The organism is Burkholderia mycopellens, from assembly GCF_964265025.1.
In the GTDB taxonomy this organism is placed as follows: domain Bacteria; phylum Pseudomonadota; class Gammaproteobacteria; order Burkholderiales; family Burkholderiaceae; genus Burkholderia.
Genome location: NZ_OZ183802.1, coordinates 2394600 through 2449426 on the forward strand (window position 1 = coordinate 2394600; position 54827 = coordinate 2449426).

General features: G+C 65.8%; 59 protein-coding genes and 1 pseudogene (2 of these 60 cut by a window edge). 26 read left to right on the forward strand and 34 right to left on the reverse strand.

The genetic code is table 11. The features are described 5' to 3' along the window. The 9 genes from ACPTTC_RS11005 to ACPTTC_RS11045 form a co-directional block, all read right to left on the reverse strand. Window positions 1-777, reverse strand: partial view of a tyrosine-type recombinase/integrase gene (locus ACPTTC_RS11005; protein WP_423392505.1) — the 5' portion only. It extends 366 nt beyond the left edge of the window; 777 of the gene's 1143 nt are visible here — the first part of the coding sequence; the start codon lies at window positions 775-777; its stop codon lies beyond the left edge, outside the window. A 315-nt stretch (window positions 778-1092) separates the two neighbouring features. Then, window positions 1093-2475: a replicative DNA helicase gene (locus ACPTTC_RS11010; RefSeq protein ID WP_006486249.1), complete on the reverse strand. Its 1383-nt coding sequence runs from the start codon at window positions 2473-2475 to the stop codon at window positions 1093-1095. A 140-nt stretch (window positions 2476-2615) separates the two neighbouring features. Then, window positions 2616-3068 (reverse strand): 50S ribosomal protein L9, encoded by a 453-nt coding sequence (gene rplI / locus ACPTTC_RS11015; RefSeq protein ID WP_175955935.1) that lies wholly within the window; start codon window positions 3066-3068, stop codon window positions 2616-2618. Window positions 3069-3095: 27 nt separating this feature from the next. Next, window positions 3096-3371 (reverse strand): 30S ribosomal protein S18, encoded by a 276-nt coding sequence (gene rpsR, locus ACPTTC_RS11020; RefSeq protein ID WP_006486248.1) that lies wholly within the window; start codon window positions 3369-3371, stop codon window positions 3096-3098. Between the two features lie 4 nt (window positions 3372-3375). Continuing rightward, window positions 3376-3675, reverse strand: coding sequence for a primosomal replication protein N (gene priB / locus ACPTTC_RS11025; RefSeq protein ID WP_011657069.1), 300 nt, complete (start codon window positions 3673-3675; stop codon window positions 3376-3378). Window positions 3676-3715: 40 nt separating this feature from the next. Then, complete coding sequence (rpsF, locus tag ACPTTC_RS11030; RefSeq protein WP_006402295.1) at window positions 3716-4090, reverse strand: 30S ribosomal protein S6; 375 nt, start codon at window positions 4088-4090, stop codon at window positions 3716-3718. Window positions 4091-4332: 242 nt separating this feature from the next. Beyond that, window positions 4333-5229 carry an anti-sigma factor family protein gene (locus ACPTTC_RS11035; protein ID WP_423392506.1) on the reverse strand — a complete coding sequence of 299 codons (897 nt, stop codon included), beginning with the start codon at window positions 5227-5229 and terminating at the stop codon, window positions 4333-4335. Next, window positions 5219-5860 carry an RNA polymerase sigma factor gene (locus ACPTTC_RS11040; RefSeq protein ID WP_423392507.1) on the reverse strand — a complete coding sequence of 214 codons (642 nt, stop codon included), beginning with the start codon at window positions 5858-5860 and terminating at the stop codon, window positions 5219-5221. Before ACPTTC_RS11040 ends, ACPTTC_RS11035 begins: the two co-directional genes overlap by 11 nt. Window positions 5861-6038: 178 nt before the next feature. After that, entirely contained in the window at window positions 6039-6950 is a 912-nt protein-coding gene (locus tag ACPTTC_RS11045; RefSeq protein WP_226196958.1) for a LysR family transcriptional regulator, read from the reverse strand. 172 nt (window positions 6951-7122) lie between these two features. Between ACPTTC_RS11045 and gcl the strand changes: the two genes are divergently transcribed. From gcl to lysM, 5 genes are all read left to right on the forward strand, one after another. Then, window positions 7123-8898: a glyoxylate carboligase gene (gene gcl / locus ACPTTC_RS11050; RefSeq protein ID WP_175955927.1), complete on the forward strand. Its 1776-nt coding sequence runs from the start codon at window positions 7123-7125 to the stop codon at window positions 8896-8898. Between the two features lie 43 nt (window positions 8899-8941). Further along, window positions 8942-9751 carry a hydroxypyruvate isomerase gene (hyi, locus tag ACPTTC_RS11055; RefSeq protein WP_423392508.1) on the forward strand — a complete coding sequence of 270 codons (810 nt, stop codon included), beginning with the start codon at window positions 8942-8944 and terminating at the stop codon, window positions 9749-9751. A 26-nt stretch (window positions 9752-9777) separates the two neighbouring features. Continuing rightward, window positions 9778-10686: a 2-hydroxy-3-oxopropionate reductase gene (locus ACPTTC_RS11060; RefSeq protein ID WP_423393350.1), complete on the forward strand. Its 909-nt coding sequence runs from the start codon at window positions 9778-9780 to the stop codon at window positions 10684-10686. Window positions 10687-11007: 321 nt separating this feature from the next. Continuing rightward, window positions 11008-11178, forward strand: coding sequence for a hypothetical protein (locus ACPTTC_RS11065; protein WP_226196949.1), 171 nt, complete (start codon window positions 11008-11010; stop codon window positions 11176-11178). Next, entirely contained in the window at window positions 11144-11614 is a 471-nt protein-coding gene (lysM, locus tag ACPTTC_RS11070; protein ID WP_021162125.1) for a peptidoglycan-binding protein LysM, read from the forward strand. The genes ACPTTC_RS11065 and lysM overlap by 35 nt, the downstream gene beginning before the upstream one ends. A 98-nt stretch (window positions 11615-11712) precedes the next feature. Here the strand turns inward: lysM and ACPTTC_RS11075 are convergent, their stop codons facing one another. Next, entirely contained in the window at window positions 11713-12735 is a 1023-nt protein-coding gene (locus ACPTTC_RS11075) for an asparaginase (protein WP_423392509.1), read from the reverse strand. A gap of 274 nt (window positions 12736-13009) precedes the next feature. Between ACPTTC_RS11075 and ACPTTC_RS11080 the strand changes: the two genes are divergently transcribed. The 3 genes from ACPTTC_RS11080 (at window position 13010) to ACPTTC_RS11090 (ending at window position 14838) form a co-directional block, all read left to right on the forward strand. Further along, a complete protein-coding gene (locus ACPTTC_RS11080) occupies window positions 13010-13300 on the forward strand; it encodes a PsiF family protein (RefSeq protein ID WP_226196945.1) in 291 nt (96 codons plus the stop codon). A 270-nt stretch (window positions 13301-13570) separates the two neighbouring features. Further along, on the forward strand, window positions 13571-14020 hold the full coding sequence (locus tag ACPTTC_RS11085; RefSeq protein ID WP_423392510.1) for a hypothetical protein: 450 nt from the start codon (window positions 13571-13573) through the stop codon (window positions 14018-14020). A 230-nt stretch (window positions 14021-14250) separates the two neighbouring features. Next, a complete protein-coding gene (locus ACPTTC_RS11090; protein ID WP_039367021.1) occupies window positions 14251-14838 on the forward strand; it encodes a BPSL1445 family SYLF domain-containing lipoprotein in 588 nt (195 codons plus the stop codon). Window positions 14839-14943: 105 nt separating this feature from the next. Here ACPTTC_RS11090 and ACPTTC_RS11095 read toward each other — a convergent pair whose 3' ends face one another. From ACPTTC_RS11095 to mltG, 9 genes are all read right to left on the reverse strand, one after another. Further along, window positions 14944-16008, reverse strand: coding sequence for a glycosyltransferase family 4 protein (locus ACPTTC_RS11095; RefSeq protein ID WP_423392511.1), 1065 nt, complete (start codon window positions 16006-16008; stop codon window positions 14944-14946). 254 nt (window positions 16009-16262) lie between these two features. After that, a complete protein-coding gene (locus tag ACPTTC_RS11100) occupies window positions 16263-17438 on the reverse strand; it encodes an AAA family ATPase (protein ID WP_423392512.1) in 1176 nt (391 codons plus the stop codon). Window positions 17439-17468: 30 nt separating this feature from the next. After that, window positions 17469-18641, reverse strand: coding sequence for a mechanosensitive ion channel family protein (locus ACPTTC_RS11105; protein ID WP_423392513.1), 1173 nt, complete (start codon window positions 18639-18641; stop codon window positions 17469-17471). 89 nt (window positions 18642-18730) lie between these two features. Beyond that, window positions 18731-19087: a Rap1a/Tai family immunity protein gene (locus ACPTTC_RS11110; RefSeq protein WP_059506076.1), complete on the reverse strand. Its 357-nt coding sequence runs from the start codon at window positions 19085-19087 to the stop codon at window positions 18731-18733. A gap of 119 nt (window positions 19088-19206) precedes the next feature. Continuing rightward, the gene (locus ACPTTC_RS11115) at window positions 19207-19917 is read right to left on the reverse strand and encodes an ankyrin repeat domain-containing protein (protein WP_423392514.1); all 711 of its coding nucleotides are present in this window, start codon (window positions 19915-19917) and stop codon (window positions 19207-19209) included. A 43-nt stretch (window positions 19918-19960) separates the two neighbouring features. Beyond that, a complete protein-coding gene (locus ACPTTC_RS11120; RefSeq protein WP_175955909.1) occupies window positions 19961-20740 on the reverse strand; it encodes a TatD family hydrolase in 780 nt (259 codons plus the stop codon). A 141-nt stretch (window positions 20741-20881) separates the two neighbouring features. Next, window positions 20882-21910: a DNA polymerase III subunit delta' gene (locus ACPTTC_RS11125; RefSeq protein ID WP_423392515.1), complete on the reverse strand. Its 1029-nt coding sequence runs from the start codon at window positions 21908-21910 to the stop codon at window positions 20882-20884. A 19-nt stretch (window positions 21911-21929) separates the two neighbouring features. Next, entirely contained in the window at window positions 21930-22550 is a 621-nt protein-coding gene (gene tmk, locus ACPTTC_RS11130; protein WP_226196938.1) for a dTMP kinase, read from the reverse strand. Further along, entirely contained in the window at window positions 22550-23569 is a 1020-nt protein-coding gene (gene mltG, locus ACPTTC_RS11135; protein WP_175955903.1) for an endolytic transglycosylase MltG, read from the reverse strand. The genes tmk and mltG overlap by 1 nt, the downstream gene beginning before the upstream one ends. Window positions 23570-23646: 77 nt before the next feature. Here mltG and ACPTTC_RS11140 point away from each other — a divergent pair, with 77 nt between their 5' ends. Together ACPTTC_RS11140 and ACPTTC_RS11145 are read left to right on the forward strand one after the other, a co-directional pair. Continuing rightward, window positions 23647-24681, forward strand: coding sequence for a YgfZ/GcvT domain-containing protein (locus tag ACPTTC_RS11140; protein ID WP_423392516.1), 1035 nt, complete (start codon window positions 23647-23649; stop codon window positions 24679-24681). Between the two features lie 76 nt (window positions 24682-24757). Further along, window positions 24758-25603 carry an NRDE family protein gene (locus tag ACPTTC_RS11145; protein WP_226196929.1) on the forward strand — a complete coding sequence of 282 codons (846 nt, stop codon included), beginning with the start codon at window positions 24758-24760 and terminating at the stop codon, window positions 25601-25603. 20 nt (window positions 25604-25623) lie between these two features. Here the strand turns inward: ACPTTC_RS11145 and ACPTTC_RS11150 are convergent, their stop codons facing one another. The 5 genes and pseudogenes from ACPTTC_RS11150 to ACPTTC_RS11170 all read right to left on the reverse strand — a co-directional run. After that, window positions 25624-26064: a GNAT family N-acetyltransferase gene (locus ACPTTC_RS11150; protein WP_423392517.1), complete on the reverse strand. Its 441-nt coding sequence runs from the start codon at window positions 26062-26064 to the stop codon at window positions 25624-25626. A 41-nt stretch (window positions 26065-26105) separates the two neighbouring features. Then, entirely contained in the window at window positions 26106-27065 is a 960-nt protein-coding gene (locus tag ACPTTC_RS11155; RefSeq protein WP_423392518.1) for an alpha/beta hydrolase, read from the reverse strand. A gap of 168 nt (window positions 27066-27233) precedes the next feature. Further along, window positions 27234-27713 (reverse strand): PaaI family thioesterase, encoded by a 480-nt coding sequence (locus tag ACPTTC_RS11160; RefSeq protein WP_175955894.1) that lies wholly within the window; start codon window positions 27711-27713, stop codon window positions 27234-27236. After that, complete coding sequence (locus tag ACPTTC_RS11165; protein ID WP_423393351.1) at window positions 27710-28024, reverse strand: Dabb family protein; 315 nt, start codon at window positions 28022-28024, stop codon at window positions 27710-27712. Before ACPTTC_RS11165 ends, ACPTTC_RS11160 begins: the two co-directional genes overlap by 4 nt. A gap of 222 nt (window positions 28025-28246) precedes the next feature. Next, window positions 28247-28393: pseudogene (locus ACPTTC_RS11170) on the reverse strand (IS256 family transposase); the annotation flags it as partial. Between the two features lie 664 nt (window positions 28394-29057). Here ACPTTC_RS11170 and ACPTTC_RS11175 point away from each other — a divergent pair. The 9 genes from ACPTTC_RS11175 to ACPTTC_RS11215 all read left to right on the forward strand — a co-directional run bounded on the left by ACPTTC_RS11175 (window position 29058) and on the right by ACPTTC_RS11215 (window position 33328). Continuing rightward, window positions 29058-29375 (forward strand): hypothetical protein, encoded by a 318-nt coding sequence (locus tag ACPTTC_RS11175; RefSeq protein ID WP_423392519.1) that lies wholly within the window; start codon window positions 29058-29060, stop codon window positions 29373-29375. Between the two features lie 538 nt (window positions 29376-29913). Next, window positions 29914-30117, forward strand: a complete 204-nt coding sequence (locus tag ACPTTC_RS11180; RefSeq protein ID WP_175005330.1) for a cold-shock protein — start codon at window positions 29914-29916, stop codon at window positions 30115-30117. A gap of 443 nt (window positions 30118-30560) precedes the next feature. After that, entirely contained in the window at window positions 30561-30860 is a 300-nt protein-coding gene (infA, locus tag ACPTTC_RS11185) for a translation initiation factor IF-1 (RefSeq protein WP_423392520.1), read from the forward strand. Between the two features lie 332 nt (window positions 30861-31192). Beyond that, on the forward strand, window positions 31193-31477 hold the full coding sequence (locus ACPTTC_RS11190) for a hypothetical protein (RefSeq protein WP_226196922.1): 285 nt from the start codon (window positions 31193-31195) through the stop codon (window positions 31475-31477). 47 nt (window positions 31478-31524) lie between these two features. Further along, on the forward strand, window positions 31525-31734 hold the full coding sequence (locus ACPTTC_RS11195; protein ID WP_423392521.1) for a hypothetical protein: 210 nt from the start codon (window positions 31525-31527) through the stop codon (window positions 31732-31734). A gap of 33 nt (window positions 31735-31767) precedes the next feature. Next, window positions 31768-31980 carry a 30S ribosomal protein S21 gene (gene rpsU / locus ACPTTC_RS11200; RefSeq protein ID WP_175969598.1) on the forward strand — a complete coding sequence of 71 codons (213 nt, stop codon included), beginning with the start codon at window positions 31768-31770 and terminating at the stop codon, window positions 31978-31980. Window positions 31981-31998: 18 nt separating this feature from the next. Then, window positions 31999-32190, forward strand: coding sequence for a hypothetical protein (locus tag ACPTTC_RS11205; protein ID WP_264165923.1), 192 nt, complete (start codon window positions 31999-32001; stop codon window positions 32188-32190). Window positions 32191-32692: 502 nt separating this feature from the next. Continuing rightward, the gene (locus ACPTTC_RS11210) at window positions 32693-32908 is read left to right on the forward strand and encodes a hypothetical protein (protein ID WP_226196918.1); all 216 of its coding nucleotides are present in this window, start codon (window positions 32693-32695) and stop codon (window positions 32906-32908) included. A gap of 135 nt (window positions 32909-33043) precedes the next feature. Beyond that, window positions 33044-33328, forward strand: a complete 285-nt coding sequence (locus ACPTTC_RS11215; RefSeq protein ID WP_423393352.1) for a hypothetical protein — start codon at window positions 33044-33046, stop codon at window positions 33326-33328. On the opposite strand, the gene ACPTTC_RS11220 is transcribed toward ACPTTC_RS11215, so the two are convergent. The 3 genes from ACPTTC_RS11220 to ACPTTC_RS11230 form a co-directional block, all read right to left on the reverse strand. Next, window positions 33268-33462: an IS1096 element passenger TnpR family protein gene (locus tag ACPTTC_RS11220; RefSeq protein ID WP_423392522.1), complete on the reverse strand. Its 195-nt coding sequence runs from the start codon at window positions 33460-33462 to the stop codon at window positions 33268-33270. The genes ACPTTC_RS11215 and ACPTTC_RS11220 overlap by 61 nt on opposite strands. Window positions 33463-33748: 286 nt before the next feature. After that, the gene (locus tag ACPTTC_RS11225; protein ID WP_423392523.1) at window positions 33749-34279 is read right to left on the reverse strand and encodes an isochorismatase family protein; all 531 of its coding nucleotides are present in this window, start codon (window positions 34277-34279) and stop codon (window positions 33749-33751) included. A 242-nt stretch (window positions 34280-34521) separates the two neighbouring features. Then, window positions 34522-34686: a hypothetical protein gene (locus ACPTTC_RS11230; protein ID WP_423392524.1), complete on the reverse strand. Its 165-nt coding sequence runs from the start codon at window positions 34684-34686 to the stop codon at window positions 34522-34524. A 415-nt stretch (window positions 34687-35101) separates the two neighbouring features. On the opposite strand from ACPTTC_RS11230, the gene ACPTTC_RS11235 reads away from it, so the two are divergent. Continuing rightward, a complete protein-coding gene (locus ACPTTC_RS11235; RefSeq protein WP_423392525.1) occupies window positions 35102-37246 on the forward strand; it encodes a hypothetical protein in 2145 nt (714 codons plus the stop codon). A 163-nt stretch (window positions 37247-37409) separates the two neighbouring features. On the opposite strand, the gene ACPTTC_RS11240 is transcribed toward ACPTTC_RS11235, so the two are convergent. The 5 genes from ACPTTC_RS11240 to ACPTTC_RS11260 all read right to left on the reverse strand — a co-directional run bounded on the left by ACPTTC_RS11240 (window position 37410) and on the right by ACPTTC_RS11260 (window position 44891). After that, window positions 37410-38810: a sensor domain-containing diguanylate cyclase gene (locus ACPTTC_RS11240; protein ID WP_423392526.1), complete on the reverse strand. Its 1401-nt coding sequence runs from the start codon at window positions 38808-38810 to the stop codon at window positions 37410-37412. A 261-nt stretch (window positions 38811-39071) separates the two neighbouring features. Next, the gene (locus ACPTTC_RS11245) at window positions 39072-40250 is read right to left on the reverse strand and encodes an acetyl-CoA C-acyltransferase (RefSeq protein ID WP_175955878.1); all 1179 of its coding nucleotides are present in this window, start codon (window positions 40248-40250) and stop codon (window positions 39072-39074) included. 51 nt (window positions 40251-40301) lie between these two features. After that, window positions 40302-40934 carry a bifunctional nicotinamidase/pyrazinamidase gene (gene pncA, locus ACPTTC_RS11250; RefSeq protein WP_175955875.1) on the reverse strand — a complete coding sequence of 211 codons (633 nt, stop codon included), beginning with the start codon at window positions 40932-40934 and terminating at the stop codon, window positions 40302-40304. Window positions 40935-40974: 40 nt separating this feature from the next. After that, on the reverse strand, window positions 40975-43059 hold the full coding sequence (locus ACPTTC_RS11255) for a 3-hydroxyacyl-CoA dehydrogenase NAD-binding domain-containing protein (RefSeq protein WP_423392527.1): 2085 nt from the start codon (window positions 43057-43059) through the stop codon (window positions 40975-40977). 188 nt (window positions 43060-43247) lie between these two features. Beyond that, window positions 43248-44891, reverse strand: a complete 1644-nt coding sequence (locus ACPTTC_RS11260; RefSeq protein ID WP_423392528.1) for a 3-(methylthio)propionyl-CoA ligase — start codon at window positions 44889-44891, stop codon at window positions 43248-43250. A 146-nt stretch (window positions 44892-45037) separates the two neighbouring features. Here ACPTTC_RS11260 and ACPTTC_RS11265 point away from each other — a divergent pair, with 146 nt between their 5' ends. The 5 genes from ACPTTC_RS11265 (at window position 45038) to ACPTTC_RS11285 (ending at window position 48869) form a co-directional block, all read left to right on the forward strand. Further along, window positions 45038-46606 (forward strand): protein adenylyltransferase SelO, encoded by a 1569-nt coding sequence (locus tag ACPTTC_RS11265; RefSeq protein WP_175955869.1) that lies wholly within the window; start codon window positions 45038-45040, stop codon window positions 46604-46606. Between the two features lie 44 nt (window positions 46607-46650). Further along, complete coding sequence (msrB, locus tag ACPTTC_RS11270; RefSeq protein ID WP_046545914.1) at window positions 46651-47082, forward strand: peptide-methionine (R)-S-oxide reductase MsrB; 432 nt, start codon at window positions 46651-46653, stop codon at window positions 47080-47082. Between the two features lie 145 nt (window positions 47083-47227). After that, on the forward strand, window positions 47228-47758 hold the full coding sequence (locus ACPTTC_RS11275; protein ID WP_175955865.1) for a septation protein A: 531 nt from the start codon (window positions 47228-47230) through the stop codon (window positions 47756-47758). 1 nt (window position 47759) lies between these two features. Next, window positions 47760-48068 carry a BolA family protein gene (locus ACPTTC_RS11280; RefSeq protein WP_027787167.1) on the forward strand — a complete coding sequence of 103 codons (309 nt, stop codon included), beginning with the start codon at window positions 47760-47762 and terminating at the stop codon, window positions 48066-48068. An 18-nt stretch (window positions 48069-48086) separates the two neighbouring features. Continuing rightward, the gene (locus tag ACPTTC_RS11285; RefSeq protein WP_423392529.1) at window positions 48087-48869 is read left to right on the forward strand and encodes a peptidylprolyl isomerase; all 783 of its coding nucleotides are present in this window, start codon (window positions 48087-48089) and stop codon (window positions 48867-48869) included. A gap of 172 nt (window positions 48870-49041) precedes the next feature. On the opposite strand, the gene ACPTTC_RS11290 is transcribed toward ACPTTC_RS11285, so the two are convergent. Together ACPTTC_RS11290 and purL are read right to left on the reverse strand one after the other, a co-directional pair. Then, complete coding sequence (locus ACPTTC_RS11290) at window positions 49042-49587, reverse strand: GNAT family N-acetyltransferase (RefSeq protein WP_423392530.1); 546 nt, start codon at window positions 49585-49587, stop codon at window positions 49042-49044. A gap of 5 nt (window positions 49588-49592) precedes the next feature. Beyond that, window positions 49593-53657 carry a phosphoribosylformylglycinamidine synthase gene (purL, locus tag ACPTTC_RS11295; RefSeq protein WP_423392531.1) on the reverse strand — a complete coding sequence of 1355 codons (4065 nt, stop codon included), beginning with the start codon at window positions 53655-53657 and terminating at the stop codon, window positions 49593-49595. A 318-nt stretch (window positions 53658-53975) separates the two neighbouring features. Between purL and ACPTTC_RS11300 the strand changes: the two genes are divergently transcribed. Then, window positions 53976-54827: the 5' portion of an FAD-dependent oxidoreductase gene (locus ACPTTC_RS11300; RefSeq protein WP_423392532.1), read on the forward strand. The gene runs 450 nt beyond the window's last position; only the first 852 of its 1302 coding nucleotides appear in the window; the start codon lies at window positions 53976-53978; its stop codon lies off the right edge, out of view.

A 54827-nucleotide genomic window follows, 5' to 3' on the forward strand; every position in this document is an offset into this window, starting at 1 on the left:
GCCTGCTTCCCGGTTAAAATCCGCGACATTTGCGCTGGCGATTTCGCCCGGACGAGCACCAATTAATAGTAGCGCTGTCGCAAGCGTACGTAAATCACCCGGCATCGTGTCGAGCAAGCGATTGCGCTGTTCAGCTGTCAACCACCCCTTCCGGCGTGAGGCAACGTCAGGAAACTGATTAATCTCCTTCCAGCCCGCATCACTTAGAACAAGTTTGAGTCGATCCTTTCCATAATTGAAAGCGGCTTTTAATGATTTAAGGTTTCTATTTACGGAATCCTTAGCCCGATTGTACGTTTCTTCGTCCTCGGGGTCATCATCATCCAACTGACCATTGCGCCATTTTTCAACATCGATGGGGCGCAGTTTCGAAAATAAAATCGCACCAATTGGTTTTCCATAAACCAAGCGCTCAAATCTCTTTTGCGCGTCGTAGGCAGTTTTCTCCCCCTTCTCGACGCGACGGTTCTCTACATACAAACGGCACACGTCTGCAACGGTCGAAATGCGTTTGTCGTGCTGCACGCCCGACGCCAGTTCATCTGCCCATTTTTCGGCCAACTTCCGTGCGGTGTCATATTCGAGAACATCATCTCCAAATGACTTGAACTGATATTTCCGATTGTCGTCCTTGCGTCGGCCGATCCATGTGCCGCCCCCGGTTTCGGATTTTCGATACCCGACACCCACGCCTTTGCTGATTCGATCCCAATACGGTTCGCGACGCGGCGCGAGCTTCGCACGTGCCGCCTTCGACCGGATACTTTCCTTCGTCACCGCGCCCCCTCGCATGAAGTCCGTACGGATTTTATACGAATTCTCACCACCGGACGACCCCGGACGGGAACGGAAAATAATTCCAAACAATCAATGGTTTACCGATATTCCCCGGACTTCATCAAACACTGCTGGACGTTATTTTTTGCCCTCGGTGGGCATGAATCGACCGAACATGGGATTCCTGAGAGATTGTCAAACTACTGTCACGAAAACGGGCGACATTGTACCGTTTTCGGTCGCGCCGCGACGCGCGCACATGCGCGCGCCGGGATTGGATACAACGTTTGGCGATTTAGGGCTTTACAACCGGCGTTACTCGCCGTAGAACGTCTGCGCCCCTGCAAAGTTATCGAACTTCGTGTATTGCCCCAGGAACGTGAGCCGAACAGGGCCGATCGGACCGTTACGCTGCTTGCCGATGATGATTTCGGCCGTGCCCTTGTCGGGGCTGTCCGGGTTGTAAACTTCGTCACGGTAAATGAACAGGATCACGTCCGCGTCCTGTTCGATTGCGCCCGATTCGCGCAAATCCGACATCACCGGACGCTTGTTCGGACGCTGTTCGAGGCCACGGTTAAGCTGCGACAGCGCGATCACCGGCACGTCGAGCTCCTTCGCCAGGCTCTTCAGCGATCGCGAGATTTCCGAGATTTCGGTCGCGCGATTCTCGCCCTGCGACGAACCCGACATCAGCTGCAGGTAGTCGACGATGATCAGGCCGAGCTTGCCGCACTGCCGTGCAAGACGCCGCGCGCGCGAGCGCAATTCCATCGGATTCAGGCCACCCGTTTCGTCGATGAAGAGCTGCGCCTCGCTCATCTTCTGCACGGCGTGCGTCAGTTTCGGCCAATCTTCGTCCGTCAGGCGGCCCGTCCGCATCCGGTGCTGGTCGAGCCGGCCGATCGAGCCGAGCATACGCATCACGAGCTGGGTGCCCGGCATTTCCATCGAGAACACCGCGACCGGCAGCCCGTACTCGACCGCCACGTATTCGCCGATGTTCATCGAGAACGCCGTCTTACCCATCGACGGACGCCCTGCGACGATGATCAGTTCGCCGCCATGCATGCCGGACGTCATCCGGTCGAGGTCGACGAAGCCCGTCGGCGTGCCCGTGACGTCGCTCGGGTTCGCCGTGTGGTACAGCGTATCGATGCGCTCGACGACCTGCGTGAGCAGCGGGCCGATCTCGAGGAAGCCCTGGTTGCCGCGCGCGCCCTCTTCGGCGATCGAGAACACCTTCGACTCCGCCTCGTCGAGCAGCTGGCGGACTTCCTTGCCCTGCGGGTTGAACGCATCGGCCGAGATTTCGTCGGCAACCGACACGAGCCGGCGCAGCACCGCGCGGTCGCGCACGATTTCCGCATAGCGGCGGATGTTCGCCGCGCTCGGCGTGTTCTGTGCGAGGGCGTTCAGGTACGCAAGCCCTCCGACGTCGTCGGCCTTGCCGGACGTGGTCAGCGCTTCGTACACGGTCACGACGTCGGCCGGGCGCGTCGACGCGATCAGGCGACCGATGTGCTCGTAGATGATCCGGTGGTCGTAGCGGTAGAAATCACCCTGCGACAGGAAGTCGGCAATCCGGTCCCAGGCCGCGTTGTCGAGCAACAGGCCGCCGAGCACCGATTGTTCGGCTTCGACCGAGTGCGGCGGGACTTTCAGCGATTCGATTTGAGGATCTTGCGGCGCGTTCATGGGTTGGGATTATCGCGAATAACCTACGACGACGCCAGAGACAGTCGCCGGCGAGCGGGCAATAAAAAAGGCAGGCCCCGGTTGCCCGGACGCCTGCCCTTGTCCGGACGACGGAAGCCGCCCGGAAAGCTTGCGTACGCTTACGCGTGGTCGCCGATCACGTTGATCGTGACGTCGACGATGACGTCCGTATGCAGCGCGACCTGAACGTTGTGCTCGCCGATCATCTTCAGCGGGCCTTCCGGCATGCGAACTTGCAGCTTCTCGACTTCGAAACCTGCCTTCTTCAGCAGTTCCGCGACGTCGCCGTTCGTGACCGAGCCGAACAGACGGCCATCAACGCCCGACTTCTGCGTGATTTCGAACGACTGGCCGTTCAGCTTCTCGCCGACTGCCTGCGATGCCGCCAGCTTTTCAGCGGCGATCTTTTCGAGTTCAGCGCGGCGAACTTCGAATTCGGCGATCGCTTCCTTCGTTGCACGGCGAGCCTTGCGGTTCGGGATCAGGAAGTTGCGAGCGTAACCGTCCTTGACCTTGACGATGTCGCCGAGGTTACCCAGATTGGCGACTTTTTCCAACAGAATGATTTGCATTCGAATTCTCCTTATTGCGTCGCCTGATTACGCCTTGTGCTGATCGGTGTACGGCAGCAGCGCGAGGAAACGCGCACGCTTGATGGCCGTATCCAGCTGACGCTGATAGTGCGCCTTCGTACCCGTCAGACGAGCCGGCGTGATCTTGCCGTTTTCGCCGATGAAGTCCTTCAGCGTTTCCGTGTCCTTGTAGTCGATCTGCTCGACGCCTGCAGCCGTGAAACGGCAGAACTTCTTGCGCTTGAAGAGCGGGTTTTGTTGCTGACGACGCTTGTCGAATTTCTTACCAGTCGGGCGGGGCATGATTTCAGTCCTTTCCAATGTCCTGCAATGCTGTGATGTGAAACACCAAGGTTCTCGCGTTGCGGCTCTTCTTTGCCAGGAAGCCCGTGAACAGCGTTTCGACGCCCATTTCACGACTTTCCAGCCTGCCGCTCGCCTCACCGGCCGCCACCGCCTCGATCGTCATTTCGACCTGACGGGGAATGCCTGCTTCGACGACTTCCGTGCGGTGATGCAATGTGGCGCTTGCGATCGGAACACCAGCCGGCGTATATCGCACCGGCGCGCGTTCGACGACGCTTGCCGTCAATTGCAACCTGTTCACGTGAGTGACGCGCTCCTTGATGGCTTAATGAATGACGAACTTAAGCCTGCGCTTCGGTCGGCTGAGCTGCAGCCGCCTTCTTGGCTTCTTCGCGCTGAACTTCCTTCATCATCGGCGACGGGCCGGTTTCGGCCTTCTTCATCTTGACGATGAGGTGACGCAGCACGGCGTCGTTGAACTTGAACGCGTGTTCGAGTTCGTCGAGCGTCGTCTGGTCGCACTCGATGTTCATGCAGACGTAGTGAGCCTTCGCGAGTTTCTCGATCATGTAGGCCAGTTGGCGACGGCCCCAGTCTTCGACACGGTGGATCTGACCGCCGTGCGACGTGATCGTGGTCTTGTAACGCTCGATCATCGCGGGCACTTGCTCGCTTTGATCGGGGTGCACGATGAATACGATTTCGTAATGACGCATTACACACTCCTTGTGGATTGAAGCCACCCGGGCGTCTGAACCGGTGTGGCAAGTGAGAAGCCGAAGATTCTAACCCGGATACGGGGCGCATGCAAGGCCAATCGACGATTCGCGCGCGGATTCGGCCATGTTTTCAAAGACTTGAAGAGGCGAACCCGCGCGGGCGGGCCGCGCTTCGGCTCTTTTCCTGGTCAGGGTCGAAACAGAAGCGCGCGGCGGGCCCTCCTCCCGCCGCCGCGCGCTCATTCGGTGCGCGTACCGGCGAGCCGCGCATCGAGCGCGGTCCTGAACGCCGCGAGCGCCGGCGGCTCGGCGTCGGTCACGGCCCACCACGTCATCCCGGCCGCGTCCCAACGGTCGAGCGCATAGCCCTGCGACACCGTCGCGTACGGCGTGCCCGGCCCTTCGCCGGCCGGCCGCACGTAGACGTCGATCACGTGCTGCCGGTAACGGTAGACGAGCACCGCGACGCGGCGCCGCCCGACGTAGTCGAGCCGGCCGCCGACCAGCGCGAAGCCGTCCGCCGCGAGATCCTCGACCGGCGGCGCATAGTCGAGCCGGCCGTTGAACCACGGCTTGACCGTGTGCCGGTCGGTCGAGATCACGTCGATGTCGCGCGCCGACAAGTCGGCCCGCACGTGGCTCGACACGAGTTCGTCGACCGTGCGGTCGGTGTCGGCGTGACGCGCCGACAATGCCATCCCGCCCGCCGCCGCGAGCGCCACCAGCAGCGCGACACCCCAGCCGAGGCCGGGCAGCGCGGCGACCCGCGGCCCCGCACCGGCAGGCGCCGGGCGTGCCGCTGCGCCTTGATCCGTCAGCCACGCGAACCAGCGGCGGCTACGCGGACGCGGCTGCGGCCGTGACCGCGGTTCGGGCTGCGGCTCCATCCGCGCCTGCTCGCGTGCAGGCGCATCGGCCGCTGCCGGCAGGCTCGCGAGGATGCTCGCCCGCAGCGCATCCGGCGCACGGTGATAGTCGGCCTGACGCACGGCCTGAACCAGCGTGACGATCCGCGCGCGTTCACGGCGGCACGCTTCGCACCCTTCGACATGCTGCTGGACCCGCAACGCGTCGGGCGCCGACAGCTCGCGGTCGACGTCCGCGTCCAGCAACGCTCGCGCTTCGTTACAGTCCATCGATAGCCTCCGATGCGGTTCCGCCCGCCGGCGTACGGCCCGGCCTGCCTTCGGCCGCCGGTGCCGGCGCGCCGCCCAGCAGCGCGGCGAGCTTGCGCCGGCCACGTGCGAGCCGCGACATCACCGTGCCGACCGGCACATCTGCGATCGCCGCGATCTCGCGATAGCTCAGGTCTTCCATCTCGCGCAGCACGAGCACCTCGCGGTATTCGGGCGGCAGCTTCGCGAGCGCTTCATTCACGAGCCGCACATTCTCGCCGCGCAGCAGGTGCGCGAGCGGATCCTCGGTCGCCGGTTGCCAGTCGTCGGGCACGTCGGTGTCGTCGAGCGTGTCGGGCAGCGCGACCTCGTGTGCATGCGTGCGGCGCCGCCATTCCGTGTACCAGGTGTGGCGCACGATCGTCAGCAGCCACGGCCGTGCGTTGTCGCCGCGACACGAATCGACGAAGCGCAGCGCGCGCATGCACGCGTCCTGGACGACGTCGTCCGCATCGCTGGCGCTGCCGCTCAGCCAGCGCGCGAGGTTGTACGCGGCGTCGAGATGCGGCAGCACGAGCGCGCGAAACCGCTCGCCGCGCGCCACCGCGTCGTCCGCCGACCGCTCATCGACCGCCTGTCCGGCTTGCCCCACATGGCCTCCCTGGTCCCGGCGGCCGAAGCCGCGCCCGTTGCGCGCACGGTACCCGGACAGACCGGCAACGCGCGCGCTCGATGACATTACCGTCGTTGCGTCGAGTTTATTCCCGCGCCGCGCGCCCGAAGCGTAAAAAAACGCCGGGCGGCCCGGTGGCCGGGGCCGATCGCGCCGGTTACGGCGTGGTGTTCCAGTAGCCGGGGCTCGCGTAAGCGGCGCGCAGGTAGTCGATGAAGTAGCGCACGCGTGCCGGAACGTAGCGCTGCTGCGGGTAGACCGCGAGGATGTCGTAGTCGGGCAACGCATACTCGTCGAGCACGGTCTCGAGCTCGCCCGTCTCGAGCTGCGCGGCGATTTCCCACGTCGAGCGCCAGCCGAGCCCGAGGCCCTCGGCCACCCAGCGGTGCAGCAGTTCGCCGTCGTTGCAGTCGAGATTGCCGGCCACGCGCATCGTCGCGATCTTGCCGTGGCGCTGGAAATACCAGCCGCGGTTCTGCCCGCCCTGCAGGTTGAACGCGAGGCAGTTGTGCTTGAGCAGGTCGTCGAGCGACTTCGGCCGGCCGTGCCGGCGGAAATACTCGGGCGTTCCGCACACGACGCGCCGGTTCGATGCGAGCTTCACCGCGACGAAGTTCGGATCGACTGCGCCGCCGATCCGGATCGACAGGTCGTAGCCTTCGCGTACGAGATCGACGACGCGGTCGGTCAGGTTGAACGACAGCTGCATCTCGGGCTTGTCGGCCAGAAAGCCGGGGGCGTGCGGCGCGACGTGCTTGCGCCCGAACGCGGCCGGCGCGGACACGATCAGGTGCCCGCTGACCGCACGGCGCCCGGCGGCCAGCTCGTTCTCCGCCTGGTCCCATTCGGACAGGAGACCGCGGCAACGCTCGAGGAACGCGGCGCCCTCCTCGCTGACCACCAGGCGCCGCGTCGAGCGGTACATCAGCTTCACGCCGAGACGCTTTTCGAGCGCGTCGATGCGCCGCCCGAGCACCACCGGCGACACGCCCTCCTCGAGCGCTGCCGCCGCAAGGCTGCCGGCATCGGCCACCCGCACGAACGTCTCGATCTGCTTGAAGCGATCCATCTCCCGTCTCCGTCTCTGTTCCGGCACCGGCGAACAGCCTCGCCCAGCCGTCATTCCATACTTTTAGTTTCGAAAAAAGCGACTTCGGCGGATCTTATCAAACCTTTCCTGCATCCCTAAAGTGTCCCCAACAGACCCATTTGCAAGATCCACCCCATTCAAGGAGACATTCATGGCCAAGATGAGAGCCGTCGACGCCGCTGTGCTCGTGCTCGAGAAAGAAGGCATCCAGACCGCGTTCGGCGTGCCGGGTGCGGCGATCAACCCGTTCTACTCCGCGATGCGCAAGTCGGGCGGCATCAGCCACGTGCTGGCACGCCACGTCGAAGGCGCGTCGCACATGGCCGAAGGCTTCACGCGTGCGGCCCCGGGCAACATCGGCGTGTGCATCGGCACGTCGGGCCCTGCCGGCACCGACATGATCACGGGCCTGTATTCCGCATCGGCCGACTCGATTCCGATCCTCGCGATCACCGGCCAGGCACCGCGTGCCCGCCTGTACAAGGAAGACTTCCAGGCCGTCGACATCGAATCCATCGCCAAGCCCGTCACGAAGTGGGCCGTCACCGTGCGCGAGCCGGCGCTCGTGCCGCGCGTGTTCCAGCAGGCATTCCACCTGATGCGCTCGGGCCGTCCGGGCCCGGTGCTGGTCGACCTGCCGATCGACGTGCAACTCGCCGAAATCGAATTCGACATCGACACGTATGAACCGCTGCCGGTCTACAAGCCCGCGGCCACCCGCGCGCAGATCGAGAAGGCGCTCGCGATGCTCAACGACGCGGACAAGCCGCTGATCGTGTCGGGCGGCGGCGTGCTCAACGCGGCGGCCGAAGACCTGCTCGTCCAGTTCGCCGAAACGATCGGCGTGCCGGTGATCCCGACGCTGATGTCGTGGGGCGCGATTCCGGACGACCATCCGCTGATGGCCGGCATGGTCGGCCTGCAGACGTCGCACCGCTACGGCAACGCGACGATGCTCGCGTCCGACTTCGTGCTCGGCATCGGCAACCGCTGGGCGAACCGCCACACGGGCAGCGTCGAGGTCTACACGAAGGGCCGCAAGTTCGTGCACGTCGACATCGAGCCGACGCAGATCGGCCGCGTGTTCGGCCCGGATCTCGGCATCGTGTCGGACGCGAAGGCCGCGCTGGAACTGTTCGTCGCCGTCGCCCAGGAATGGAAGGCCGCCGGCAAGCTGAAGGACCGCAGCGCATGGGTCTCGGAATGCCAGGAACGCAAGCGTACGCTGCAGCGCAAGACGCACTTCGACAACGTGCCGGTCAAGCCGCAGCGCGTGTACGAAGAGATGAACAAGGTGTTCGGCCGCGATACGTGCTACGTCAGCACGATCGGCCTGTCGCAGATCGCCGCCGCGCAGTTCCTGCACGTGTTCAAGGCGCGCAACTGGATCAACTGCGGCCAGGCCGGCCCGCTCGGCTGGACGATTCCCGCCGCGCTCGGCGTGCGTGCGGCCGACCCGAGCCGCCCGATCGTCGCGCTGTCAGGCGACTACGACTTCCAGTTCATGATCGAGGAACTGGCCGCCGGCGCGCAATTCAAGCTGCCGTACGTGCACGTCGTCGTGAACAACTCGTACCTCGGGCTGATCCGCCAGGCGCAACGTGCGTTCGACATGGACTACTGCGTGCAGCTCGCGTTCGACAACGTGAACGCGCCGGAACTGAACGGTTATGGCGTCGACCACGTGGCCGTCGCGGAAGGCCTCGGCTGCAAGGCGCTGCGCGTGTTCAAGCCGGAAGAGATCGAGCCGGCACTGCGTCAGGCGCAAACGCTCGCGGAGGAGTTCAGCGTGCCGGTGGTCGTCGAGGTGATCCTCGAGCGCGTGACGAACATCTCGATGGGCGCCGAAATCGACGCGATCAACGAATTCGAGGATCTCGCCGAGAAGGCCGAGCACGCGCCGACCGCGATCTCGATGCTCGACTGAACCGCACGACATTTTTGACTGACCGACCGAAGAGGCTTAGCTCATGCCGAAGTTTGCTGCAAACCTGACCATGCTGTTCAACGAAGTGCCGTTCCTCGACCGCTTCAAGGCGGCCGCCGACGCGGGCTTCGACGCCGTCGAGTTCCTGTTCCCGTATCCATACGCGAAAGAGGAACTCGCGGAGCGGCTCGAGACGCATCGCCTGCGCCTCGTGCTGCACAACCTGCCCGCGGGCAACTGGGACCAGGGCGAGCGCGGCATCGCGTGCCTGCCCGACCGCGTCGGCGAATTCCAGGAAGGGGTCGGCCGGGCGATCGAGTACGCGAAGGCGCTGAAGGTGCCGCAGCTGAACTGCCTCGTCGGCATCCCGTCGGCCAGCACGGCGCGCGACAAGACGTTCGTCACGATCGTCGACAACCTGCGCTTCGCCGCCGACGCGCTCAAGCGCGAAGGCATTCGCCTGCTCGTCGAGCCGTGCAACAGCTTCGACATCCCGGGCTTCGCGCTGAACCGCTCGTCGGAAGGGCTCGACGTGATCCGCGCGGTCGGCTCGGACAACCTGTTCCTGCAGTACGACATCTATCACATGCAGCGCATGGAAGGCGAACTGGCCGCGACGATCGAACGCAACCTCGCATCGATCGGCCACGTCCAGCTCGCGGACAACCCGGGCCGTAACGAGCCGGGCACGGGCGAGATCAACTACACGTTCCTGTTCGCACTGCTCGACCGGCTCGGCTACAACGGCTACGTCGGCTGCGAATACAAGCCCCGCACCACCACGACGGAAGGCCTCGGCTGGCTGCAAGGCGTCGCCGGCTGCGCACCGGGCTCCGCGCGTCGCGCGGCCTGAGTAGCGCCCTTCCCGTTTTCAGCCCCATAGGAGACTTTCACATGGCAACCATCGGTTTCATCGGCCTCGGCATCATGGGCGCGCACATGGCGCGCAACCTGCTCAAGGGCGACCACCAGCTCGTCGTGAACGGCGCGTTCCCGATCCCGGACGACCTGCGCACGAGCGCGAAGGTCGTCGCGAACTCGACCGAAGTCGCACGGAACGCGGACATCATCATCTCGATGGTGCCGGATACGCCGGACGTGCGTAACGTGCTGTTCGCCGACGACGGCGTCGCGAAGGGCCTGACGGCCGGCAAGCTCGTGATCGACATGAGCTCGATCTCGCCGCTCGACACGCAGGAATTCGCGAAGCAGATCAACGCACTCGGCTGCGACTACCTCGACGCGCCGGTGTCCGGCGGCGAAGTCGGTGCGCGCGAAGCGACGCTGACGATCATGGTCGGCGGCCCGGAAGCGGCCTTCGAGCGCGCGAAGCCGCTGTTCGAGAAGATGGGCAAGAACATCACGCTCGTCGGCGACAACGGCGCGGGCCAGACCTGCAAGGTCGCGAACCAGATCATCGTCGCGCTGAACATCGAGGCGGTCGGCGAAGCGCTGCTGTTCGCCGCGCGTTCGGGCGCCGATCCGGAGCGCGTGCGCCAGGCGCTGATGGGCGGCTTCGCCGCATCGCGCATCCTCGAAGTGCACGGCGCGCGGATGACGAAGCGCACGTTCGATCCGGGCTTCCGCATCGAACTGCACCAGAAGGACCTGAACCTCGCGCTCGACGGCGCACGCAAGCTCGGCCTCGCATTGCCGCACACGGCGAGCGCGCAGCAGCTGTTCAGCGTGTGTGCATCGCACGGCGGCAAGGCATGGGATCACTCGGCACTCGTGCGTGCGCTCGAGATCATGTCGAACTTCGAGATCGGCCAGACGCCGGACGCTTGACGCGGCTGCGGCGATGCGCGTTTCCGCTGCGATGGCGGAGGCGCGCGACAGACATACGTGACCGGCCCGGCCGGTCGCATCGATGCGCGGCACATTCGCGCATCACGGTGGGGCGCCCCGCCCTGCACTGCCAACGGCATGCGGAACGGGGCGAAAAACGCCGCTCTGGGCTGAGAGCGGCGCGGTGGGGTCCGCAGCGGCACCCGGCGACGCCGGGGAAGCCTTGGTCGGTCAGACGTCGTCGTCGGGTGTCCGCCTGTCGGATTTCGCGTATTACATTTCTTTACGTTCAAGCGTGCGATTTTTCATGCAATCGTCGTCATGAACGCCTACACTTTCGCCACGCCTTTCGAGAAAACCGCCGCGCTTGCGGTCACTTCGGTGACCGCGCCCAGCGCGGTGTTTTTTTCGCCACTTCATGGCGCGTTTTCTTTTCAACCACCAAAGGAGTGCAACGATGGGTCTTCTTTCGTTTATCAAAGAGGCGGGTGAAAAACTGCTGGGTCATGCCGATGCGCAAGCAGCGGAAGATCCGAATGCCGCAAACCAGACCGCGGCCGATGCCATCAAGAACTACATCAACACGCAGGGTCTCGATACGTCGAACCTGACCGTCGCGTTCGACGGCGCATCGCGCACCGTGACGCTGTCGGGCAGCGTCGCCGACCTCGACACGAAGGCCAAGGTCAAGGTCGCGGCCGGCAACGTGCAGGGTGTCGCGGGCGTCAACGACGACGATCTGCAACCGGACGATCCGGAAGTGCAGTACCACGACGTGAAGCCGGGCGACACGCTGTCGGCGATCGCCAAGGAAGTCTATGGCGACGCGAACAAGTACCCGGCGATCTTCGAGGCGAACAAGCCGATGCTGTCGAGCCCGGACCGGATCTACCCGGGCCAGAAGCTCGTGATTCCGCCGCAGTCCTGAGCATTGCCGCCGGACTGATACGACAAAAGCAGGCCATCGGCCTGCTTTTTTCATGGTGACGCGCGGCGGCGGCCCGGGCTGCGCGATCAATCCGCCGGTTACAACGTATCGAACATGCGTTGCAGTTCGTCGCGGCCATGAATGCCGTTCGCGAGCGCGAGCATCAGCAGCACGCGTGCCTTGAACGGGTTCAGCGACCCTGCGCTCACGAAGCCGAGCGCATCGTCGTTCGCGGCGCCGTTGCGCATCACGTGCCCCGACCCGACGCGCGACGCGCGAACCACTGCAACACCTGCGTTCACCGCATCGGCCAGCGCCGCCTGCAGCGTCGCATGGATCGAGCCGTTGCCCGTGCCCGCGACGACGAGTCCGCGCACGCCGGCCGCGACGAGCGCGTCGACAGCCGTCCGCGTCACGCCCGCGTAGCTCGCGACAACTTCGACGGGCGGCCACGCGGCGGCGATCGCCAGTTGCGTGTCGCGCGAACGCGTGACGCGGCGCGCGAATTCGACCCGGCCATCCTGCACCCAGCCGAGTGCGCCGAGTTCCGGCGACTGGAACGCGTCGACCGCATAGGTGCTCGTCTTCACGACGTCGCGCGCGCCGTGGATCCGGTTGTTGAACGCGACCAGCACGCCCTGCCCGCGCGCGGACGGATGCGCGGCCACCGTCACGGCGTTCAGCAGGTTCAGCGGGCCGTCGGACGACAGCGCGGTCGCCGGGCGCATCGCGGCCGTCAACACGACCGGCTTGTCGCCGTTGACGACCAGGTGCAGCGCATAGGCGGTTTCCTCGAGCGTGTCGGTGCCATGGGTGATCACGATGCCGTCGACCGCCGGATCGGCCATCAGCGCGTCGATCCGCGCGGCGAGCGTATTCCACAGCGGCGGCGCGAGATCCTTGCTGTCGATGCTGGCGATCTGCTCGGCGTCGATGCGCGCGATGGACGCGAGCGCCGGCACCGCGTCGACCAGCAAATTGACGCCGAGCGCGCCGGCCTGGTAGCCGGCCGTGCTGGCCGCGTCGGGCGCGGCGCCGGCGATCGTGCCGCCGGTGGCGAGCACGGCGATGCGCGGCAGGGCCGCCGCGGACGAACGGAATGCGAAATTCGGAGTATTCATGGCCGCGATTGTAAAGGCTTGCGGCCGGGATCCGGCAGGTTCCGGTACGGTGACCGAGGCTGGCCGCCGCACATCATCATGGTTTATCCCGATCGTCCGGCACCACGTGCCGTCAACGGCCGTGGTGTCCGCAACGTTATAGAAAGTGCCGTTTTGGTGTTTTCACATTGATTTGCCATAATCGGAGCGCGCTGTGCGATGCGGCCCCAACTTCATTGCGCGGTGCTTCGTGACGGCGTCGATAACACGCAATTCACCCCATGGGAGTGTCGAAATGAAAATCCAATCGCTCGTAGCCGCAGTGCTTCTCGGCGGCATGCTGGCTTCCCCCGCGTTCGCGGCGAACAGCCAGCAGGACAAGATGAAAGCCTGTAACACCCAGGCAACCGGCAAGACGGGCGACGAACGCAAGGCGTTCATGAAGGACTGCCTGTCGGCGAAGCCCGCGAAGGCAATGTCGCAGCAGGACAAGATGAAGGCGTGCAACACGCAGGCCACCGGCAAGAAAGGCGACGACCGCAAGGCGTTCATGAAGAGCTGCCTGAGCAGCCAGCCGGCAGCCTGAGTTCCGGCGCTCCCGTATCGAATGCCGCGCACCGCTTCGGCGGGCGCGGCATTTTTGTTTTCGTTGCACGCGCATCGACGCGCCCCGCCCCCGCGCTTTTACCACGCCACCTGCCCCGCTTTCCCGGCTTGCCGTACCGGCGCCGCCACATGGTGCGGCAATTCGCCGCGTTTTCTTCTATGATGGCTGCAACGCGGCCCATCCAAGTACAAGAAGCGCCATCGGGCCGCCCTCGAGACAGACGCGCACGCGCGTCAAACGGAGGCATGGATGGCATGGAGACAACACCGCTGGTTCCGCCGCTGGCTGATCGTGATCGTATTCTGGGCCGTGCCCGTTGCGATCGTCGCCGTGCGCGAAATCCGCGAGGAAATGGCGTACAACAAGGCGGACCTGCAGCTCGCGCTGACCACCTGGCAGCTCACCGACGCGCAGCAGGGAACCGACGCCGCCGCGAAGTGCCACGGGGATCCTGACGAGGCGCGCGCGGCCGGCTGCCCGGCCGACGTGCTCGCCGCCAATGCACCGCGCCAGCAGGCGGCCCGCGACGAATACGTGGTGCGTCGCAGCACGCTCGCGAGCTACCTGTGGCACGCGTTCGTCGGCTACTGGGTCGTGCCGGCCGCGTTCCTGTTCGCGTGCGGGGTCGTGATCGCGCTGATCCGCCGCGCGCTGCGCCGCCCCCCGATCAAGCCGCCTGTTCCGCCCGTCACGCACTGATGCACGCGGCAGGCGCCGCAGTCCGATCGACCACCGTGTTTCCCGCATGCCGACGTGACGTCGCCATGCGGGCGCCGGTTCGTCCGTTGGCGCGCCGCGACATCCTCGAGCGATTTGACGCTTTTTCACGTCGCAACGAAAAGAGGCTGTAATCCGCTGTGATATAACTGCCGACGTGATCCGCTCCCTGAGCGAGACTCACTCCGAACATCATCCGATGGAGAAGAACGATGCAAAAACGGAATCTTGTGCTGAAAGCCGCCGCTGCGCTCATCGTCGGTAGCCTCGCGCTCACCGGTTGCACCACCACCCCGGACAAGCCGGACAACGCCGCAACGAACGCGTCGAAGCGCCAGGCAATCGACTCGAGCGTCGACGCCACGCTGTCGCGCATGTACTCCACGGTCAAGGGTTCGCGTGAACTCGTCGCGAAGTCGCGCGGCGTGCTCGTCTTCCCGGACGTCATCCAGGCCGGCTTCATCGTCGGCGGCCAGTCCGGCAATGGAGCACTGCGCGTCGGCGGCAGCACGGTCGGCTACTACAACACGTCGTCGCTGTCGGTCGGCCTGCAGGCCGGTGCACAGTCGAAGGCGATCGTGTTCCTGTTCATGACGCAGGAAGCGCTCGACGAATTCCGCGGCTCGGACGGCTGGGCAGCCGGCGCCGGCGCGTCGGTCGCGCTCGTGAAGATGGGCGCGAACGGCGCGGTCGACACGACCACGGCCACCGCACCGGTCCAGGTCGTCGTGCTGACGAACGCGGGCCTGATGGGCGACGTATCGATCAACGGTACGAAAGTCACGAAGCTGAAGATCTGACGCTGGCGCACCGCCCGTGCGCGCGGCGCGCGGGCGATGCGCAAACGGCGATGTCCTTGCGGGCATCGCCGTTTTTTTATCCGCGCGCGCCGTGCACCGCGCGCGTCAGGTCGTCGAGTCGATCACCTTGAAGCGCGAGCGTTTCTGCGCACGGATCACCGACTGGTAGACGTCGACATACTGCTGCGCCATGCGGCGCGACGTGAAGCGCGCCTCGAAGCGCTGCCGCACGCGCGCACGCGGCAGCAGGTGCAGCCGGTTCACGGCGGCCACCGCGCTGATTTCATCCTCGACGATGAAACCCGACACGCCCTCGTCCACCACTTCGGGCACTGCGCCGCGATTGAACGCAATCACCGGCGTGCCGCACGACATCGCCTCGATCATCACGAGGCCGAACGGCTCCGGCCAATCGATCGGAAACAGCAGCGCATGCGCACCCGACAGGAATTCGGCCTTCTGGTGATCCGCGATCTCGCCGATGAATTCGACGTGCGGCAATGCGAAGAGCGGCTTGATCTCGCGCTCGAAGTATTCCTGGTCGGCCGCGTCGATCTTCGCGGCGATCCTGATCGGCAGCCCGCACTGGCGGGCGATGCGGATCGCCGTGTCGACGCGCTTCTCCGGCGAGATGCGGCCGAGGAACGCGAGGTAGCGCGGCTCGACCGGCTGCGGCATGTACAGCGTATCGGGCAGCCCGTGGTAGACGGTCGTCAGCCATTTCGCCTGCGGCAGCGGCTGGCGCTGCGAGTTCGAAATCGAGATCACCGGCGCCGTGTTGAACGTGTCGAACACCGGCTGCTGCTCGGGCAGGTCGAGCCGGCCGTGCAGCGTCGTCACGTAAGGCGTCTCCTGCCGGTTGAAGACCGAGAACGAGTAGTAGTCCATGTGGAAATGGAGCACGTCGAAGTCCATCGCCCGGCGCGCGACCGTCTCCATCAGCAGCATGTGCGGCGCGACCCGGTCGCGGATCGACGCGTCGAGCCGCAGCGCGCGCGGCCAGACCGCCTCGAGCTTCGCCCGCGTCGTCGAATCGCCGCTGGCGAACAGCGTCACATCATGGCCGAGCTCGACGAGCGCCTCGGTGATGTAGGACACGACGCGCTCCGTGCCGCCGTACAGCTTCGGCGGCACCGATTCGGTCAGCGGCGCGATCTGGGCAATTCTCATGGTCCACGTCTCCTGTGTCCTGTCCGTTGCGGCACGGCCGGCGGGCCTCTACGCTTTCGCGCCCCGCTCGCCCCCATGCGGCGCATGGCCGGCACGGGGCCAGCCGGATATCCCTTCATTATTCGCGATCCCGGTGCCCGGAACCGCCCGTCTTTCATTTTATGGAAGTTGTTACAGGCAGGATACATTCCGCCAGTCGGGCCGATCCGCCCCTTGATGCGACGATCGAGCCCGGACGCAGGCCACCCTGCCTGTCAGCGCGACGGCCACTTCCATGCCGGCAGGTCGCGCGTCTCGGCATCGACGAGCCGCGTCGCACCGAGCTGCTTGTCGAGCACCAGCGATTCGCAGCCGGCCTCGCGCTCGAGCGTCGCGATGAGCCGCGCGGCGTGCGACACGACGAGCACCTGCGAACGCTGCGCCGCCTGCGCGATCAGGCGGCCGAGCGCCGGCAGCAGATCGGGGTGCAGGCTCGTCTCCGGTTCATTCAGCACCATCAGCGCCGGCGGCCGCGGTGTCAGCAGCGCAGCCGCGAGCAGCAGGTAGCGCAGCGTGCCGTCCGACAGCTCGGCCGCCGCGAGCGGCCGCAGCAGCCCCGGCTGGCGCATCAGCACGTCGAAGCGGCCACGGCCGCCCGGATTGTCGATCTCGATCGACGCACCGGGAAACGCGTCGTCGAGCGCCGCATCGAGTGCCGCGCCGTCGCCGATTTCGCGGATCGTCTGCAATGCGGCGGCCAGGTCGGCGCCGTCGTCCGCGAGCACCGGCGTATGGGTGCCGATGTGCGACTGCCGCGCCGGCGCCTGCGCATCGGTCCGGAAGTGATCGTAGAAGCGCCACGAGCGGATCCGCTCGCGCACCGCGATCATCTCGGGCGCGCCGGTCGGATCGGCGAATTCGGTCATCATGCTGTCGAAGCTGGCGACCGGCTGCGGAATCGTCCGCCATTCGCCCGACGCGGTGCGCGCGCGGATCTGCGCGCCCTGCCGGTCGACCAGCAACGTCGACGGGCGTAACGGCGTGCCGCCCCAGATGCACTCGCGCTTGACCACCGGATCGAGCGAGAACTGCGATCTGCTCGGGATCGGCATGCCGAGATCGATCGAATACCCGAAATCGTCGCAGGCAAAGCCGAGCTTCAGGCTCACGGGCCCCTTGCGCACCGTGCCGGTAACCGGTGCATCGCCGTCCAGCATCGCCCGGGAGAAACGCTCGGGGCCGGCCCACAGCGTCGACGGCAACCCGCCTTCGCGGGCGAGCGAAGGGATCACGCGCCCCTGCGCGGTATCGGCGAGCAGCCGCAGTGCACGGTACACGCTCGACTTGCCGCTGCCGTTCGGCCCCGTGACGACGTTGAGCGCCGCGAGCGGCACGATCAGCTCGCGCAGCGAGCGGTAATTGGCGATGGCGAGCGTGTTCAGCGCGGTCATGACGAGGGACGGTGAGCATGCGGGCCGCTGTCAGCGGCCTTCGGTGGCCCGCGGGTCGGCCGCGGTATGGGCCGCCGTACTGGCGGCAGGCGACCGCGCGTGCGGCCGTTCGGGATTCGGCGCATTTGGCGCGGAATCATGCGGATACAGTTCCATCCGGCTGCGCGGCAGGCATTGCGGATAGCGGTCCTGCAGGTAGGCGATCAACCCTTCGCGCACGCGGCAGCGCAGGTCCCAGCATGAAGACGAATCGGCCGCGCTGACGAGCGCGCGCAGTTGCATCGTGCGTTCCGTCGCGTCGGTCACCTGCAGCACCTGCACGCGACCGTCCCACTCGGGTGCCGCGTGGACGAGCCGCGCGAGTTCCTCGCGCAGCGGCGCGAGCGGCGTGCGGTAGTCGACCGACAGGTAGACCGTGCCGATGATTTCCGAGCTGTTGCGCGTCCAGTTCGTGAATGGGTTCTCGATGATCCATTGCAGCGGCACGACGAGGCGCCGCTGGTCCCACAGCCGCACCGACACGAACGAACCGGTGATTTCCTCGATGCGCCCCCACTCGCCCTGGATCACGACGACGTCGTCGAGCCGGATCGGCTGCGTCAGCGCGATCTGCAGCCCGGCAATCAGGTTGCCGAGCACCGGCCGCGCGGCGATACCGGCGACCAGGCCCGCAACACCGGCCGACGCCAGCAGGCTCGCGCCGACCTGGCGCACGTTCGGGAACGTCATGAGTGCGGCGCCGGTGCCGATGATCACGATCAGCACCATCACCGTCCGCACGAGCACCTTGGCCTGCGTATGGATGCGCCGGGCCTGAAGGTTGTCGGCCGTATCGATCGGATGCGCCTGGATGATGGCGTCGCCGACGCCGGCCGCGAGCCGCACCAGCAGCCACGTGAGCGAAATGATGGAGCCGACCGCCGCCGCCGTGCGCATGCCGCGCACGAACGACATGCCGTCGTCGGCCTGGACCCACAGGAATTCGAGCGCCAGCAGCGCGAGCACGACGAGCGACGGCCTGTCGATGTAGCGCAGGATCGCGCTCATCAGCGGATACGGCTGCGCGATGCGCTTGACGATGCGTGCGCCGAGACGGTGCACGACCGTGACGACCAGCAAGACGATGACGGACACGGCCAGCGTGCCGAGCCATGAATGCAGCGGCGCATCGGTGATGCGCTGCAGTTCCTCGATTGAAATCATCGGCGCCCGTGGGTTATGAGGCGCGTACGCCTCGTCCTGGATGCGTCGGCGACGCCCGGGCCACGCGCGGGCCCGGACACGGCGTCAGGTCAGCTGCCGCTCCTGCAGGGAAACGCCTTGCCGAGACCGAGCGATACCGCGGTGCTCGCGTTGTAGTCGGCCAGCTTCGGATTTTCCGCGATGTACTTGCGCACCGCGTCGGTCATCTGCTGCGCCCGGATGTCGGGCGGCAGGCAGAAATACTGGCCGACCCGCGGCCCCGTCGTGCCGCCGATCGCGTCGATGGTGTTGTAGACGCCGTCGGCAGCGCCTTCGATGTAGGCCGCGCACGACGCCCGCGATTTGACGTCCGTCTTCGCGCACAGCCGGTCGAGATCAGCGCCCGTGAAAGCCGCCGCCGACAACGGCACGGCAAACGCCGCGGCACAAAACATTGCGCGCAACATGGTGTTCCTTATGTCAATGCGGCCCGAGACCGCCTGCTGCCTTGGCCGGCGCGGCGCCGGGACGCCCTGCGCCGGCCGGAATCCGGCCGGGCGGGCACCGTCTGCCGCACCGAAAACCGCTATTTTGCACTCTTTTGCGCATCTGCCGGCGTCGATGCCCCGATGCGCGTCGTCCGCTTGCTCAGGATCTCGATCGCGTCCGGCGCGTTGTAGTGCTTCGCGAATTCGAGCGCGGTGATGCCGAGCTGGTTCTTCACCTGCGGATCGGCGCCCTGGTCGAGCAGCAGCGTGACCGTCGACGGATGGTTGCCGCGCGCGGCCATCATCAGCGGCGTCGTGCCGTTCGGCGACGCGGTATCGATGTACGCGTCGTGGTCGAGCAACAGCTTCACCACTGCGTCCTGACCGTTGGTCGCTGCGTAGTGCAGCGGCGCCCAGCCCTTCTTGCTGACTTCCGCGCCCTTGTCGATCAGCAGCTTCGCGAGGCCGACGTCGCCGTTCAGCGATGCGAGCATCAGCGCATTTTCGCCGGCCTTGTCTTCCTTCTCGAGGTCGACGTTCGGCGTCGTGGCGAGCGCCGCCGCGACCTTGTCGGACTTCTCGCGTGCAGCGATCACGATCAGCGGGTCGCCGTTCGGCGCGACCGTGTTCGGATCGAGCTTGCCGCTCTTGAGCTGCTGGCCGATGTCGGCGATGTCGTCGAACTTGACGGCCTTGACGATCGCATCGAGCGATTCGGCATGCGCGCCGGCGGTCGCAAACAGGCCGCTCGCGACAAGCGCGGCGGCAACGAGTGCGCGTTTCGGCAGATGGTTGGTCGGCTTCGTCATTGTTGTGGGCTCCTTCCCTGGGTTGTCGGCTGCGCGCGCGTCGTTAGCGGGCGATCTTGAACAGCCGGAAAAAGTTCTGCGTCGTCGCATCGGCGAGCGCCTCGACGGCGATCCCGCGCTCGGATGCGATAAAACGTCCGACATGGCTGACGTACGCAGGTTCATTCGGCTTGCCGCGATACGGCACCGGCGCGAGGTACGGCGAGTCGGTCTCGATCAGCAGCCGGTCGAGCGGCACGCGCCGCGCGACGTCCTGCACGTCGGTCGCGTTCTTGAACGTGACGATGCCCGACAGCGAGATATGGAAGTTCTGCGCGAGTGCCTGTTCGGCCACCGGCCACGGCTCGGTGAAGCAGTGCATCACGCCGCCCGGCACGTCCGCGCGCTCCTCGGCCATGATCCGCAGCGTGTCCTCCGACGACGAGCGCGTGTGGATGATCAGCGGCTTCATCGTCGCGGTCGCCGCGCGGATATGCGTGCGAAAGCGTTCGCGCTGCCATTCCATATCGTCGATCGAGCGGCCTTCGAGACGGTAGTAGTCGAGGCCCGTTTCGCCGATCGCGACGACCTTCGGGTGCGCGGCCAGCTCGACAAGCTCCGCGAGCGTCGGCTCGCGCGCGTCCTCGTGATCGGGATGCACGCCGACCGATGCATAGACGTTGTCGTGCGCGTCCGCGATCGCAAGGACCTCCGGCAGCGTCTCGAAATCGACGGACACGCACAGCGCGTGCGTGACGTCGTGCTCGCGCATGTTCTCGAGAACAGCCGGCAGGCGGTCGGCCAGGCCCTTGAAATTGATATGGCAGTGAGAATCGACGAACATCGTGTTTCCTGAATTCGTAAGGCGGTTGCTCATGCGCGCGCCGGCATGCGGCAACGGGCGGCGTTCGCGGGCCGGCCGGCCACGGTCGCGTCGCGGAGTGAGCCGGCCATCATTTCGCAACCCGCAAGAAACAATGCGGCATCACGCGAATATTTCCCGATAACCGAGAAACAATTCCTCGAATACGAGCCGCGCGTTGAGCGGATGGTTCTCGACCGTCCGCTGCCGCGTCACGGCCTTCATGAAGCGGGCGAACGCGCTCGCATCGACCGCTTCCGCGCAGCGCGCGAGCGCCGCCGCGTGCATCGGGAAGTAGCGCGGCGTGCCCGCCATCCGCTGGGCGAGCAGGTCGTACAGCCAGCGCTGCAGCCAGCCAAGCACCAGCGGCACCGGCAGCTTCTGCAGCGTCTCGCCACACGCGAACGGGTCGCACGCCGCACCGGCCGCGAGTTGCCCGAGCGTGTAGTCGCGCAGCGGGCGATTCTCGTCGCTCGCGAGCGCCAGCGCGGCGAGCGGCGCGCCGCCGGCCTCGGCGAGCAGCGCAGGCGCATGATCGACGCCCTGCGCGGCGAGCCAGGCCGCGGCCGCGTCCGGCGCCGGCACCGTCATCGGCCACTGCCGGCAGCGGCTGATGATGGTCGGCAGCAGGCGGTCGATGCGCGCCGACACGAGCAGGAACACGACGCCGGACGGCGGTTCCTCCAACGTTTTCAGCAGCGCGTTCGACGCGGCGACGTTGAGTGCCTCGGCCGGATACAGCACGACGACACGCGCGCCGCCGCGATGCGAACCAACCCCGCAGAAGTCGAGCAGCGCGCGCACCTGCTCGATCTTGATTTCCTTGCTCGGCGCCCGCGTCTTCTTACTGCCTTCGTCCGCGTCGGCCGCCTTCGCGTCGTCCGCGGCGCCCGGCGCCTCGCCCGCCAGCGCCTCGGGCAGCACGATCCGGTAGTCCGGATGGTTGCCCTGCGAGAACCAGGTGCAGGCCGCGCAGGTGCCGCACGGCTCGCCGTTCGGCTGCGGCGATTCGCACAGGAAGCCCTGCGCGAGATGCTGCGCGAACTGCAGCTTGCCGATCCCGGCCTGCCCATGCAGCAGCAGCGCGTGCGGCCATTGCGCACGCAGTTGCTGCAGGCGGTTCCAGTCGTCGGTCTGCCACGGATAGATCATGGGGTGCGCTCCTTGCGAATTACAGCGCGGCAAGCACGCGTTCGAGCTGCTGGCGGATCTCGGGAATCGTCTGCGCCGCGTCGACGATCGCGAAGCGGTGCGGCGCCTCTTCCGCGCGTCGCAGATATTCGCTGCGCGTGCGCTTGAAGAACGCGTCGGACTCGCTTTCGAACTTGTCGGGCATGCGCGCGGCGCCGCGGCGCTCGCTCGCAACCTGCGGCGCGACGTCGAACAGCACCGTCAGGTCGGGCTGGAAACCGCCCTGCACCCAGCGCTCGAGCGTCTCGAGCTTGTCGCGCGGCAGCCCCCGGCCGCCGCCCTGGTACGCGAACGTCGCATCGGTGAAGCGATCGGACACGACCCAGTCGCCGCGCGCGAGCGCCGGCTCGATCACGAGCGCCAGATGCTCGCGGCGCGCGGCGAACATCAGCAGCGCTTCCGTCTCGAGATCCATCGGCTGGTTCAGCAGGATCTCGCGCAGTTTCTCGCCGAGCTGCGTGCCGCCCGGCTCACGGGTGACGACGACCTGTCTGCCGGCCGCGGCCAGCTTGCCCTGGAGGCGTTCGCAAAACCATTGCAGGTGGGTGGTCTTCCCCGCCCCGTCGATGCCTTCGAACGTGATGAATTTACCGCTCGCCATTATTGCCCTCGTATGTATTTGTCCACGGCCTTGTTGTGGTCGCCGAGCGTGTCGGAGAACACGCTCGTGCCGTCGCCTTTCGCGACGAAATAGAGCGCGCTCGTCTGTGCCGGATTGATCGCCGCCTGCAGCGCGGCCACGCCGGGCAACGCGATTGGAGTAGGCGGCAGCCCGCGCCGGGTGTAGGTATTGTAAGGAGTGTCGGCCTGCAGGTCGCGCTTGCGCAGGCGGCCGTCGTACAGATCGCCGAGCCCGTAGATCACCGACGGATCGGTCTGCAGCGGCATGCCGATGCGCAGCCGGTTCGCGAACACCGCTGCGACGAACGCGCGGTCGGCCGCATGGCCGGTTTCCTTCTCGATGATCGACGCGATCGTCAGCGCTTCGTAAGGTGTCTTGTACGGCAGGCCCGGCACGCGCGCGGCCCAGGCCTCGTCGAGACGCGTCTGCATCAGATGGTATGCGCGCCGGTAGATGTTCAGGTCGCTCGTGCCCTTGTCGAACAGATAGGTATCGGGGAAGAACAGCCCCTCGCCGCTGCCGCGCTGCACCGCGCTGTCCGACGCGCCGATCGCGCGCAGCAGCTCGGCGTCGCTCATGCCGGCCGTCGAGTGCGCAAGATCGGGGTTCGAGTCGAGTTCCGCGCGCATCCGCTTGAAGGTCCAGCCTTCGATGACCGTCGCGACATACTCGTTCACGTCGCCGCGCGCGATCTTCTGCAGCACCTCGTAAGGCGTGATGCCGGTCTTGAATTCGTAGTTGCCGGATTTGAGCCGGCTCGACAGCCCGAGCACGCGGGTCATCGCGACGAAGCCGAGCGGCTCGACCGGCACGCCGCCGCGCTTCAGTTGCAGCGCGACGCTCTTCACGCTGCTGCGCGGCTTGATCGTGACGTCGAGCGATGCCGAACCCAGCAGCAGGGGCCGGGTTGCCCAGTAATATCCGCCGCCCGCGCCGGCAGCGGCCACAACGACGGCCAGCGCCGCGATCGTCGCGGCGCATTTCTTCAGTAGGGACATGGAAACGTGACTCAGGTAAGACCCATATAATACTTGCTCGCCTCCGTCAAAGTCAGGGTTGACTGTTCCCTCATTCCATGAGCACACCGTTCGCTTCACCGGCAGTCCAGGCCGCACCCGCCTCGCTCCCCGTTTTCCCCCGCCCGCCCGCCGCCGATTTCGACGCGCCGGGCGCCTGCATGCCGCTGCCGCAGTTCGGCGTGATCGACGTGGCCGGCGATGATGCCGCGACGTTCCTGCACAGCCAGCTCACCAACGACATCGAACATCTCGACGCCGCGAGCGCGCGGCTGTCCGGCTACTGCTCCCCGAAGGGGCGCCTCCTCGGCTCGTTCCTCACGTGGCGCGCCGGCCACGGCGTGCGCCTGCTGGTGTCGAAGGACGTGCAGCCCGCCGTGCAGAAGCGGCTGTCGATGTTCGTGCTGCGCGCAAAAGCGAAGCTGACGGATGCGAGCGACGCGCTCGCGGTGGTCGGTTTCGCGGGCGACGTGCGCGACGCGCTGTCGGGCATCTTCGACGCGCTGCCGGACGGCGTGCACGTGAAGGTCGACGGCCCCGCCGGCACGCTGATCCGCGTGCCCGATGCAGCCGGCCGCAAGCGCTATCTGTGGATCAGCCCGCGCGCGGAAGTCGACGCGCGCATCGCCGCGCTCGGCGGCACGCTCCCGGTCGTGTCGCCGGCCGTCTGGGACTGGCTCGACATCCGCGCGGGCGAACCGCGCATCACGCAGCCTGCCGTCGAACAGTTCGTGCCGCAGATGGTCAACTTCGACGTGATCGGCGCCGTTAACTTTCGCAAGGGGTGCTACCCGGGCCAGGAAATCGTCGCGCGCAGCCAGTACCGCGGCACGATCAAGCGCCGCACCGCGCTCGCGCACCTCGCCGGCGAGACCGATACCGTGCATGCCGGCATCGAGCTGTTCCACAGCGACGATCCCGGCCAGCCGTGCGGGATGATCGTCAACGCGGCGGCCGCGCCCGCAGGTGGCATCGACGCGCTCGTCGAGATCAAGCTCGCCGCGCTCGACAACGGCACGGTGCACCTCGGTTCGGCCGACGGCCCGGTGCTTGCGTTCGACACGCTGCCGTACGCCTGGCCGACGGAAGCGTGATGCACCGACAACCCGTTCGCGCGCCGGCTCGCGAGTCGCAGCCGGCGCCCGACGTTTCCTGCGAGAGATTCGCCCGATGTGTCTGATTGCCTTCGACTGGCAGCCCGATGCCGCCGCCGGTCCCGTCTTTACCCTCACCGCCAATCGCGACGAGTTCTTCCGTCGGACGAGCGCGCCGCTCTCGTGGTGGGAAGATGTACCGGGCGTGCTTGCCGGCCGTGATCTCGAAGCAGGCGGCACGTGGCTCGGCGTATCGCGCGACGGCCGTTTCGCCGCGCTGACGAACTACCGCGCCCCGTTCGACATTCGCGCCGGCGCGCCGACCCGCGGCAAGCTCGTGTCCGATTTCCTCGGCGGGCCGTCCGTCGCGCCGCTCGACTACCTCGGGCAGCTCGCCGAGCATGCGGCCGTCTACAACGGCTTCAACCTGCTCGTCGGCGACTGGCGGCGGCGTGAACTCGCGTGGTTCTGCAATCGCGCGCCCGAGGGCGAAAGCGGTGTCGCCGCGCCCGTCGCGATCGCACCCGGCGTGCATGCGCTGTCGAATGCGCGGCTCGATACGCCCTGGCCGAAAGTGGTGCGCAAGCGCGCGGAACTCGGCACGCTGCTCACCGACAATCCAACCCCGACGCTCGACGAGCTGATCGCGCTGATGCGCGACCCGCATGTCGCGGACGACGACGCACTCCCGCACACGGGCATTCCGATCGAGCGCGAGCGTGCGCTGTCGGCCGCGTTCATCGAGACCCCCGAATACGGGACACGCGGCACGACCGCGCTGCGCGTCACGATGAAGGAAGGCGTGCGGCTGACGGTCGAGATCAAGGAACGCTGCGACGACGACGGCTCGCACCGAACCGTCCGCCCGGGCACGTTCGAGCGCGCATTCACGTTCGACCTCGACGCGACACAGCCGCGCTGAGCGCGCGAACAGGCGCCGTGCTACGGCGCGCGCGCCATCTCGACGTGCGGCACGCCGGCTTCGACGAACGGTTCACCGACCGCCGTAAAGCCGTGCCGCAAATAGAACGACACGGCCGAATCCTGCGCGTAGAGCCGCACGACGATTTCGCCGCGCCGCCGCGCCGCCTCCAGCAGTGCGTCGAGCACGGCCGACCCGACGCCCTGCCCGCGCGCGTCGGCCAGCACCGCGACGCGCCCGATCGTGCCGGACGGCAGCAGCCGCCCCGTCGCGACCGCGCGGCGTATACCGGTCGCCGCATCGACCCGGTACGCCACCGCATGGAGCGACAGCGGATCGTCTTCATCGAGCTCCCATTCCGGTGGAATCTGCTGCTCGCGCACGAACACCGCGTCGCGAATCCGCGCAGCGTCGCCGCCCAGTACCGTCCAGTCGCCGGTTTCCACCACGCCGTCCGTCATCGCAGCTCCCATGCGGCGCGCACGCCGCTCAACCATCGCCATCAAACGTCGTCGAATGCGGCCTTCAGCGCCGCGACGGCATCGGCATGCGCGGCCCGTACCTCGGGCACGTAGCCGGCCATCTTGAAGAATTCGTGGATCATCCCCGGATAGCAGACCAGCGTGACCGCGTTGCCCGCCGCGCGCAACTTGTCCGCATACGCGGCGCCTTCGTCGCTCAGCGGATCGTATTCGGCCGTCGCGATCCACGCCGGCGCGACGCCCGAGAACGACGGCGCATCGCGCATGCCGTCGAGCGGCGCGAAACGCCAGTCGTCGCGGTCCGCCCGATCGCGCACGTATTGCGTGAAGAACCACTGGATCGTGTCCTGCGTCAGCAAGTATCCGCTCGCGAGCCGCGCATGCGATTCGGTGTCCTGGTAGCCCGTCACGCCCGGATAGATCAGCATCTGGAGCGCCAGGCGAATGCCTGCGTCGCGTGCGAGCACTGCGCATACGGTCGCGAGCGTGCCGCCCGCGCTGTCGCCGCCGACGGCCAACCGTTCGGCGTCGATACCGAACGTGGCGGCCTCGCGATGCAGCCATTGCAACGCGTCGTCGGCGTCGTTCACCGCGGTCGGGAACCGGTGTTCCGGCGCGAGCCGGTAGCCGACCGACAGCACCGCGCATTGCGCATCGTGCGCGAACATCCGGCACAGCGCGTCGTGCGTATCGACGCTGCCGACTGTGAAGCCGCCGCCATGGTAGTAGACGAGCGCGGGCAGCGGCTCCGCGAGGCTCGGCGCGACCGGCAGGTACAGCCGTGCACCGATCGTGCGGCCGTCGCGCGTCGGCACGACGCATTCCTCGACCGAATGCATCGACGCCGGCGCGACGTCGAGGATCGGCGCGCTTTTCTCGTACGCGGCACGCGCCTGCTGCGGCGTCTGGTGGTGATAGGACGGACGTTTCGCACGCTCGATCATGTCGAGCACCTGGGCGATCTTCGGATTCAGCGGCATCGGTTAGGACGGCGCCTGCGGGGCACCGTGAACGGACAAGCGTGCATGATGCCATGCGCGCGTCAGGCAAGCGTCACGCGCCGTGCGTATCGACATTCCGGTGCGCCAAGACGCGTCGCAAAACAGGACGGCCCTGCCTGTGAAGAGGCAGGGCCGTGCATCCGGCGCTTACGCGTCGCTCGGGCCGGGCTGGGCGTCAGGCGCCGTGCGCGAGCGTTGCCGCTTGATGTCGCGGCCCACCGCGAGCCGCCGCATGTACTTGAACGTGCCGAGCGCCTTCGCAACGAAATTGCCGTCGCTGTCGCGCACTTCGCCCTCGCAGTAGGCCATCGTCGTCGAGCGATGCATCACGCGCCCGTAAGCGCGCAACTCGCCGCGACCCGGCTGCATGAAGTTCACCTTCATCTCGACCGTCACGACGCCGACACCGTCATCGGTCAGGCTGCGTGCAGCCATCGCGAGCGCGATGTCCGCAAGCGTCATCGTCACGCCGCCGTGCGCGATGCTCCACGTGTTCATGTGCCGCTCTTCGAGCGGCAACACGAGCTCGCTCGCACCGTCCTTCGCGGACACGAGCTGCACACCGAGCAGGTCGACGAACGGGCTTTCGATCGACGGGACGTCCGTCGGGGTTGCCGCGTCGCTCATCGTGCGGTGTCGACGATGTAGTCGACGCACTCGCGCGATTCGGCCACCGCGACGACGAATTTCTTCACTTCCTGGTGAACCGGGTGCACCTGGTACGCATCGAGCGCGGCCTTGTCCGCGAAATCGGATACGAGCACGATGTCGGCGGTCGCGTCGAGGCCCGGCGTCGCCACGCCGATGTCGATCTGCAGCGTGCCTGGCACGAGGTCGCGGCAGCCTTCGAGCTTTTCCTTCAGCTTCAGCGCGTTCTGTGCACGCGTCGCGCCCTCGGCCGATTCCTTCAACTTCCACATGACGATATGTCTGATCACTTCGTTCGCTCCTGTTCGTGATGGTTCGGGAATTTCCCCAAAACCCTTGCCAGTTGGGCACCTTACGCCCTTCCTCCGTTCGCTCACATCCGCCGAAAATCGCGTCCGGCCGAAAAGTAGGGGAATAAAGGGGGGGGTATCATTTCGACCATCCAAAGACGATACCTCTTTTTCACCATGCCACTTGCCGACATCAAGACCCGACAAGCGAAGGCAGGCAACAAGCCTACCAAACTGGGTCATGGCTGTCTTCCAGTCGTGAGCGGCACGCCCCCAGTCAGCCGTGAGGTTGCGCAGTGCCAGCCAGACCAGTTTCGTTGCCGCATTGTCGGTCGGGAAGCGGCCTCGGGTCTTGATGATCTTGCTTAGCTCACGCCGGACGGTTTGGCGCTGCCTGGCGCGTAGCCGAGACGGCGATTCATCTCGCATTCAACGATGCGTGTTCTTCGTCGCAACCGAAATTAAACAGTTGCCTGACCGGCGATGCGCGTATGATGGTTTCGTCCGGGCTCCATTTGTGGATTAACGGGCCTCCCTCCCCCGCAGTCCGTGTCGCGCCCTACTTGCGCACCACATTCCCCCCTCACCACACCCGCCGCGCGGCAGCGACACAGCTCGGAGTCGGCTCCTGCGCCCCTGAGTGAACCCCGGTGTTCTGGCGGGGCAGCAAGTCAAGATGCAAATCGTCAACAACAGGCGGCAAACATGAGCTGGTACTGCGAAGTGGAGCGCGAGTTGGTCCACATCAGGCGAGCGATCGGACTCCTTGAGCAAGCAGAACACGCCTTCATCGACAGATCGCCTGTAAGCAATCCATCGTATTGGACAGTCAAGCTCAACAGACTCCGCAGGCAATCTCAGCGAAACAAGGTCCTCGAACTCCAAGTAGATGAGCTTTTGGGACGCCTCGAACAAATCCACAATTCGCGCAGTTGCAAATAGAAACCAGTTCCGTCAGCCTCATCGTTTTCCTGGGCTCGTCCAATCCGGGAGGCAGTTCAAGCAAGTCGAATTCAACCTTCAGGGCAACATCATGATTGACGCCAAACCAAGCAACACGTTTCGACACCTTCCACTCTCGCCAGAGCAAGACGCGGAAATCCGGCACCATATAAAGAAGAAGGAACAAAGGGGCGAGCAATGGGACACCCCTGAACTGGCGATGATGCTCGGAGACATGCTCTCCCCTCCGCCCAGCGACGATGCGGAGCCAGAGCCTACGGTTGAAGAAACGAAACTGGCTTGCGAGTATGCATTGGCATCGATCGACGAAGCCATGGGATCCGTTTCCGCAAGCGAGGAACGACTCGCCGCGGTGGAAGCCGAGGAAATGAAGCATCCACGACGATAGTGTTTTGCCAGCGTCAACGTGCCGTGTCCGCGAATTGACGATCATCCGTGCCAGCCATCGCGATTCGCCACCCGGAACGACGGGATCAATGATCACCTTGCAGCTGTGTCACCAGGCGGTCCGTTTTGGGAACGAGTCGACGTGATCCACACCCGTTTCGGACCGTTGCCGCGTGAACGCGTCGGTCAGCGCTTTCACGCATCGTCCAGTCGTTCGCAAGAGCCACGACCCCCAGTTCGCTACCTGCAAATTCATTCGCAATTCGAAGAATTGATCAACGTCGGTCGGTGCACGACGCCTGCATCGACTGTGGCACTTGAGTTCCGGTCACTCACCGGTTTGTCACGTGCTCCCCCCGGCCAAAAGCGCTTGACACATTTCTTGACGACGCGTACTGTCGGCCGCTGAAGTATTCAAGAAGCGCGATTGCTGCTCATCATCGACCGCAACCTGCGGTATTCGTTGTCCTCTCCCTCCTTGATTTCTTTTCCTCGTCCATTCGAGGCGTATGTGCTCGTCCATTTTCAGGAGATCTGCCATGGATACCGGTACCGTCAAGTGGTTCAACGACAGCAAGGGCTTCGGCTTCATCACCCCCGACAGCGGCGGCGACGATCTGTTTGCTCACTTCTCGGAAATTCGCGGCGACGGCTTCAAGACCCTCGCGGAAGGTCAGAAAGTCAGCTATGAGACAAAGAATGGCCCCAAGGGTCTGCAAGCATCGAACATTACCCCGCTGTAATCGCCCGACGCCATCCGTCCTGCTCACGAAGCGACACCTCACTGCCGCTTCAATTGCTACACCCTCCGTCGTAGATGCAACGCGACTCGACGCAGACCAGGCCCGACCATCCGTCTCACATCCGGCCGTCGACCAAGTGCGTATGTCGATACGCAAACATCGCTCGTAGCGCGCGTGTTCAGCCGCACGAGTGCGATCGGGCAAGGCATGTTCACCGCCTCCCCGCAAGCCGCACATCAGGAGAATCCGCATGACCCGAAGTCAGCCTCGCAGTAACAAGGCCCCTCCGCGTGCCAAGCAGGCCATGATCCTGCCCAAGTTGGGCACCGCATTGAACTGGGTGCCGCCAAAGCCGCCCTCCGGCACCAACTCGCGCCCGAAGAGGCGCCCACTTGCGCCGCAATAGCGAATTGAGCCGGTCGTAACAGCGAACTTGCCTTCGGATGCAGGTCATCGCTCTGACGGGAGACATTGGCACGGCAAAAGAACAACGCCCGGAACCGGACGGCGTTGTCGATGAAGTCCTCCCGGGCAGCAGATTCCGCGTGACACCGGAAAACGGCGCGACGGTCGCCGCACACGCATCGGGACGCATGCGCAGGCACCGTATCAGGATCCTCGCAGGGGCTCGCGTAAGGCTGGCGTTGTCCGTCTACGATCTGACCAACGGCCGCATCAATTTCCGGCACAGAGACGACCGGGCGCCGGGCGCTTCGACGGGAAAGCGATTCGTTCGACGCTAGCCTGATCACGCGGTCGTCGAGTGGACACGTGACAACGTCACCGCCTGCCACTCGCAAGCCGATACCGCACACCTGTCGCACCGCATGCCGACAGGTTCTTGTACGTACCCAAAATAAATCATACGGGCATCAAACGATGCGCGTATGATGGGTTCATCAGGGAGATCACCAGACCTCTGATCTTTCGCCCCTCCATCCGCCCTCTTGCTGCATCGCCCCTCCTTCGCGCTGCAACGTAGTCCCCTTCACCAACCAGCCCGCTCCGCAACAGGGACACCGGCTGGATGTGTTCGCCCATGCGACTCGTCGTGGCCGAACGCCAGGAGTTTGTCATGAGCATGCACGTCTACCGTGGATTCGAGATTTACCCATTGATTTACCCGCACGTGCCGGCGCCGAATGGCAGCCCGCATAACTACGATGCCGGGTTCGACGCGGCCGTCAAGATTTGCCTTCGCGGGACCACCGATACGCTGACACAGAGCCAGACGTTCAGATTGCGCGACACCTCGCCATATGACAGCGCCGGCGACGCCCGTCGTGCCTCGGTGCGCTTTGCCGAGAACATCATCGACGACAATCGCGAAAAACAGGGTTTCTTTTCCAGCGCACGCTGAAGCGACTCGTCAGCGCAACACAATTTCCCGGTCGTTTGGAGGGCGAAATGATCATCGACGAACTACTCGGCTTGATCAGACGAAATGAGGTCACCCGGATCGACACCGTCGTGCCCTCCAGAATCGCCGATTCAGCGATGTGCCGTCAACATGAGCTGCAAATGTTCGTGGCAATACGTGCACTATCGATCGGGGCCGGATATTCGGAATTCGAATCCGACGAGATAGCCAGCGCCGTCATGACACGACTCGGCTAGCTGTACGCTCGAATCTTTCAAAACAGGATCTACATGACGACAATTATTCTGAAGCTCAACGAACCGATCGATGTCGCGCTCCGGCGATTCCGGCGTGGCATCGAGAAAACCGGGTTGATTCGCGAGTTGCGCAGCCGCACCGGCTATGAAAAGCCCACGACGGAACGCAAGCGCAAAAAAGCCAGCGCCGTTGCCAGGCAGCGCTTGCGTGCGAAACGCATGTTGCCGCCCCGGAAAATGTACTAGGAGGGCATCGTGTACAACATGCCGACCGAGGCGCCTCCGTTTTTCCCGCTGACTAAATGCGAAGTCGATTTCAATCAGCAGAAAGACATGGTGACCCTGTTACCTAGCTTCTATGCATTCGGGTGCGAGTACACCAGCCGGGGTTTTCTGATCGGTCGGGACGACGCATTCAAATTGATTGCCGCAATAGAGAAGGCGCTCAGTATCTGAGGATGGGCTCACGCCGACGCGTTCACAAACATTGAAAGCCAGAAGACCAACCATGCGCGTCGCAACCAGGTATGTGGATCTGCTCTGTTTCCTTGTTGCGCTGCAACTCGTCACCCAAAGGAAAACTCGTCAGTGGCTGTCACCCCATCAGCTAGTTGAATCATTGCAGGCATGGCTAATCGTCCATCGAGCGAAATGCGAGTGGCGCGATCGCGTCTGGATAGGTCATGCTGCTCTTCAGATAGCGAAGTCCGTCCACCCGGTGGATAGCTCCACGCCTCCTGAACAGCGTCCTGGTGCTGCATATGACTCGACAACCCACCCGCAAGGTGCGCCCGCAAATCGGTTAGGTCTACGACTAAAGTGCATCCAGTACCTTCGGGAGCGTGTCTGACAGTAACCGTCATGTGATGGTGCGAGCGCTCGAGCAACAGCAGCAAGCTAACGAGAAGAAATCGTCAGTCGTTGACTCGATCACCGAAATACAGAATTTGGACGAAAAATGCTCTTCAATTCAACACGATTCCGGATCGATTCGACACCGCGCAGAGCCGATGTCCAGTATGTCGCGCACGTGCGGATTACCGCGACACTGATGAACGGCACGGAGCAAGAAGTACACAATAGCAGCGATCTGGCTGCCTTCTACAATCGTGACGATGCAGTTGCGTACGCAAAAAAATGGGCAGAGGAATGGCTAACGTCACAGTATGGTTGACGAGCGATGTCAATGCTCGAACGCGACGAGCAGAGCTAACGGAACCATTCTTCCACGTTGAAAACCCTATGCGGATGGCGACGTTCGAAGGAGTCTGATTTGCTAACCAGATCTCGAGGAATGGCAACGCCGACGATGATAGTCGACCGAAGTTACGTACCTCACTACGTTGTGCTTCTGGACGGCTGGCGACCTTATGTATTGAATATGGACCGCATCGTTATCCGACGTGAAGCGAGTCGGTTGTTGCTTGCCTTTGCTCGGACCCATGGCAAACTTGAGCGCATCGACGGTGACGAATGGAACACGTTTTCCGACACACAAAATCTTTCGGCGCCTGAGCGTCGCGAAGCGCGATTCTATGTACTCGTATTGGGGACCGAGACCCAGCACCAGTTACGGTTGCTCGCCAATCTCTGAAATTTCCGTTCGGGGATGCCGTAGCGCTCCTCCGCAATCTCGAACTCATGCAGGTGACTGTCGGTCCAGCCCAGAGCGGCTTGGATCAATGTGTCTAATCGCTTCGTTCGCTCCCGTTCGCGTTGATCCGCCATTCCCGCTGAAACCCTAGCCGGTCACGCATGTTCCGCCGCCCCGCCATTCACTCGCGTGCCGGACCGCGCGACCAGGCGCTGAAAGGCTGGGCTCGAAACGGGCATCAATTCATACCAGCGGCAACGATGCCCAATTTTCTCCGTGTCGCCCGCCGACGCGAGGATCCCGCCCGCGACCGCCGCCAGCAAGCCTACCCAACCTGCCGGCTCCAATGGCCGGTATCCCGAGATTCACGCATCCGGCTCCAGGAACGCTGTTTCCGTCAGCGCGCGGGGGCGACGCGACTCATTTGATCAGGCGCAGCACATCGCGAAAATGGGGATGCCGGCTGGATCCCAGCCACTCGAACCCGATCATCTCGACCGTCGCGATTTGCGCCCCCGCCGCCCCGAGCCGAGCGATCCCTGCGTCCCGGTCAATCGTCTTGCGCGACCCCACTGCATCGCTGACCACCGTGACTTGGCGGCCGCTGCGCAACAGCCCGAACGCCGTTTGCAACACGCACACGTGCGCCTCGCAACCGGCGACGACGACGCTATTGCGCCCGGCCGGCAATGCATCGACCAGTCCCTCGGCGCACGCGTCGAAATGGTCCTTGACGATCGTGTTCGAGCACAGCGCCTGGATGTCCGGTACGTTCCGGCCCAACTGGACGGGGCTCTGCTCGGTACCCATCACCGGCACCCCGACTATCTGCGCAATACGGGCAAGTCGGACCGCCTGCGTGACGACGGATACCCCTTCGTGGATCACCGGCATCAGCCGCGTCTGAAAATCAACCAATACGACCACTGAATCGTCGGGTACGTGCAGCACGGTGCATGCTCCGGAGTGAACGCGACGTCAACCACCATCGACCATCGATGAAGAGTCGCTCTGTCGCAAAATCGTCAGCCCCGCAAATGACGGATATCGAATCGCATCAATGATCGACTGCGTCAATTCGGTAAACGGAAGCGGGCCCCCAGCCTACCAAACTTGCCGACGCGGTTGGCGCGATCGCATGGAGTCAGGTTCTCGGGGTCCCCCGTCGGCCCGGTCGCAGGAACGCCGGTTGCTCACCGCTCCGTATCGCCGAATCCATCGCCTTCCGCGCCTTCCGTTTCCACCGCCCGAGACTCGGCGACAGACGAACCGTCATGATTCAATCCCGGTTCGAAATCAATCGCCAATACGGACATCGATTGCCAATCGATTTTCGCCGAACTCGATAATCGGCGCATCTCCACTCCCTCTTAAATTTGCATATTTTACCGATCCGGCAAGCAATAATTGCGACCTCATTTCAGTGCATTATACGAAAACCATCAATTCATTATTGACTTCGACTTTATCGGAACTTTAGAATCCCCTACGGCGGCTTACGTTTTGTTTTTCACGCCGTGTACGCACCAACGGCGGCACTGCACCGGGACACCAGCAGAGCAGTCTTTCATGCCTGGCCGAGGCAGCGCCTCCTATTGTTTTCAATTCAGGAATTAACCGATAACGGGTTATTTCCCATTCAATTCACCCCAGAATCACGCCCGGATTAATTCCATAATTTCCGGGAATTCCACAATGCCGGGTGAAGCAGACCGAGCACCCGCTCATTCGATAAGTCTCGAAAAAATCGCCAGTCATCAGGAGGGACGTGACATGCATCGCTTCGCGAAATCGCTGTGCACGGGATTCGTCTGCGCCGGCCTGCTCGCCGCCTGCAACGACGACGACATCCAGCCGGCCAGCCCGCCATCGAACCAGGCTGCGCTGTCGTTCCGCATGGACACCGGTGGCCAGATCAACGCGTTCTACCGACAGGACAAGATCGCCGCGCACCTGCTCGCGCGCTCGTCGACGAAGCCGCGCCTGCTCGTGGTCTTCCCCGCCGGCAACAGCGGCACGGGGCTGTGGTTCGACGACACCGCGCAGCCGGTGAACTGGAGCCTCGACACGCCGCCGTCCGCGCTATCGGCACCCGACGCACACGGCCGCCCGCTGTACGGTATCGGCGCCGACGTGTCGGTGGACACCAACGCGCTGACGATCCGCCAGGGCGTGCTCAGCAACGTGCGCTTCCTGCGTGACTTCAACGGCGGCGCAACGGTTCCGGAGCAGATCCTCACCGCGCCGACGGTCCAGGGCAGCGCCGCACAATGGCAACGCGACCGGATCGACGGCGCGCCCGGCTATTCGCTGCGCATCACGCTGCGCGGCGGCGGCAGCATCGCGCCGGCAGCGGGCGGCAAGCTCGTCCTGAGCGCACCGGCGGGCTCGCACACGCTGCGGCTGCACGTCGATGCGCTGTCGGGCGAGACGCCGTTGTCGCCGATCACGCGTGCCGACCTGCTCGCGCCGTCCGTCAACCCCGACCCGGTGAGCCAGAACGTGCTCGAGTTCCTGAGCTTCCACGACAAGCTGCTGGCCGGCTCGTGGCAGTACGACACCTACTTCGGCCGCGACACGCTGATCTCGGTGCGCATGCTGATGCCCGTGCTCGCACCCGCGGCGATCGAGGCAGGCCTGTCGTCGGTGCTGAGCCGGCTGTCGACCGACGGCAAGGTCGCGCACGAGGAAGGTATCGGCGAATTCGCCCTCGTCGACAACCAGAAGAACGGGCGGCCGAACGATTCGACGCCAACCTACGACTACAAGATGATCGACAGTGACTACCTGCTCGCGCCGATCGCTGCCGCGTGGCTGATCGACGATACGCGCGGCCAGGCCCGCGCGGCCGCATATCTTGCACAACGCGGCAGCGACGGGCAGACCAACGGCAGCCGCCTGGTCGTCAACCTGCTGCACGTCGCGACGACCGCGCAGCCGTTCGCGCAGCAGCCGTCGGTCGCGAACCTGATCCACCTGCGGCCCGGCGAGATCGTCGGCAACTGGCGCGACAGCACCGACGGGCTCGGCGGCGGCGTCTACCCGTACGACGTGAATGCGGTGCTCGTGCCGGCCGCGTTGCGCGCGGCGAACGCATTCCTCACGCGCGGCCTGCTCGATCCGTATCTGGATGCCGGACAGCGCGCGACGCTCGCCAACACGGCGAACCAGGCGGCCACGTGGGAAACGCAGGCACCTCCGCTGTTCCAGGTCAGCGTGCCGGCCACGCAGGCGGCCACCGACGTGTCCGCCTATGCGCCGTCCGCCGGCGTGCCGGCCGGCGCCGCACCGGGCATGCCGCTGGCGTTCTACGCGCTGTCGCTCGATCAGCAGGGCAATCCGATCCCGGTGATGAATTCGGATGGCGGCTTCGCGCTGCTGTTCGGCACGCCGCCGGACGACGAGCTTCAGCGGATCGTCGCCGACGTCACGCGGCCGTTCCCGACCGGGCTCGTGACCGATGCCGGGATGCTGATCGCGAATCCTGCGTATGCAAGCCAGACGCTGTGGCCGAAGTTCACCAGTTCCGCGTATCACGGCACGGTAATCTGGTCGTGGCAGCAGGCGATGTGGGTGGCCGGGCTCGATCGCCAGCTCGCGCGCCAGGACCTGTCAGCCGCGACACGCACGCTGCTCACGCAAGCGCGGCAGACGATCTGGCAGGTGATCTCGAACGGACGCGACATGCGCACGTCGGAGATGTGGACGTGGTCCTACGTGAACGGCAAGTACCAGACCGATGCATTCGGCACGCGCAGCGCGGACGCCACCGAGGCGAACGCGGCACAGCTCTGGAGTACGACGTATCTCGCGATCCGTGATCCGCAGCAGCGTGCGGGCAAGTATTGGTGGCAGGCGTCGCAGCGGATGCAGGATGCTCAGCCGAAGAAGCGCGCCGCGGCCCTGGCATCGCGGTAACGCAGCGCCGGACGCATACCGACCTGGCATGCACAAGCCCCGGAGGCGTTACCGCCACCGGGGCTTCGGCAGGCATTGAAGCGACCGACACCTCTTCCGCACGGCCGCATTGCCGAACGTCGCGCGCCCGATCACCCGTGCCCGCGTGCCGCGCAAACCCATGTCACCGCGAAACGACCCGGTTCCGCCCTTCCCGTTTCGCCTGGTACAGGCGTTCGCCGACCACGCGCAGCAACGCATCGACCGTGCTGCCGTCGGCCCCGTATTGCGCGACGCCGACGCTGACCGTCACCTGCACGCGCTTGAAATCGAGCCCGAACGGCGAACTCGCGATCGACGAGCGCACGCGCTCGGCGGTCATCCGCGCACCTTCGAGCGGCATTTCCGGCAGCAGCGCCATGAACTCCTCGCCGCCGACCCGCGCGAGCCCGCCGGCCGGCCGGATCGCATCGAGGCACTGGCGCACGACGCCACGCAGCACCTCGTCGCCGATCTGGTGCCCGTATGCATCGTTGATGTTCTTGAAATTGTCGAGATCGAGCGCGAGCAGGCAGAACGGTGTGCCGTCACGCTCGGCCCGCGCCATCTCGCGCTCGACCTGCGCGATGAACTGCCGGCGGTTCGACGCGCCCGTCATCGGATCGGTCGCGGCGATGTATTCGAGCTTCTGGTTCGTGCGTCGCAGTTCCTGCAGCGCGCTCTCGGTACGCGCCATCGATTCCGACAGCCGGCTCATCAGGTCTTCCTGGCTGTAGATCGCCGAGAACGAGCGCGTCGTCTGCAGCGCCTGCACGACGCCGTAGCTGAGCAGGAAGAAGCCGCCCGCGAAAATCGCGTGCGCGAGCCACCACATGTGATTCCACGGCTTGCCGAGAATGAACGCGAGCGACGACAGCGCAAACGCCATGATCGACACGCCGTAGATCATCATCAGCGGCGAGCGGATCCGCCGCGCGAGCAGCACGGCGACATTCAGCAGCGAGAACACGAGCGCGCCGCCTTCCATCGACAGCCGCGTACCCGGCGCGCCCGCGACCGGCGAATACGCAATGTACGCCACGGCCACGTTGACGATCACGAAGAACACGATCCACGGCAGCCACGTGCGCATGCTCGTGCGCTTCTCGATGCGATCGGGCGGTCGCGAATACGACAGCAGGCCCGTAAGCAGCAGGATCGACATCACGAGCCGCGACGCGGGCCCGTATAGCAGGAACAGCCAGATGTTGTGATGCGCCATCCCGGTGAACGCGCCATGCAGCGCATAGATCATCGCGAAGCCGAGAAAGCCAAGGGTCAGCCAGCGCAGCAGCGGCTCGCCGGACGACCGGTAGCACACCCACGTCACGTAGGTGACGAACGCGCCTTCGAGGGTCGCGGCGGCGATCGCGATTTCATGGAACGCGTGGTTCTCGAACACGACGCGCGGGTCGCTGAAGAACCACAGATAGGCGATCAGATAGGCGGGCAGCAACGCGAATCCGACCAGCAGGCATTTCGCGTAGAGCCTCGCGGCCGCGCTGACGACGCGCGGCGGTTCCCCGGCTGCATAGGTCGTACTCATTCGGTCCCCGGTCGGTCTGCTGCGTTGGTTCTAACCTTCGCGGCACGGATCGCACGACGCACGATCCGGCCCATCGTGCCGAAAGGCAAATGTCAGAGCAAGTATAGGTGGGGCAATTCGTTTGACAAGTAAGGGGAAACGGCATTGCCGGGCGCATGCCGTTTGCTTCCCGATTGTTTCGAATAGCGGATCAGTCGCGCCGATTCGCGCCGCGGCCGCCTGCCTCGCCGAAGCAAAACCGCGGCTGCTCGGCGTCAAAGATCAGAGGATTTCGAACAGCCCGGCTGCGCCCTGCCCTCCGCCGATGCACATCGTGACGACCACGTACTTCACGCCGCGTCGCTTGCCCTCGATCAGCGCATGGCCCGTCAGGCGCGCGCCCGATACGCCGTACGGATGGCCGACCGCGATCGCGCCGCCGTTCACGTTCAAGCGATCCTCGGGAATCCCGAGCGTGTCGCGGCAGTACAGCACCTGCACGGCGAACGCTTCGTTCAATTCCCACAGGCCGATATCGGCGACCTTCAGCCCCGCCTGCTTCAGCAGCTTGGGTACCGCGAACACGGGGCCGATGCCCATCTCGTCCGGTTCGCAACCGGCCACCGCGAAACCGCGGAATACGCCGAGCGGCTGCAGCCCTTCGCGCTGCGCGGCGTCGGCGCTCATCACGACGCAGGCCGACGCACCGTCCGAGAACTGGCTCGCGTTGCCGGCGGTGATCACGCCTCCCGGCACGGCCGAGCGGATCTTCGACACGCCTTCGAGCGTCGTGTCGGGGCGAATCCCTTCGTCGGCCGACACCGTCACTTCCTTCGTGAACAAGCGGCCCGTCGCCTTGTCGGCGATGCCCGCGAGCACGGTGATCGGCACGATCTCGTCGCGAAAACGCCCGGCTTCCTGCGCGGCCGCCGCCCGCAATTGCGACTGCACGCCGTACTCGTCCTGCCGCTCCTTCGAGATGCCGTAGCGCTTCGCGACGTTCTCGGCCGTCTGCAGCATGTTCCAGTAGATCTCCGGCTTGTGCTGGGCGAGCCAGCCTTCCTGGATCATGTGATGGTTCATCTCGTTCTGCACGCACGAGATCGATTCGACGCCGCCCGCCACATACACTTCGCCTTCGCCCGCGATGATCCGCTGCGCGGCCAGCGCGATGGTCTGCAGCCCGGACGAGCAGAAGCGGTTCACCGTCATCCCCGGCACCGTCACGGGCAGCCCCGCGCGCAGTGCGATCTGCCGCGCGATGTTCGCGCCGGTCGCGCCTTCGGGGTTCGCGCAACCCATGATCACGTCCTCGACGCGTGCGGGGTCGAGCTTCGCGCGTTCGAGCGCAGCCGCAACCACGTGGCCGCCGAGCGTCGCGCCGTGCGTCATGTTGAAAGCGCCGCGCCAGGATTTCGCCAACGGCGTGCGGGCGGTCGATACGATTACGGCTTCGGTCATGCGAGTCTCCTTCGGTCCTGCTTCATGTCCTGAATCGGATGGGGGAATGCGCTACGCCGCCGGGCGCGCGCCCGCGGACGTCACATGCGCGACGCCCGCTGCCTGCATCTGCTGCCATGCGCGGGCGAGCGACCCGTTCAGGTCGATCGCGCGGCACGCATCGTTGATCACCGCGGCTTCGAAACCCGCCGCGCGCGCATCGAGCGCCGACCACGCGACGCAGTAGTCGGTCGCGAGCCCGCAGCACCACACGCGTTTCGCGCCGAGCTCGCGCAGATAGCCCGCGAGCCCGGTGCGCGTCGTGCGATCGGCTTCGACGAACGCGGAATAGCTGTCGACCTGCGCGTCGCCGCCCTTGCGGATCACGAGCCGCGCATGCGGGATGTCGAGGTCGCGATGCAGCGCCGCGCCGTCGGTGTCCTGCACGCAGTGCACGGGCCACAGCACCTGCTCGCCATACGGCAGCGCGAGCGTGGAGAACGGTTCGCGGCCCGGATGGTTCGCCGCGAACGACACGTGCTCGCGCGGGTGCCAGTCCTGCGTCAGCACGACCTGGTCGAAGCGTTGCGCGAGCGCGTTGATCACCGGCACGACCGCGTCGCCGTCGGGCACCGCGAGCGCGCCGCCCGGCATGAAGTCGTATTGCACGTCGATCACGAGCAGGACGTCGTCGGTGCGTTTCATTGCATTTCTCCGGGTGTTCGTCGCGCCGCGATCCGGCGCGTCAGCCGTTGAACCCGCGGCCGGCCTTCGCGAGCGCCGCGATCGACGGCGCGAGCTGCCATGCGTCGCCGTTCGGCGCAGCCGCGTAGCGGCGAATCGCGCGCTCGACGTTGTAGAGGCCAACCATGTCCGCGTACAGCATCGGGCCGCCGCGCCACAGCGGGAAGCCATAGCCGGTCAGGTAGACCATGTCGATGTCGGACGCCTTCGACGCGATCTTCTCCTCGAGGATCTTCGCGCCTTCGTTGACGAGCGCGAACACGAGCCGCTCGACGATCTCGTCGTCGCCGATCTTGCGCCGCTCGACGCCGCGCTCCTTCGAATACGCGACGACCATCTCGTCGACGAGCGACGACGGCTTTGCCTTGCGATCGCCCGGCACGTAGTCGTACCAGCCGGCCCCCGTCTTCTGGCCGAAGCGGCCCTGCTCGCAGAGGCGGTCGGCGATCTTCGAGTACTGGAGATCGGGCTGCTCGACGTAGCGGCGCTTGCGGATCGCCCAGCCGATGTCGTTGCCGGCGAGGTCGCTCATCCGGAACGGGCCCATCGCGAAACCGAATTTCTCGATCGCCCGGTCGACCTGCGCGGGCAGCGCGCCTTCCTCGAGCATGAACAGCGCCTGACGAATGTACTGCTCGATCATCCGGTTGCCGATGAAGCCGTCGCACACGCCCGACACGACCGCCGTCTTGCGGATCTTCTTCGCCACCGCCATCACGGTGGCGAGCACGTCCTTCGCGGTCTGCGCGCCGCGCACGACCTCGAGCAGCTTCATCACGTTCGCCGGGCTGAAGAAGTGCATGCCGACCACGTCCTGCGGACGCTTCGTGAACGCCGCGATCTTGTCGACGTCGAGCGTCGACGTGTTCGACGCGAGGATCGCGCCCGCCTTCGCGACTTCGTCGAGCTTCTTGAACACCTGCTCCTTCACGCCGAGTTCCTCGAATACGGCCTCGACGATCAGGTCGGCGTCCTTCAGGTCGTCGTAGGACAACGTCGGCGTGATCAGCGCCATGCGCGCGTCGAGCTTCTCCTGCGTGAGCTTGCCCTTCTTCACCTGCGCGTCGTAGTTCTTGCGGATCGTCGCGACGCCGCGCTCGAGCGCTTCCTGTTTCGTCTCGAGCAGCGTGACGGGCAGGCCTGCGTTGACGAAGTTCATCGCGATCCCGCCGCCCATCGTGCCCGCGCCGATCACGCCGACGCGGCGGATCTCGCGCAACGGCGTATCGGCCGGCACGTCGGGAATCTTGCTCGCCGCGCGCTCGCCGAAGAACGCATGCCGCAGCGCGCGGCTTTCCGGCGTCATCATCAACGCGACGAAACCCTCGCGCTCGGCGACGCTGCCCTTGTCGAAGCCGTGCAGCACGCCAGCCTCGATCGCGTCGATGCACTTGTGCGGCGCGGGGAAATTCGGTGCGGCGGCCCGGGCCGAATTGCGCACGAACTGGATGAAGCCCGCTGCGTTCGCGTGGACGATCTTGCGATCGCGCACGCGCGGATGCGGCCCCTTCTGCGCACCGACCTTGCGGGCGAACGCGACGGCCGCGTCGAGCAGGTCGCCGTCGGCCATTTCGTCGAACAGCCCGCTCTTCGCGAGCTGCTCCGACGGCACGGGCGCGCCCGACACGATCATGTTCAGCGCGGTTTCGAGCCCCACCGCGCGCGGCAGGCGCTGCGTACCGCCCGCGCCCGGCAGCAGGCCGAGCTTCACTTCGGGCAGCGCGACCTGCGCACCGGGTGCCGCGACGCGGTAGTGCGCGCCGAGCGCGAGCTCGAGGCCGCCGCCCATCACGACGCTGTGCAGCGCCGCGACGACGGGCTTCGCGCTCGCCTCCACCGCGCGGATCACGGTGTGCAGCGTCGGCTCCTGCAACGCCTTCGGCGTATTGAATTCGGTGATGTCGGCGCCGCCCGAGAAGGCGCGTCCCGCGCCGGTCAGCACGATGGCCGTGACCGACGGATCCTGCGCGGCGCGATCGAGCGCGTCCATGACCCCCTGACGGGTCGACAGACCCAGCCCGTTGACGGGCGGATTGTTGAGCGTAAGGACGGCCACGCCGTCGCGAGTCGAGTAATCCACTGCCATCTGCCTGCCTCCATGCATCGCGCGCCGGGGTGGCTGCGCTTCATTGTGCGCGGTCGAACAGCCGCATGTCCGGATGAACGGAGGCAGCATACAACGAAAAAGCACGGTCGTTCAATTTGAATTTTGTTCCCGATCCGGGGACGGATCGGGCGACCGTTTCACGAGCCGCTTCCGGACCGCGCCCGGCGTTACGGCTCGCAAACCGCCGTCGGCAACACGTAATCGCGGAACGTCTCGCGCAGCTTCAGCTTCTGCAGCTTGCCGGTCGCGGTGTGCGGCAGCGATTCGACGAATACGACGTCGTCGGGAATCCACCATTTCGCGACCTTGCCTTCGTAGAACGCGAGCAGCGCGTCGCGGCTCAGGTTCGCCCCTTCGCGCGGCACCACGACGAGCAGCGGGCGCTCGGTCCATTTCGGGTGCGCACAGGCGATGCAGGCGGCCTCGACCACGCCCGGGTGCGCGATCGCGACGTTCTCGATGTCGATCGAGCTGATCCACTCGCCGCCCGACTTGATCACGTCCTTGCTGCGGTCGGTGATCTGCAGGAAGCCGTCGGGGTCGATCGTCGCGACGTCGCCGGTCGGGAACCAGCCGTCCGACAGCGGCGACGTATCGCCGCGAAAGTAGTGGTCGATCACCCACGGGCCGCGCACCTGGAGCTCGCCGAATGCGACGCCGTCCCACGGCAGTTCGTGGCCGTCCTCGCCGACGATGCGCATGTCGACGCCGCAGATCACGCGCCCCTGCTTTTCGAGCAGCTTGCGCTGCGCGTCGAGCGGCCGCTGCGACTGCGCCCAGTTGAGCTTCGCGAGCGTGCCGAGCGGCGACAGCTCGGTCATCCCCCATGCGTGGATCACGCGCACGCCGTATTCGTCCTCGAAGGTGCGCAGCATCGCGGGCGGGCACGCGGAGCCGCCGATCACCGTGCGGTTCAGCGTCGAGAAGCGCACGCCGGCCTTGCGCATGTAGTTGAGCAGGCCGAGCCACACGGTCGGCACGCCCGCGGAAAAGGTCACGCGCTCGGCTTCCATCAGCTCGTAAAGCGATTTCCCGTCGAGATCCTTGCCGGGCAGCACGAGCTTGCCGCCCGTGAGCGGCACAGCGTATGGCAGGCCCCATGCGTTGACGTGGAACATCGGCACGACGGGCAGCACGGCGTCCATCGCGGACAGGTTCATCGCGTCGGGCAGCGCGGCGCCGTACGCGTGCAGCACGGTCGAGCGGTTCGAATACAGCACGCCCTTCGGGTTGCCGGTCGTGCCCGACGTGTAGCAGAGCCCCGACGCCTGCTGTTCGTCGAGGCGCGGCCACTCGTAGCGGCCATCCTCCGCTTCGACGAGCGTTTCGTAACAGAGGAACGGCGTCGTGCCGGACGGCAGGTGCGCGGCGTCCGTCATCGCGACCCAACCCTTCACGTGCGGGCATTGCGGTGCGATGGCCTCGACGAGCGGTGCGAAATTGATATCGAAGAAGACGTAGCGGTCTTCCGCGTGATTGACGATGTACGCGATCTGCTCGGGGAACAGGCGCGGGTTGATCGTGTGGCACACGGCCCCCATGCCGCCAATCCCGTAATACGCTTCCAGATGCCGGTAGCCGTTCCACGCCAGCGTGCCGACGCGATCGCCGATTTCGACGCCGAGCCGCGCGAGCGCCTGCGCCAGTTGCTTCGCGCGGCGCTCGCAATCGCGGTACGTGTAGCGATGCAGATCGCCTTCCACGCGCTTCGACACGATCTCCGTGTCGCCGGCGTGCCGCGCGGCATGAGAAATCAGCGAGGAAACCAGCAACGGCATGTCCATCATCTGGCCCAGCAACGGCTTGCCCATCGTCTTGTTCTCCGTGTGGATGCGAATCGGTGCCTCTGCAGCGCGCCAGTCGGCGGCCCCGGACGGGCGTGGCGCACGGTGCGCGGGCCACCATGCGGGCGGCGCGGCGCCGCCTTACAATATCGGCTTACCCAGAGGCGCTCAACATGTCGTTTTCCCGAAGCGCAGCCGATGCGGCTGACACCCTTCCCGACCTCGCCGCCACGCTCGGCGCACCCGCCGAAGGCGCGTTCGTCCGGCTCGGCGACGCGTTTCATACGCGGCTGCCGGCCGCGCCGCTTGCCGCGCCGTACGTCGTCGGCTTTTCCGACGAGGTCGCGCAACTGCTCGACCTGCCGGCGTCGATCGCCGCGCAGCCTGGCTTCGCCGAACTGTTCGCCGGCAACCCGACGCGCGACTGGCCCGCAACCGCGATGCCGTACGCTTCGGTGTATTCCGGCCATCAGTTCGGCGTGTGGGCCGGGCAGCTCGGCGACGGCCGCGCGCTGACGATCGGCGAGCGCACCGGCACCGACGGCCGCCGCTACGAGCTGCAACTGAAAGGCAGCGGCCGTACACCGTACTCGCGGATGGGCGACGGCCGCGCGGTGCTGCGCTCGTCGATCCGCGAATTCCTGTGCTCGGAGGCGATGCATCACCTCGGCATCCCGACCACGCGCGCGCTGACGGTGATCGGTTCCGACCAGCCGGTGGTGCGCGAGGAGATCGAGACATCGGCCGTCGTCACGCGCGTGTCGGAAAGCTTCGTGCGCTTCGGCCACTTCGAGCACTTCTTCTCGAACGATCGCCCCGACCTGCTGCGCCAGCTCGCCGATCACGTGATCGACCGCTTCTACCCGGATTGCCGCCGCGCCGACGATCCGTACCTCGCGCTGCTCGAAGCCGCGACGCTGCGCACGGCCGACCTCGTCGCGCAGTGGCAGGCCGTCGGCTTCTGCCACGGCGTGATGAACACCGACAACATGTCGATCCTCGGCGTGACGATCGACTACGGCCCGTTCGGCTTCGTCGACGCGTTCGACGCGAACCACATCTGCAATCACTCCGATAACGGCGGCCGCTACGCGTACCGGATGCAACCGCGCATTGCGCACTGGAACTGCTATTGCCTCGCGCAGGCACTGCTGCCGCTGATCGGGCTGCAGCACGGCATTGCGGATGACGACGCACGCGCCGAGCGCGCGGTGGACGACGCGCAGGCCGTGCTCGCGAAGTTTCCGGAACGCTTCGGCCCCGCGCTCGAACGCGCGATGCGCGCGAAGCTCGGCCTCGAGCTCGAGCGCGAGAACGATGCCGAGCTCGCCAACAAGCTGCTCGAGACGATGCATGCGAGCCACGCGGATTTCACGCTGACGTTCCGCCGGCTCGCGCAGCTCTCGAAGCACGACGCGAGCCGCGACGCGCCCGTGCGCGACCTGTTCATCGACCGCGACGCGTTCGATGCGTGGGCGAACCTCTACCGCGCGCGGCTGTCCGAGGAAACGCGCGACGACGCGGCACGTGCAGCCGCGATGAACCGCGCGAACCCGAAATACGTCCTGCGCAACCATCTGGCCGAAGTCGCGATCCGGCGCGCGAAGGAAAAGGATTTCTCGGAAGTCGAGCGACTCGCGCAGATCCTGCGCCGGCCGTTCGACGAACAACCGGAGCATGAAGCGTACGCGGCGTTGCCGCCCGACTGGGCCGGGTCGCTCGAAGTGAGCTGCTCGTCCTGAGCCCCAACCCGCGCGTATCGACCGACCGATCAGGAGAACCCCACATGTCCCACGATTCCGACGACAAGACCTTCCCGTACGAGAAGGACGACGCCGAGCTGCGCCGCCGGCTCACGCCGATGCAGTACGAAGTCACGCAGCATGCGGCGACCGAGCGTGCATTCACCGGCGAATACACCGACACGGAAGACGACGGTATCTACAAATGCGTCGTCTGCAGCACCCCGCTGTTCGAATCCGGCGCCAAATTCCACTCGGGCTGCGGCTGGCCCAGCTACTTCAAGCCGCTCAACGGCGAGGTGATCGACGAAAAGGTCGACTACTCGCACGGGATGGTGCGCGTCGAGGTGCGCTGCAATCACTGCGGCGCGCATCTCGGCCACGTCTTCGAAGACGGCCCGCGCGACAAGACCGGTTTGCGGTACTGCATCAATTCAGCTGCGTTAAACTTCGAGTCCCGACCCGAAAACGAATGAGCGGCGCCGGACGGATCGGCGAGGCGACCCTCGCCCGGGCGGCCTGCCTCCGGGTTGGCCACCCCGATCCGCGACGGTGGCGCCTGGCGGGTCCCTACAACGGTGAAAGGCCGCGCAAGCGGCCTTTCACGCAGCTGCGAGCGCCATGAAATTCCTGTTCGATCTGTTTCCGATCATCCTGTTTTTTGCCGCCTTCAAGGTCTGGGGCATCTTTACCGCTACCGCCGTCGCGATCGTCGCGACGCTGGCCCAGGTTGCATGGGTTGCCTTCCGGCACCGGAAGGTCGACACGATGCTGTGGGTCAGCCTCGGCGTGATCGTCGTTTTCGGTGGCGCCACCCTCGTCCTGCATGACGAGAAATTCATTCAATGGAAACCGACTGTGCTGTACTGGCTGTTTGCGATCGGGCTGCTCGCCGCGCGCTATGTGTTCGGCAACAACCTGATCGAGAAGATGATGGGCAAGCAGCTCACGCTGCCGCACCCCGTGTGGGACAAGCTGAACGTCGCCTGGGCGCTGTTCTTCGCGGTGCTCGGTGTCGCGAACCTGTACGTGGTGCACAACTTCACCGAATCGCAATGGGTGAACTTCAAGCTGTTCGGCACGACGGGCGCGATGGTCGTATTCATCATCCTGCAGAGCCTGTGGCTCACGAAATACCTGAAGGACGAGTGACATGACGGACGCCTTTCTCCACGCGTCGCCCGACGAACGCATCGCGCTGATCGAAGCGCGCCTCACCGCAGCGCTCGCCCCGCTGTCGCTCACCGTGCGCGACGACAGCGCGCAGCACGCGGGCCACGCCGGCGCGGCCGCCGGCGGCCACTTCACGGTCACGATCGTGTCGGCCGCCTTCGCGGGCAAGCCGCGCGTCGCGCGGCACCGGCTGGTGTATGATGCGCTCGCTGATGCGATGCAGCGCGGCATTCACGCGCTCGCGATCGTGGCTTACACGCCCGAAGAGTTCAACGAATCTTCAATCTAGTCTCATTAGGAATTCCCGATGATCCTGAAATCCCCCCGCCTGTGGGTCGCGGCGGCTGCCTTTGCAGCGGCACCGGCATTTGCCCAGAACATCGCCGTCGTCAACGGCACGCCGATTCCGAAGTCGCGCGCCGACGCGATGGTTGCTCAGCTCGTCCAGCAAGGCCAGACCGACAGCCCGCAACTGCAGCAGGCCGTGCGCCAGGAACTCGTGAACCGCGAAATCCTGATGCAGGAAGCCATCCGCGAAGGCATCCCGAACCGTCCGGACGTGAAGGCGCAAGTCGCCGTCGCGCAGCAGACCGTCGTGCTGCGTTCGATGATCGAGAGCTTCCTGAAGAAGAACCAGCCGACCGACGCCGAAGTGAAGGCCCGCTATGACGACCTCGTCAAGGGCGCCGGCGGCAACCGCGAATATCACCTGCACCACATCCTCGTCGACAACGAGCAGCAGGCGAAGGAACTGATCGCGAAGATCAAGGCCGGCGCGAAGTTCGAGGATCTCGCGAAGCAGTACTCGAAGGATCCGGGCTCGGGCAAGAACGGCGGCGACCTCGACTGGTCCGACCCGAAGGCATACGTGCCGGAATTCGCAGCGGCTGCGCAGAAGCTGCAGAAAGGCCAGATGACCGACACGCCGGTGAAGACGCAGTTCGGCTGGCACATCATCCGCGTCGACGACATCCGCGACATCGCGCCGCCGCCGTTCGACCAGGTGAAGGCGCAGATCGCGCAGCAGCTCGTGCAGCAGAAGCTGCAGGCGTTCGAGGAAGGTCTGCGCCAGCAGGCAAAGATCCAGTAACGCCGGCGCTCATCGCCCATGCATCGAAAAGCCGCTCTTCGGAGCGGCTTTTTCATTGCCCGCGCACTGCCTGCGGGCGCGTCACGATGCGCTTGCAGCCCGGCAAAAAGAAACAGGCCGCTCCAAAGAGCGGCCTTTTCCGTGCCGGATTCACACGCACCGCAAGCGCAGGCTACGCGGGATGGAACACGTCCTGATAGCGAACGTCACCCGACGGCCGCGGCGCCGAATCGTCGAGCGACAGCGCGAGGACATACTCGGGCGGCACGCCCGGGAACACGATGTCGCCGGATGGCGCAAAGCCGAACCGCGCGTAGTACGCGGGGTCGCCGAGCAGGACGCAACCGCGCGCGCCAAGCCGGCGCAACGCGTCGAGCCCCGTGCGCACCAGCCCTGCACCGATGCTCTGTCGTTGGCAGTCGGGCAGCACCGCGAGCGGTGCCAACCCATACCAGCGCTGGCTGCCCGACGGTTCGCCGCCGATCGACACCAGCGAGAACGCGACGTGCCCGATCAGGCGGCCGTCGCGCTCCGCGACGAGCGAGACGCTCAACGAACCGTCCGCACGCAGCGTATCAACGATCCGCCGCTCGAACTGCCCGCCTTCCGGCTCGCCCGCGAACGCGGCGACGATCACACGGCCGATCGCGTCGCCGTCGCTCGCGCGCTCGTCGCGCAGCGTGACGACCTCGACCGGCGCGTTCGGGTCGAACATCATCCCGATCAGCCGATCCAGCGGCGCGCGTTACGGAACACCCGCATCCACGGGCTCGCTTCACCCCAGCTTTCCGGGTGCCAGCTCATCGCGACCGTACGATGCACACGCTCCATGTGCGGCATCAGCACCGAGAAGCGGCCGTCGGCCGTCGTGACCGACGTGATGCCGGCCGGCGAGCCGTTCGGGTTGAACGGATACCCCTCGGTCGCTTCGCCGCGGTGGTCGATGTAACGCATCGCGACCGCGACGCGATCGATGTCGCCCTGCTGCGAGAAGTCCGCATAGCCCTCGCCGTGCGCGACCGCGACCGGAATCCGCGAACCTTCCATTCCCGCGAAGAAGATTGACGGCGACTTCTGCACTTCGACGAACGAGAAGCGCGCCTCGAACTGCTCGGACTTGTTGCGCGTGAACTTCGGCCACGCTTCCGCGCCCGGAATCATCGACGCGAGGCTCGACAGCATCTGGCAGCCGTTGCAGATGCCGAGCGCGAACGTGTCGGGACGCGCGAAGAACGCCGAGAACATGTCGGCAAGGTTCGCGTTGAAGCGGACCGTCTTCGCCCAGCCTTCGCCAGCGCCCAGCACGTCGCCGTACGAGAAGCCGCCACATGCGACCGCACCCGCGAAATCGGCGAGCGTTGCACGGCCGGCGAGCAGGTCGCTCATGTGCACGTCGTGTGCATCGAAGCCCGCGCGATCGAACGCGTAGGCCGTTTCCAGATGCGAGTTCACGCCCTGCTCGCGCAGGATCGCGACCCGCGGCCGTGCGCCCGTCGCGATGAACGGCGCGGCGATGTCGTCGGCCGGATCGAAGCTCAGCACCGGCGAGATGCCTGGATCGGCCGCGTCGAGCAGCGTGTCGTATTCAGCATCGGCGCACGCGGGGTTGTCGCGCAGGCGTGCGATGCGCCAGCTCACTTCGCTCCATGCGCGATGGAGCTCGGTGCGCGGTGCGTCGAAAATCTTCTTCGCGTCGCGGTACACCTCGATCACGTCGCGATCGTTGACCGAGCCGATCACGTGCGAGCACGCCGACAGCCCGAACTCGCGCAGCGCGCCGAGCACCGCGTCACGGTCGGTCGCTCGCACCTGCACGACGGCGCCGAGCTCCTCGGAGAACAGCGCGCGCAGCGTGCGATCTTCGCGACGGCCGCTCGTCTGCTTCGCCCAGTCCTTCGCATCGCCGTAGTCGGATTCGTGATTCGGGTCCAGCGTCAGCATGTCGACGTTCAGCGACACGCCCGCGTGGCCCGCGAACGCCATTTCGCACACCGTTGCCCACAGGCCGCCGTCCGAGCGATCGTGGTACGCGAGCAGCTTGTCTTGCGCATTGAGCGACTGGATCGCGTTGAAGAAGCGCTTCAGGTCTTCCGCATCGTCGACGTCCGGCGTCGTGTCGCCGACCTGCTGCGTGACCTGCGCGAAGATGCTGCCGCCCATCCGGTTCTTGCCGCGGCCGAGATCGATCGCGATCAGCACGCTGTCGCCCGCGTCGGCGATACGGCGCAGTTGCGGCGTCAGGTGACGGCGCACGTCCTCGACCGGCGCGAATGCGGAGATGATCAGCGACACCGGCGACACCACTTCCTTCGCGACGCCCTGCTCGTCCCACTTCGTCTTCATCGACAGCGAATCCTTGCCGACCGGGATGCCGATCCCGAGCGCCGGACACAGCTCCATGCCGATCGCCTTGACCGTGTCGAATAACGCGGCGTCCTCGCCAGCCGTGCCGCACGCGGCCATCCAGTTCGCCGACAGCTTCAGCTTGTCGAGCGACGCGATCGGCGCGCTCGCGATGTTCGTGATCGCCTCGCCGACTGCCATGCGGCCCGATGCGGGCGCGTCGATCACCGCGAGCGGCGTGCGCTCGGCCATCGTCATCGCCTCGCCCTTGAAGCCCGCATAGTCGAGCGCGGTGATCGCGCAGTCGGCCACCGGCACCTGCCACGGGCCGACCATCTGGTCGCGCACCGACGTGCCGCCGACCGAACGGTCGCCGATCGTGATCAGGAACGACTTGCTGCCGACCGTCGGGTGCTTCAGCACGTCGACGGCGACTGCCGACAGCGCGATACCCGTCACGTCGACCGGCGCGCGCTCGGTCGCCACGCGCGTGACGTCGCGATGCATGCGCGGCGGCTTGCCGAGCAGCACTTCCATCGGCATGTCGACCGGGTATTCGTCGGCGCCCGTCGCTTCGTCGTCGACGAGCTTCAATTGGCGTTCGTCGGTCGCGACGCCGACCACCGCGAACGGGCAGCGCTCACGTGCGCAGATCGCCTCGAAGCGCGGCAGATCGGCCGGCGCGATCGCCAGCACGTAGCGCTCTTGCGCTTCGTTCGACCAGATTTCGCGCGGCGACAGGCCCGATTCCTCGAGCGCGACCTTGCGCAGCTCGAAGCGCGCGCCCTTGCCCGCACCGTCGACGATCTCGGGGAACGCGTTCGACAGGCCGCCCGCGCCGACGTCGTGGATGCTCAGGATCGGGTTTTCCGCGCCGAGCTGCCAGCAGCCGTTGATCACTTCCTGGGCGCGACGCTCGATTTCGGGGTTGCCGCGCTGCACCGAGTCGAAGTCGAGCTCGGCCGTGTTCGCGCCGGTCGCCATCGAGCTCGCGGCGCCGCCGCCCATGCCGATCCGCATGCCGGGGCCGCCGATCTGGATCAGCAGCGAGCCGGCCGGCACGTCGTGCTTGTGCGTATGCTGATCCGCGATGTTGCCGAGGCCGCCCGCGATCATGATCGGCTTGTGATAGCCGCGCACCTGGCCGCCGACGTTCTGCTCGTACACGCGGAAATAGCCGCCGAGGTTCGGGCGGCCGAATTCGTTGTTGAACGCGGCGCCGCCGATCGGGCCGTCGATCATGATCTGCAGCGGCGACGCGATGCGGTCGGGGCGGCCGTACGGGCCGTGCACCTCGTTCGGGTTGCGTTCGCCGACCGGCTGCGCCGCGTCGCGCGCGTTTTCCCACGACTGGCGTGCGTCGGGCAGATCGAGGTTCGACACGGTGAAGCCCGTGAGGCCGGCCTTCGGGCGCGCGCCGCGGCCCGTCGCGCCTTCGTCGCGGATCTCGCCGCCCGCGCCGGTCGCCGCGCCCGGGAACGGCGAAATCGCCGTCGGGTGGTTGTGCGTCTCGACCTTCATCAGCGTGTGCGTGAGCTCGGTGTGGCGGCCATAACGCGCGCCCGGCTCGCCGGCCGCGCCCGTGTTGCGCGGGAACCAGCGCTCCGCTTCGGCGCCGACCATGATCGACGAGTTGTCCGAATACGCGACGATCGTGCCCTGCGGGCTCAGCTTCTCGGTGTTGCGGATCATCGCGAACAGCGACATGTCCTGCGCTTCGCCGTCGATCGTCCACTGCGCGTTGAAGATCTTGTGGCGGCAGTGCTCGCTATTCGCCTGCGCGAACATCATCAGTTCCACGTCGGTCGGGTTGCGTTCGAGCTTGCGGAATGCGTCGACCAGGTAGTCGATTTCGTCGTCGGCGAGCGCGAGGCCCAGCTCGACATTCGCGCGCTCGAGCGCGCCGCGGCCGACGCCCAGCACGTCGACGCGCGTGAGCGGCTTGGCCGGCAGTTCATCGAACAGGTGCTTCGCGTCGTCGCGTGCCGCGACCACGCTTTCGGTCATCCGGTCATGCAGCGCGGCCGCGACGGCCGCGCGCGCGTCGTCCGACAGCGCCTTCTTGCCGCCGAGCAGGCCCGACTTCAGCGTGACCGTGAACTCGACGCCGCGCTCGATGCGGCGCACGTGCGTGAGGCCGCAGTGCTGCGCGATGTCGGTTGCCTTGCTCGCCCACGGCGAGACCGTGCCGAAGCGCGGCAGCACGACGAAGGTCTCGGCCGTGCCCTTCTCGGCCGCCGGCTCGAACGGCGCGCCGTAGTGCATCAGCGCGTCGATGCGCGCGCTGTCGTCGGCCGACAGCGGCTCGGCCGCATTGACGAAGTGCAGGAACTGCCCGCGCACCGCGACAATGTTGGCGTCGATTTGCCTGAGCGTATCGAGCAGACGGGTTTGACGGAAATCGGAGAGGGCCGAAGCGCCGGGAAAACACGAGAAGTGAGCCATGGGCTGGACTGACGTCGATGAGTCGCGCGAGGTGGCGACGTGGGGCGAAAGGAAGGCCGTAATTATACCCGGAAGTCGGTCGCTCCAGACCGGCCGATCGGCAGTCCGCATGCACCGCAACGGTGCCGCGGTGCGCGCCGCGCACCGACCGCCCCGCGCGGGCGAGGCAACTGGCGGCCGTGGCGCGGCTGCACGGTCCGTGCTCGCCCGGCGCCGGCTCCCGCGATTTTGGCGCTATCATTCCGGGTTCACCGGGCCGGAGCCCTCAGCGAATTTCACCAGGCGGCGCACGCGCGCCACCCGTCATCGAAGCAATCCATGGATGTCATCGTCATCGGCGGCGGAATCAGCGGCGTCGCCACCGCCTACCAGTTGCGCGCGGCCGGCCATCGCGTGTGCGTGGTCGAACGCCACGCGACCGTCGCGCAGGGTGCGACCTACGGCGACGGCGGCGCGCTGCTGCCGAGCCCGCTCGACGTCTGGTTCGGCCCGACCTTCATGCACCAGCGCCAGCCGCGCGACAGCGGCATCGTCTACAAGCCGGGCTTCAACGGCGGCGTGCGCCGTTTCGTCAAGCAGCTCGGCACGCTGCGCGAGCCCGACGCGTTCGCCGCCCAGTACGCGCGGCTGCGCCCGCTGATCGATGCGTCGCGCGACACGCTCGCCGACATCGAGATGCGCCTCGAACTCGAATTCGAGCAGAAGCCCGGCATCCTGCACGTGGTGCGCGACCCGCGCGACTGGGAAGCGATGCAGCCCGCGCTCGAGCTGCTGCGCACGCACGACCAGCCGTACCGCCTGCTCTCCGCCGACGAATGCGCGGTGCTCGAGCCGTCGGTGCCGGCCGAACCCGGCTTCGCCGGCGGCGTGCTGCTCGAGACCGAACGCACCGGCAATTGCCCGCTGTTCGCGAAACTGGTCAAGCAGACGCTCGACGAGCATGGCGTGCAGTTCCGCTTCGGCGCGGAAGTCGCCGCGATCCGCGCCGACACCGGCCGCGCCGCAGTCGAGCTCGCCCCGCCCAGCGACCGGCGCGCGTCGAACGCACGCGAGGTCGACGTGATTTCCGCCGACGCGATCGTGGTCGCCGCCGGCGCCGGCAGCCTGCCGCTGCTCGACCGGCTCGGCTGGCGCCTGCCGCTGCACCCGGTGCGCGTCCATACGCTCACT

Coding starts and splice junctions, on each gene's coding strand:
- ACPTTC_RS11100 (WP_423392512.1), bottom strand. CDS start 17,438: ATGACCGCGCTGAACACGCTCGCCATCGCCAATTACCGCTCGCTGCGC.
- ACPTTC_RS11085 (WP_423392510.1), top strand. CDS start 13,571: ATGGCATGGAGACAACACCGCTGGTTCCGCCGCTGGCTGATCGTGATC.
- ACPTTC_RS11280 (WP_027787167.1), top strand. CDS start 47,760: ATGACGGACGCCTTTCTCCACGCGTCGCCCGACGAACGCATCGCGCTG.
- ACPTTC_RS11160 (WP_175955894.1), bottom strand. CDS start 27,713: ATGAGCGACGCGGCAACCCCGACGGACGTCCCGTCGATCGAAAGCCCG.
- ACPTTC_RS11175 (WP_423392519.1), top strand. CDS start 29,058: ATGATTGACGCCAAACCAAGCAACACGTTTCGACACCTTCCACTCTCG.
- ACPTTC_RS11260 (WP_423392528.1), bottom strand. CDS start 44,891: ATGGGCAAGCCGTTGCTGGGCCAGATGATGGACATGCCGTTGCTGGTT.
- ACPTTC_RS11245 (WP_175955878.1), bottom strand. CDS start 40,250: ATGACCGAAGCCGTAATCGTATCGACCGCCCGCACGCCGTTGGCGAAA.
- ACPTTC_RS11035 (WP_423392506.1), bottom strand. CDS start 5,229: ATGGACTGTAACGAAGCGCGAGCGTTGCTGGACGCGGACGTCGACCGC.
- ACPTTC_RS11210 (WP_226196918.1), top strand. CDS start 32,693: ATGCTCTTCAATTCAACACGATTCCGGATCGATTCGACACCGCGCAGA.
- ACPTTC_RS11125 (WP_423392515.1), bottom strand. CDS start 21,910: ATGATCTATCCGTGGCAGACCGACGACTGGAACCGCCTGCAGCAACTG.
- rpsR (WP_006486248.1), bottom strand. CDS start 3,371: ATGCCCCGCCCGACTGGTAAGAAATTCGACAAGCGTCGTCAGCAACAA.
- ACPTTC_RS11140 (WP_423392516.1), top strand. CDS start 23,647: ATGAGCACACCGTTCGCTTCACCGGCAGTCCAGGCCGCACCCGCCTCG.
- ACPTTC_RS11150 (WP_423392517.1), bottom strand. CDS start 26,064: ATGACGGACGGCGTGGTGGAAACCGGCGACTGGACGGTACTGGGCGGC.
- ACPTTC_RS11285 (WP_423392529.1), top strand. CDS start 48,087: ATGATCCTGAAATCCCCCCGCCTGTGGGTCGCGGCGGCTGCCTTTGCA.
- hyi (WP_423392508.1), top strand. CDS start 8,942: ATGCCGAAGTTTGCTGCAAACCTGACCATGCTGTTCAACGAAGTGCCG.
- ACPTTC_RS11255 (WP_423392527.1), bottom strand. CDS start 43,059: ATGGCAGTGGATTACTCGACTCGCGACGGCGTGGCCGTCCTTACGCTC.
- ACPTTC_RS11120 (WP_175955909.1), bottom strand. CDS start 20,740: ATGTTCGTCGATTCTCACTGCCATATCAATTTCAAGGGCCTGGCCGAC.
- ACPTTC_RS11090 (WP_039367021.1), top strand. CDS start 14,251: ATGCAAAAACGGAATCTTGTGCTGAAAGCCGCCGCTGCGCTCATCGTC.
- mltG (WP_175955903.1), bottom strand. CDS start 23,569: ATGTCCCTACTGAAGAAATGCGCCGCGACGATCGCGGCGCTGGCCGTC.
- ACPTTC_RS11110 (WP_059506076.1), bottom strand. CDS start 19,087: ATGTTGCGCGCAATGTTTTGTGCCGCGGCGTTTGCCGTGCCGTTGTCG.
- ACPTTC_RS11275 (WP_175955865.1), top strand. CDS start 47,228: ATGAAATTCCTGTTCGATCTGTTTCCGATCATCCTGTTTTTTGCCGCC.
- rpsF (WP_006402295.1), bottom strand. CDS start 4,090: ATGCGTCATTACGAAATCGTATTCATCGTGCACCCCGATCAAAGCGAG.
- lysM (WP_021162125.1), top strand. CDS start 11,144: ATGGGTCTTCTTTCGTTTATCAAAGAGGCGGGTGAAAAACTGCTGGGT.
- ACPTTC_RS11230 (WP_423392524.1), bottom strand. CDS start 34,686: ATGCGCCGATTATCGAGTTCGGCGAAAATCGATTGGCAATCGATGTCC.
- ACPTTC_RS11180 (WP_175005330.1), top strand. CDS start 29,914: ATGGATACCGGTACCGTCAAGTGGTTCAACGACAGCAAGGGCTTCGGC.
- ACPTTC_RS11235 (WP_423392525.1), top strand. CDS start 35,102: ATGCATCGCTTCGCGAAATCGCTGTGCACGGGATTCGTCTGCGCCGGC.
- ACPTTC_RS11145 (WP_226196929.1), top strand. CDS start 24,758: ATGTGTCTGATTGCCTTCGACTGGCAGCCCGATGCCGCCGCCGGTCCC.
- ACPTTC_RS11045 (WP_226196958.1), bottom strand. CDS start 6,950: ATGGATCGCTTCAAGCAGATCGAGACGTTCGTGCGGGTGGCCGATGCC.
- ACPTTC_RS11075 (WP_423392509.1), bottom strand. CDS start 12,735: ATGAATACTCCGAATTTCGCATTCCGTTCGTCCGCGGCGGCCCTGCCG.
- ACPTTC_RS11105 (WP_423392513.1), bottom strand. CDS start 18,641: ATGATTTCAATCGAGGAACTGCAGCGCATCACCGATGCGCCGCTGCAT.
- tmk (WP_226196938.1), bottom strand. CDS start 22,550: ATGGCGAGCGGTAAATTCATCACGTTCGAAGGCATCGACGGGGCGGGG.
- gcl (WP_175955927.1), top strand. CDS start 7,123: ATGGCCAAGATGAGAGCCGTCGACGCCGCTGTGCTCGTGCTCGAGAAA.
- ACPTTC_RS11265 (WP_175955869.1), top strand. CDS start 45,038: ATGTCGTTTTCCCGAAGCGCAGCCGATGCGGCTGACACCCTTCCCGAC.
- ACPTTC_RS11290 (WP_423392530.1), bottom strand. CDS start 49,587: ATGATGTTCGACCCGAACGCGCCGGTCGAGGTCGTCACGCTGCGCGAC.
- pncA (WP_175955875.1), bottom strand. CDS start 40,934: ATGAAACGCACCGACGACGTCCTGCTCGTGATCGACGTGCAATACGAC.
- rplI (WP_175955935.1), bottom strand. CDS start 3,068: ATGCAAATCATTCTGTTGGAAAAAGTCGCCAATCTGGGTAACCTCGGC.
- infA (WP_423392520.1), top strand. CDS start 30,561: ATGCAGGTCATCGCTCTGACGGGAGACATTGGCACGGCAAAAGAACAA.
- ACPTTC_RS11195 (WP_423392521.1), top strand. CDS start 31,525: ATGATCATCGACGAACTACTCGGCTTGATCAGACGAAATGAGGTCACC.
- ACPTTC_RS11155 (WP_423392518.1), bottom strand. CDS start 27,065: ATGCCGCTGAATCCGAAGATCGCCCAGGTGCTCGACATGATCGAGCGT.
- ACPTTC_RS11205 (WP_264165923.1), top strand. CDS start 31,999: ATGCCGACCGAGGCGCCTCCGTTTTTCCCGCTGACTAAATGCGAAGTC.
- rpsU (WP_175969598.1), top strand. CDS start 31,768: ATGACGACAATTATTCTGAAGCTCAACGAACCGATCGATGTCGCGCTC.
- ACPTTC_RS11240 (WP_423392526.1), bottom strand. CDS start 38,810: ATGAGTACGACCTATGCAGCCGGGGAACCGCCGCGCGTCGTCAGCGCG.
- purL (WP_423392531.1), bottom strand. CDS start 53,657: ATGGCTCACTTCTCGTGTTTTCCCGGCGCTTCGGCCCTCTCCGATTTC.
- msrB (WP_046545914.1), top strand. CDS start 46,651: ATGTCCCACGATTCCGACGACAAGACCTTCCCGTACGAGAAGGACGAC.
- ACPTTC_RS11215 (WP_423393352.1), top strand. CDS start 33,044: ATGATAGTCGACCGAAGTTACGTACCTCACTACGTTGTGCTTCTGGAC.
- ACPTTC_RS11010 (WP_006486249.1), bottom strand. CDS start 2,475: ATGAACGCGCCGCAAGATCCTCAAATCGAATCGCTGAAAGTCCCGCCG.
- ACPTTC_RS11065 (WP_226196949.1), top strand. CDS start 11,008: ATGAACGCCTACACTTTCGCCACGCCTTTCGAGAAAACCGCCGCGCTT.
- ACPTTC_RS11220 (WP_423392522.1), bottom strand. CDS start 33,462: ATGGCGGATCAACGCGAACGGGAGCGAACGAAGCGATTAGACACATTG.
- ACPTTC_RS11115 (WP_423392514.1), bottom strand. CDS start 19,917: ATGACGAAGCCGACCAACCATCTGCCGAAACGCGCACTCGTTGCCGCC.
- ACPTTC_RS11190 (WP_226196922.1), top strand. CDS start 31,193: ATGAGCATGCACGTCTACCGTGGATTCGAGATTTACCCATTGATTTAC.
- ACPTTC_RS11080 (WP_226196945.1), top strand. CDS start 13,010: ATGAAAATCCAATCGCTCGTAGCCGCAGTGCTTCTCGGCGGCATGCTG.
- ACPTTC_RS11095 (WP_423392511.1), bottom strand. CDS start 16,008: ATGAGAATTGCCCAGATCGCGCCGCTGACCGAATCGGTGCCGCCGAAG.